We start from the raw sequence: 57,671 nt of genomic DNA on the forward strand, positions 1-57,671 counted from the left end.
GGGGCGGCGCCGCGGTGGCCCGGGGCGGGACCGTGTTCGTCTTCCCCGGGCAGGGCACCCAGTGGTCCGGGATGGCGCTGGAACTCCTTGACACCAGCGAGCCGTTCGCCGCCTCCATGCGGGCCTGCACCGACGCGCTCGACCCGTACGCCGTCGACTGGTCGCTGCTCGACGTGCTCCGCGAACCCGGGACGCCGGGGTTGACGCGCGTCGATGTCGTGCAGCCGGCGCTGTTCGCGGTGATGGTCTCGCTGGCCGCGCTGTGGCGCTCGATCGGGATCGAACCGCAGGCCGTGGTCGGCCACTCGCAGGGCGAGATCGCCGCCGCGTACGTCGCGGGCGCACTGTCCCTGGCCGACGCCGCCAAGGTGGTCGCCCTGCGCAGCCGGACACTGGTCGCGGCGGCGGGCAGCGGCGGGATGGCCTCCGTGTCGCTGCCCGCCGAACAGGTCGCCGCGCTGCTCGAACCCTGGGCCGGCCGACTCGGCGTGGCCGCCGTCAACGGGCCGAGCGCCACCGTGGTCAGCGGCGACACCGCGGCACTGGACACGTTCCTGGACCGATGCGCGGCGGACGACCTGCGGGCCCGGCGGATCCCCGTCGACTACGCGTCGCACTCCGCGCACATGGAGGAGATCCGCGATCGGCTCCTGACCGACCTGGCCGACGTGACCCCGCGAGCCGCGTCGACAGCCTTCTACTCCACCCTGACCGGCGGTCGCATGGCCGACACGAGCGGCCTCGACGCCGACTACTGGTACCGCAACCTGCGTCGAACGGTGCGATACGAGACGGCCGTTCGGGCATTGAGCGAGGACGGTCACCGGCTGTTCGTCGAGGTCGGCCCGCACCCCGTGCTCACGCTCGGTACCCAGGAAACGTTGGACGCGTGCGGCAGCGGCGGCACCACGATCGGCACGCTGAGCCGCGACGACGGCGGCCGGGCCCGCTTTCTGGTTGCGGTGGCGGAGGCCGTCGCGCACGGCGCCCGGCCCGACGCCGAAGCGCTGTTCGACCCGCCCGGAACCGGAGTGCGGGCGGTTGCCCTGCCCACCTACGCGTTCCAACACCGCCGCTACTGGCTGACCCCGCGTGAGGCGGCTCCCGAGGGTACGGCTGCCCTCGGTCTGACGCCGATCTCCCATCCGCTGCTCGGCGCGCTTGGCGCGCTCGGCGTCGAGCCGGATGGCACGGTGATCGCGACCGGTCGGATCTCGCTGCGGGAGTTGCCGTGGCTGGCGGACCACGCGGTCGCGGACACCGTGGTGTTGCCGGGGACCGCGTTTCTCGAACTGGCCCTGTGGGTCGGGGAGTCCGTGGGTGCTCCGCAGGTCGAGGAACTGACCCTGGAGAGCCCGCTGCTCTTGCCCGAGACCGGTGACGTGTACCTGCGGGTTGCCGTGGCCCCGGCGGACGAGGCGCGGCGACGGGCGGTCACCATCCACTCCCGGCGTGCGGGTGGGGGCGGTGCCGATGCGGAGCGGGAGTCGTGGGTTCGGCATGCGGGCGGGCTGCTCGTTGATTCGGTGCGGGAGGTGGACGACGGCGGCAGTGGTGGGCTCACCCAGTGGCCGCCGCCCGGTGCCGATGTGCTCGATCTCGCCGATGCCTACCCGGTGTTGGCGGGGTTCGGTTACGGCTACGGGCCGGCCTTTCGGGGACTGCGTGCGGCTTGGCGCGGGGCCGGCGGCGAACTGTTCGCCGAGGTGCGGCTGCCGGATGAACTGCGGGAATCGGAGTCGGGGGTGGTGGGGCCCGAGTTCGGGATTCACCCGGCGCTCTTGGACGCGGCACTGCATCCGTTGCTTTCGTCGCTTTCGTTGACTTCGTTGTCGTCGACGCGGGACGGACCGGCGGGTGCGCCGCCGCGTATTCCGTTCTCGCTGGCGGACGTGCGGCTGTACGCCACCGGAGCCGACATGTTGCGGGTACGGCTGCGCCGGGCGGATGGCGGGGCCACGGCGCTCACGGTTGCCGACGGCGTCGGTGCGCCGGTCCTGTCCATCGGTGCGCTCACCCTGCGCGAACTGCCTGCGGACGGGCTGATCGCGGCGGAACCCGGGCCGGGCGAGGCGATGTTCGACCTGCGCTGGATCGCCGGATCGATCCCGGCGGAGCCGGCGGGTCTCGGGTATGCGTTCATCGGGGACGACCTCGGCCTGGGCGACGGCGAGGTGTATCCGAGCCTCGCGGATCTCGATGCGCGACTGCTCGCGACGGGGGAACCCACGCCCGACGTGGTGTTCGCCGCCGCACCGGTGGGGGTGGACGACGACGTCCCGGGCGCCGCGCACGACAGCGCGCGCTGGGCGTTGGACCTGGTCGGGGGTTGGCTTGCCGGCGAGCGGTCGAGTGCGGCGCGGCTGGTCGTGGTCACCCGTGGTGCGGTTGCTGCTCGGACCGGTGACGCGCTGTCCGGGCTGCCCGCAGCCCCCGTATGGGGGCTGTTGCGGACCGCGCAGTCCGAACACCCCGATCGTTTCGTGCTGATCGACCTGGACGATGCGGTGCGATCCCCTTCCGCGCTGCTTGGCGCGGCCGTTGCGGGTGAACCTCAACTCGCCCTGCGTGACGGGGTGGTTCACCTACCCCGCATGGTGGCGGTGGATTCGGCGGACGCGCAGGTGGCTCGACGCCGACCCGATCCGAACGGGACCGCGCTGATCACCGGTGGCACCGGCACCCTGGGTGCGCTGATCGCCCGCCGACTGGTCGCCGAACACGGCATCCGGCACCTGCTCCTGCTCGGACGTGCGGGTCGGGAGGCCGCCGGCGCCGAGGAGTTGATCGCCGAACTCGGCGCGCTCGGCGCCCGGGTGACCGTGGCCGCGTGCGACGTCGCCGACCGGGCCGCGCTGCGCCGCGTGATCGAGGACATCCCCGCCGAGCACCCGCCCACGATCGTCGTACACGCCGCCGGTGTGCTCGACGACGCGACGCTGTTGTCGTTGACCCCGGATCGGCTCGACGCGGTGCTGCGCCCCAAGGTGGACGCGGCCTGGCATCTGCACGAGCTGACCCGAGCGGCGAACCCGGCGGCGTTCGTGCTGTTTTCGTCCATCACCGCGATCACGGGCAACGCCGGCCAGGGCGCGTACACGGCGGCCAACACCTTCCTGGACGCCCTCGCCGAACACCGCCGCGCAGCCGGGCTGCCCGCCAACGCCCTGGCCTGGGGACTGTGGGCCGAGGGCAGCGGGATGACCCGACACCTCGACCACACCGACCGGGCCCGGATGTCCCGGGGCGGGATCGCGGCGCTGCCCACCGAGACCGGACTCGCCCTGTTCGACGCCGCGTTGCACCGGGACCGCCCGTACACGATCCCCGCCCGCCTGGACCGCGGCGCGCTGCGGGCCCTGGCCGCGAGCGGTGTGCTGCCCGCCGTACTGCGCAGCCTCGTGCGTGTCCCGCCGCCGCGTGCCGCCGCCTCCGGCGACGGCACGGACGCGTCGTCGTGGCCCCGGCGGATCCGGGAACTCCCGGGCGAGCAGCGGGAACGGGCGATCACCGACCTGGTGCGCGGGCAACTCGCCGCCGTCCTCGGACACGACGCACCCGAACGACTCGACCTCGACCGCGCCTTCCGCGAACTGGGAGTCGACTCGCTGACCGCACTCGAACTGCGCAACCGGATCAATGCGTTCACCGGCCTGCGACTGCCCGCGACGGTGGTCTTCGACCACCCCAGCGGTACGGCCCTGGTCGCTCGGATGATGCGCGAGCTGGTCGGTGCGGTGCCGAGCGAGCCGACCACGCCCGCCGTCGCACCGACCGTGACGGTCGACGAGCCGATCGCCGTCGTCGGCATCGGCTGTCGCTATCCGGGCGGTGTGGCCGGTCCCGAGGACCTGTGGCGACTGGTCGCGGCCGGCACGGACGCGGTCGGCGACTTCCCCGAGGATCGTGGCTGGGACCTGGCGAAGCTGTACGACCCCGACCCGGACAAGGTCGGCAAGGTCTACACCCGTCGGGGCGGATTCCTCTACGAGTCGGGGGAGTTCGACGCCGAGTTCTTCGGCATCTCGCCGCGCGAGGCGGCGGCGATGGACCCGCAGCAGCGGCTGCTCCTGGAGACCGCGTGGGAGGCGTTCGAGCACGCGGGCCTGGACCCCAGGACGCTGCGCGGGAGCAACACGGGTGTGTTCGCCGGGGTGATGTACAACGACTACGTCTCGCGGCTGCACCGCGCCCCCGACGGGTTCGAGGGCATGCTGTTGGCCGGCAACGTGGGCAGCGTCGTGACCGGCAGAGTGTCCTACGCGCTGGGCCTGGAGGGGCCGGCGGTCAGCGTGGACACCGCCTGCTCGTCGTCGCTGGTGGCGCTGCACCTGGCGGCCAACGCGCTGCGGTCGGGGGAGTGCGATCTGGCGCTCGCCGGTGGGGTGACGGTGATGTCCACCCCGAACGTTTTCGTCGAGTTCTCCCGACAGCGCGGCCTGTCGGCGGACGGCCGGTGCCGGTCGTTCGCGGCGGGCGCGGACGGGACGGGTTGGGGCGAGGGTGTCGGGCTGCTGGTGGTGGAACGACTGTCCGACGCGCGGCGCAACGGGCATCCCGTGCTGGCGCTGCTGCGTGGCTCGGCGGTCAACCAGGACGGCGCCTCGAACGGGCTGACCGCGCCGAACGGACCGTCCCAGGAGCGGGTGATCCGGGCGGCGTTGGCCGGTGCGGGGTTGTCGGCGACGGACGTGGACGCGGTGGAGGCGCACGGCACCGGGACGACGCTGGGCGACCCGATCGAGGCGCAGGCGTTGTTGGCCACGTACGGGCAGGACCGGCCGGCGGATCGGCCGCTGTGGCTGGGCTCGATCAAATCGAACATCGGGCACACGCAGGCCGCGGCGGGGGCGGCCGGCCTGATCAAGATGATCATGGCGATGCGGCACGGCGTACTGCCCGAGACACTGCACGTCGACGCGCCGTCGCCGCACGTGGACTGGTCGACGGGACACGTCGAGCTGCTGGCCGAACGTCGACCGTGGCCCGAGGTCGACCGGGCGCGCCGGGCCGCCGTGTCGTCGTTCGGGATCAGCGGGACGAACGCGCACGTGATCGTCGAACAGGCGCCGGCGGCCGAGCCGGTGGTGTCCCGGGACGAGCCGGTGGGTGTGGCGGGCCTGGTGCCGTGGGTGTTGTCGGCCAGGACCGCCGACGGTCTGCGGGCGCAGGCGGCGCGGTTGCGGGAGTGGTCGGCGCGGCATCCGGAGGCGGATCCGGTCGACGTGGGGTGGTCGTTGGTTCGGGAGCGGTCGGTTTTCGATCGGCGGGCGGTGGTCGGTGGCCGCGATCCGGGTGAACTCGGGGCTGGGTTGGACAGGTTGGCCGCGGGCGGCGGTATTGCCGACGGTCGGCCGATGTTTTCGGGTCCCGGTCCGGTGTTCGTGTTTCCCGGGCAGGGGTCGCAGTGGGTGGGGATGGCGGCCGGGCTGTTGGAGTGCTCGCCGGTATTTGCGGAGGCGGTGACGGAGTGCGCCGCCGTGATGGATCCGTTGGTGGCGGATTGGTCGTTGTTGGATGTGTTGCGGGGTGGGTCTGCCGGTGAGTTGGAGCGGGTGGATGTTGTTCAGCCGGTGCTGTTTGCGGTGATGGTGGGGCTTGCGCGGTGGTGGGAGTCGTGTGGGGTCAAGCCGGGTGCGGTCATCGGGCACTCGCAGGGGGAGATCGCTGCCGCGCATGTGGCGGGTTATCTGTCGCTGGCGGATGCGGTACGGGTGGTCGTGTTGCGGAGTCGGGCCCTGCTGGGGGTCGCGTCCTCCGGGGGCGGGATGGTGTCCGTCGGGGTGTCGGCGGAGCGTGCTCGCGAGCTGGTCGCCGGGGATGACCGGCTGTCGTTGGCGGCGGTGAACGGGCCGACGAGTGTGGTGCTTTCGGGTGATATCGAAGCACTTGCGGTGGTTGTCGAGGCGTGCGAGCGGGACGGGGTCCGGGCTCGGTGGATTCCGGTGGATTACGCGTCGCATTCGGCGCGGATGGAGGCCGTGCGGGACGAGGTGGAGCGGCTGTTGGCGGATGTGACGCCGCAGGTGGGCCGCGTGCCGATGTACTCGACCGTGAGCGGGGAGGTGGTCGTCGATCCCGCCGAGTTGGGCGGGGCGTACTGGTTCGAGAATCTGCGGCGCACGGTCGAGCTTGAGCGGGCCGTGGGTGCGGCGGTCGCGGATGGGCATGGTGCGTTTGTGGAGTGCAGTCCGCATCCGGGGCTGGTGGTGCCGCTGGGGGACACCCTGGAGGCGGCCGGGGTGGACGGCGTCGTTCTGGAGACGTTGCGGCGGGGTGAGGGTGGGCCCGATCGGCTGGTCGCCGCGCTCTCGGCGGCGTTCGTGGCGGGTGTCGCGGTGGACTGGGCCGGGATGTTGCCGGGGCGCCATGTCGAGCTGCCGACGTATGCGTTCCAGCGGCGGCGCTACTGGTTGACGGGTGGGGAACGTGCGGGCGATCCGGCCGGGTTGGGGCTGGTCGCGGCCGATCATCCGCTGCTGGGGGCTGTGGTCGGTTCGGTGCGGGACGGGGAACTCCTCTACACCGGGCGGTTGTCCGCCGCGACGCACGGCTGGCTTGCGGACCACGCGGTGTTCGGCTCGGTGGTGGTACCGGGGACGGCCTTCGTCGAGCTGGCGTCGTGGGTCGGTGTCGAGGCCGGTTGCCCGGTCGTCGACGAACTCACGCTGCATGCGCCCCTGGTGCTACCGGACGGGGTCGGCATCCGGCTTCGGGTGGCGGTGGGTGCGGCGGATTCGGCGGGGCGTCGGGTGGTGGAGTTCCATTCGCGGCCCGAGGATGCCCCCGACGAGCAGTCGTGGACTCGGCATGCGACCGGCACGCTGGGTGCCGCGAGTGTGCCCGGATCCGCGTCGGCCGGGGCCGCGGCGTGGGCGGTCTGGCCGCCGGCGGACGCCGAGGTGGTCGACCCGGAGGCCGTTTACGAGCGACTTGCGGAGCACGGGTACGAATACGGGCCGATTTTCCGGGGGTTGCGGGCCGCATGGCGGCGGGGTGACAACTTCTTCGCCGAGGTCGCGCTGCCGGAGGCGGCCGGTCGGGACGCGCACGGCTACGACCTGCATCCGGCGGTGCTGGACGCCGCGCTGCATGTGGCCGCGGCCGAGGCGGTGGCGGAGTCGGGGGCGACGTTGTTGCCGTTCGCCTGGACCGGGGTCGCACTGCATGGGCCGGGGGCGTCGGTGCTTCGGGTGATGTTGCGGCGTACCGGGCGGGAGACGCTGGCGGTCGACGTGGCCGACGAGCGTGGTGTTCCGGTGGCGTCGGTCGCGTCGCTGACGCTGCGGCCGGTGGCTGCCGAGCAGTTGGTGGCGGCCGAGGAAGCGGGCCGCGAGTGGCTTTACCGGATGGTCTGGGAGATCGCGGACGCGCCGGTGGCGGAGCACGTCGAGGGTGAACTTCTTGGTTCGGATGAGGAGTCCGACGCGTCGGCGGAGTTTGTGGCGGGCGGGATTCGGGTGGTGACCCCTGCGGGCGCCGAACAGGTCTCCGAGGTGGGGCTGTTCGATTGCCCGCCCGTGGTCGGCGAAGCCCCCGAGGAGGTGGCCGGCGCCGTGCATGCGGTGCTGGCCGCGGTTCGGGCGTGGGTGGCGGACGAGCGGTTTGCCGGGGCGCGGCTGGTGGTTCGTACCCGTGGCGCGGTTGCCACGGATGCGCAGGACCGGGTCGGTTCTCCCGCGCATGCGGCGATCTGGGGTCTCGTGCGGGTCGCGCAGAGCGAGCATCCGGGGCGCTTCGTCCTGGTCGATGGCGACGACGTCGATTCGGGTGCGGCGCTGCGTGCGGCGGTGGCGTGCGGGCTGCCGCAGGTGGCGATTCGCGAAGGTGTGGTGCTGGCGCCGCGCCTGGTGCGGGCGGTGCACGACACTGCGCTGGTGCCGCCGGCGCCGGGTGCGGATCAGGCGTGGCGGATCGAGTCCGGGACGGCCGGGACGCCGGACGATCTGGTGGTGACGGCGCATCCGGCCGCCTCGGCGCCGTTGGCGGCCGGGCAGGTGCGGGTGGCGGTGCGGGCGGCCGGGGTGAACTTCCGCGATGTGCTGATCGCGCTCGGCATGTACCCGGGACGGGCGGTGGTCGGCGCCGAGGCGGCCGGGGTGGTCGTGGAGGTCGGCCCGGGCGTGTCGGAACCGGCCGTCGGCGACCGGGTGATGGGCTTGTTCGAGGGGGCGTTCGGGCCGCTTGCGGTGGCCGATCGGCGGTTGTTGGCCCGGGTGCCGGCGGGTTGGTCGTTTGCTCAGGCGGCGTCGGTGCCGGTGGTCTTCCTCACCGCGCTCTACGGGCTGCACGATCTGGCCGGGCTGCGGTCGGGTGAATCGGTGCTGGTGCATGCGGCCACGGGTGGGGTCGGCATGGCCGCCACCCAGCTGGCCCGGCATCGGGGCGCCGAGGTGTACGCGACCGCGAGTGCGACGAAGTGGGCCACCGTGCGCGGGCTGGGTGTTCCGGACGAACGGATCGCCTCGTCCCGGGACCTGTCCTTCGAACAGCGCTTCGCACGGGCCACGGACGGGCGCGGGATCGACGTGGTGTTGAACTCGCTGGCGGGCGAGTTCACCGACGCGTCGTTGCGACTCCTGGCCGAGGGTGGCCGGTTCGTGGAGATGGGCAAGACGGACGTCCGGACCGAGGGGCTGCCGGCCGGGGTGCGCTATCGGGCCTTCGACCTGATCGAGGCCGGTCCGGATCGGATCGCCGAGATGTTCGCCGAACTGGTCGACCTCTTCGAGCGCGGTGTGCTGCAACCCCTGCCGATTCGGACCTGGGACATCCGCCGGGCCCGCGAGGCGCTGCGTTTCCTGGGCCAGGCCCGGCATGTGGGCAAGGTGGTGCTGACCGTGCCGCAGCCGCTCGCGGCCGACGGCACGGTCCTGATCACCGGCGGCACGGGCACGCTGGGTCGCAGTCTGGCCCGACACCTGGTCGCGCGGTGGGGTGTGCGCCGGCTGGTGCTGACCGGCCGGGCCGGTCCCGCCGCTCCCGGCGCCGCCGAACTGGTCGCGGAATTGGCCGAGTCGGGTGCCGACACCACGATCGTGGCCTGCGATGCGGCGGACCGGGCGGCGATGGCCGAGGCGTTGGCCGCGATCCCGGCCGAACACCCGTTGACCGCCGTGGTGCATGCCGCCGGAACACTCGACGACGCGCCGATCGAGGCGCTGACCCCGGAGCGGGTCGACCACGTGTTGCGGCCCAAGGTGGACGCCGCCCTCGTACTGGACGAACTCACCCGGGACGCGGACCTGGCCGCGTTCGTGCTGTTCTCGTCGGTGGCCGGCGTACTCGGTGTGGCCGGCCAGGGCGGCTATGCGGCGGGGAACGCGTTCCTGGACGGTCTCGCCGGTCGGCGCCGCGAGCGGGGGCTGCCCGCGACCGCTCTGGCCTGGGGCCTGTGGGCGGAACGCAGCGCAATGACCGCGCAGTTGGGCGTCGGCGACCTGAAGCGCCTGGCGCGCGGCGGCTTGGTGCCGATCTCGACCGCCCAGGGGCTCGCCCTGTTCGACGCCGCCTGGCAGGCCGACGAGGCGGCGCTGATCCCGGCCCGCCTGGACCTTGCCGCACTGCGCGCACAGGCGGCGACCCAGCCGGTACATCCGCTGCTGCGCGGTCTGGTCGGTACCACCCCGACCCGCCGGAACGGCACACCTTCGGAGGCGCCGTGGGCCCGACGGCTCGCCTCGGCCGCGCCCGCCGAGCGGGTGGACGTGGCATTGCGGCTGGTCCGGGCCGAGGCGGCGGTGGTCCTGGGGCACGAGTCGATCGACGGGGTGCGGCCCGAAGTCACCTTCCGCGACCTCGGGTTCGACTCACTGACGGGTGTGGAACTGCGTAACCGGCTGAGCGGCGCCACCGGATTGCGGCTGCCGTCCACGCTGGTCTTCGACTTCCCGACCCCGCTCGGCCTGGCCGGTTTCCTGGTCGCCGAGTCGGTCGGCGAGATGGACACGGCGCCGACCGGGCCGGTTGCCGGGGGTGCGGTGGTCGCGGCCGATCCGGTGGTGATCGTCGGGATGGGCTGCCGATTCCCGGGCGGGGTGGACTCGGCGGCGGGTCTGTGGGACCTGGTGGCCGCGGGCGGCGATGCGATCGGGCCGTTCCCGACCGACCGTGGCTGGGACGTCGACGCGCTGTTCGATCCCGATCCGGAGCGGGTCGGCAAGAGCTACGTCCGTACCGGCGGATTCCTCTCCGGGGCGGCCGAGTTCGACGCCGAGTTCTTCGGTGTGTCGCCGCGCGAGGCGTTGGCGATGGACCCGCAGCAGCGGCTGCTGCTGGAAACCGCGTGGGAGACCTTCGAGCAGGCGGGCATCGATCCCACCTCGCTCCGGGGCAGCCGGACCGGCGTCTTCGCCGGGATGGCCGGCCACGACTACGCGACCGGGGGCGCCCGTTCGCAGGCCGGGCTGGAGGGCCACCTGCTGACCGGGAACGCGGCCAGCGTGGCCTCGGGCCGGGTGGCCTACACGTTCGGCCTGGAGGGGCCGGCGGTGACCGTGGACACGGCGTGCTCGTCGTCGCTGGTGGCGCTGCACCTGGCGGCCAACGCGCTGCGGGCGGGGGAATGCGACCTGGCGCTCGCCGGCGGGGTGACCGCGATGTCCACGCCGGACTTCTTCCTGGAGTTCTCCCGGCAGCGCGGACTGTCCGTGGACGGCCGTTGCAAGGCGTTCGCGGCCACGGCGGACGGGATGGGCGCGGCCGAGGGCGTGGGCCTGCTCCTGGTCGAGCGGCTGTCGGATGCGCGGCGCAACGGGCATCCGGTACTGGCGGTGGTGCGTGGGTCGGCGGTGAACCAGGACGGCGCGTCGAATGGGTTGACCGCGCCGAACGGGCCGTCGCAGCAGCGGGTGATCCGGGCGGCCCTGGCCGACGCCGGGCTGTCCGCGGCCGATGTGGATGCGGTGGAGGCGCACGGGACCGGCACGACGCTCGGCGATCCGATCGAGGCGCAGGCGTTGCTCGCGACCTACGGGCGGGATCGGGCGCCGGATCGGCCGCTGTGGTTGGGGTCGGTGAAGTCCAACATCGGGCACACCCAGGCGGCGGCGGGTGTGGCCGGGGTGATCAAGATGGTCTCGGCGCTGCGGCATGGGATGTTGCCGCGCACGCTGCACGTGGACGAGCCGACGCCGCATGTGGACTGGTCGGCGGGTGGGGTCGAACTGCTCACGAGCGCGCGGGCGTGGCCGGAGGCCGGGCGGGTGCGTCGGGCGGGGGTGTCGTCGTTCGGGATCAGCGGGACGAACGCGCATGTGATCCTGGAGCAGGCGGAGGAGAGCCCGGCGGGTTCGGTGCCTTCGGCGACTCCTCCGGTGGCCGGGACTCCGGTGTGGGGCGGTCGGGTGCCCTGGGTGTTGTCGGCCCGGTCCGAACCCGCTTTGCGGGCACAGGCCGCGCGGTTGCGGGACTGGCTGGCCGTACATCCCGACGCCGATCCGCTCGATGTGGGGCGGTCGTTGGCGACCGGGCGGGCGGCGCTCGATCACCGGGCGGTGGTGCATGGGCGGGACCTCGCGGAATTGCGCCTGGCGGTCGCGAAGTTGGCCGACAGCGGGCCGGGTGACGAGGCGTCGATCGTCGGCTCGGTCTCCGCCGCCGGTCCGGTGTTCGTGTTTCCGGGGCAGGGGTCGCAGTGGGTGGGGATGGCGGCCGGGTTGTTGGAGTGTTCGCCGGTGTTTGCGGGTGTGGTTGCCGAGTGTGCTGCGGTGATGGATCCGTTGGTGGCGGATTGGTCGTTGTTGGATGTGTTGCGGGGTGGGTCTGCCGGTGGTGAGGCGTTGGCGGAGCGGGTGGATGTGGTTCAGCCGGCGTTGTTTGCGGTGATGGTGGGGCTTGCGCGGTGGTGGGAGTCGTGTGGGGTCAAGCCGGGTGCGGTGATCGGACACTCACAGGGGGAGATCGCGGCTGCGCATGTGGCGGGATATTTGTCGCTGGCGGATGCGGTGCGGGTGGTTGTGCTGCGGAGTCGGGCGTTGCTCGGGGTTGCGTCTTCCGGTGGCGGGATGGTGTCGGTGGGTGTGTCCGCCGATCGGGCCCGGGAGCTGGTCGCCGAGGACGACCGGTTGTCGCTGGCGGCCGTGAACGGGCCGACGAGTGTGGTGCTTTCGGGTGATGTCGAAGCGCTGGCCGTGGTTGTCGACGGCTGTGAGCGGGACGGGGTCCGGGCTCGGTGGATTCCGGTGGATTACGCGTCGCATTCGGCGCGGATGGAGGCCGTGCGGGACGAGGTGGAGCGGCTGTTGGCGGATGTGACGCCGCAGGCGGGCCGCGTGCCGATGTACTCCACGGTGAGTGGGGGGCACGTTACCGACCCGAGTGTGCTCGGTGGTTCGTACTGGTTCGACAATCTGCGGCGTACGGTCGAGTTGGAGCGGGCCGTCGGAGCGGCGGTTGTCGACGGGCATTCGGTCTTCGTCGAGTGCAGTCCGCATCCGGGGCTGGTGGTGCCACTGGGGGACACCCTGGAGGCGGCCGGGGTGGATGGCGTCGTTCTGGAGACGCTGCGGCGGGGCGAGGGCGGTCCCGATCGGCTGGTCGGCGCGCTTTCGGCGGCGTTCCGGAGCGGTCTGGCCGTGGACTGGGCCGGGTCCGGGATGGTGCCGGGGCGGCGGGTCGAGCTGCCGACCTATGCCTTCCAGCGGCGGCGGTACTGGGTCGAGCCCGGCGAGCGGGCCGGCGGGGTCGGGTGGGGGCAGTTCACGGTCGAACATCCGGTGCTGGGCGCCGGGGTCGATCTGGCCGACGGAGCCGGGACGGTCTTCACCGGGCGGCTGTCCGCGGCCTCGCACGGGTGGCTCGCGGAGCATGTGGTGCTCGGCACGGTGATCGCGCCCGGCACGGCGTTCGTCGACCTGGCGCTGCGTGCGGGGGCGACGGTCGGCCGGGCGACGGTCGAGGAACTGACCCTGCACGCGCCGCTGATCCTGCCCGACGCGGGCGGTGTACGGATTCAGGTCCGGGTCGGCGCACCCGACGCCGCCGGGGTCGGATCGGTGGAGATCCATTCCCGACCGGAGGACGCGGCCGGCGACGAGCCATGGACCCGGCACGCCTCCGGGACCCTGACCGCGACCGACCTCGACCCGGCGGACGTGGCCACGGAGGCGGCGATCTGGCCGCCCGCGGGCAGTACGCCGGTCGATCTGGACGGAGCCTACGAGCGACTGGCCACGGCCGGATTCGAGTACGGTCCCGCCTTCCAGGGGCTGCGAGCCCTGTGGCGGCGCGGCGCCGAGTCGTTCGCCGAGATCGAACTCGCGGACGACGCACGGCAGGAGGCCGAACGCTACGAGGTGCATCCCGCGCTGTTGGATGCGGCCGTGCATGCGCTGGGGATGGAGCCGACGGCGGAGGTTGCGCCGGGTGAGGCGCGGATTGCCTTCTCCTGGCGAGGGGTTCGGCTGGTTGCCGCCGGAGCGGGGCGGTTGCGGGTGCGGCTGGCACCGGTGGGCTCGGACGCGGTGTCGTTGTGGCTGAGCGACATGGACGGTGAGCCGGTCGGGTCGGTCCGGGCCCTGACCGTGCGGCCGGTCGCGGCCGAGCGGCTGCGTCCGGCTGGGGCGCCGCCGCGCGACTCGATGTTCCGGGTGGAGTGGCGGCCGGTGTCGGGCGACGAGTCGGGCGTGGCGGTTCGCTGGGCGGTGGTGGGCGCGGCGGACTCCGGGCCGCTTGCCCGGCTGGTGGCGGCGTATCCGGATGTGCCGGTGTACCGCAGTGTGGTCGAGGCGGCCGGGGATGTGGCGGCGGGACCGCCCGATGTCGTGGTGGTGGGCGTGGGCGAGGCCGACTGTTCGGAGGGGTCGGTCGAGCGCACTCGGCGGGTGCTTGCGGACGTGCTGGCGTGGATGCAGGACTGGCTGGCCGACTCCCGCTTCGCGGCGACGCGCCTGGTCGTGGTGACCTCCGGGGCCGTCGCCGCCGACGTGGACGCCGACCCCGACGAGCGGGTGGCGGACCTGGCCGGCGCGGCGGTGTGGGGGTTGTTGCGCTCGGCCCAGTCCGAACACCCCGACCGATGCACGCTGGTCGACCTCGACGAGGACGCGGCGTCGATTGACGCCTGGCCGGCGATTCTTGCCTCCGCCGAGCCGCAACTCGCCGTCCGGATGGGCCGATTCCGGGTTCCTCGGCTGGCCAGGGTGACTGCCGGGGGCGGCGAGCCGGTCGCCTTCGCGCCCGACGGCACGGTGTTGGTCACCGGTGCCACCGGCGGCCTGGGCGCCCTGGTGGCCCGGCACCTGGTGACCGCGCACGGCGTGCGCCGACTTCTGCTGCTGTCCCGCCGGGGCGCGGCCGCACCCGGCGCGGCCGAACTGGTCGAGGACCTGACCGCGCAGGGGGCGGAGGTCACCCTCGCCGCCTGCGATCTGGCCGATCGTGCCGCGCTGGCCGCCGAGTTGGCGCGTATCCCGGCCGAGCACGCGCTGACCGGCGTGATCCACACCGCCGGAGTGGTGGACGACGCCACCATCGCGAACCTGACCGATGCGCACATGGAACACGCGCTGCGCCCCAAGGCGGACGCCGCGTTCCATCTGGACGAGTTGACCCGGGACGTGAACCCGGCCGCATTCGTCCTGTTCTCCTCCGGGGCCACCACCTTCGGTGGCCCGGGACAGGGCAACTACGCGGCGGCCAACGCCTTCCTGGACGGCCTGGCCCGGCAGCGCCGCGACCGCGGCCTGCCCGGGATCTCGCTGGCCTGGGGCCTGTGGGCGGGCGCGCAGGGGATGGGCGGGCGGCTGAGCGAGGCCGACCTGGCCCGCTGGGCCCGGACCGGCGCGGTGGCGATGCCGGCGGCCGAGGCACTGCGGTTGTTCGATATCGCGCTGGGCCGGCCCGAGGCGGCCCTGGTGCCGGCACACCTGGACCTCCCGGCGATGCGGGCGGATGCCGGTGCTCGACCCGCGCTGTTCCGCGAGTTGCTCGGGACCGGTACGCGACGGGCGGCAGTGGGCGCGGGCGGGTCGGCGCTGACCCGGCGGCTGGCGGAGATGTCTCCGGCCGAGCGGGAGCAGGCGGTCCTGGACGTGGTGCGGACCGAGGCCGCGAACACGCTGGGACACGAGTCGGCCGGGGCGGTGTCGGCCGGGCGAGCGTTCAAGGAGCTGGGGTTCGACTCGCTGACCGGGGTGGAACTGCGCAACCGGTTGAACACCGCGACCGGGCTGCGGTTGCCGTCCACGCTGGTCTTCGACTACCCGACGCCGGCGGGGCTGGCGGCGTTCCTGGTCGCCGAGTTGGTCGGTCGTTCGGTACAGGCGGTGCCGGTGCCGGTGCCGCCGGTCGGTGGGCGGCACGGGGACGCCGACGATGCGATCGTGATCGTCGGCATGGGCTGCCGGTTCCCGGGCGGGGTGGCCTCGCCGGAGGACCTGTGGAATCTGCTGGCCTCGGGTGGGGACGCGATCGGACCGTTCCCGACGGACCGGGGATGGGACCTGGCCGGGCTGTTCGACCCCGATCCCGAGCGGGCCGGGAAGAGCTACGTGGAATCGGGCGGATTCCTGTATGGGATCGGCGAGTTCGACGCGGAGTTCTTCGGGATCTCGCCGCGTGAGGCGTTGGCGATGGATCCGCAGCAGCGGTTGCTCCTGGAGACGGCGTGGGAGACGTTCGAGCGGGCGGGCATCGATCCGACCTCGCTGCGCGGCAGCCGGACCGGGGTTTTCGCCGGGGTGATCGACAACGACTACGGCGCCCGGGTGAACCAGGTGCCGGACGAGGTCGAGGGCTATCTGGGCTACGGCAGTTCGGCCAGCATCGCGTCCGGGCGGGTCTCGTACGTCCTGGGCCTGGAGGGCCCGGCGGTCAGTATCGACACCGCGTGCTCGTCGTCCCTGGTCGCGCTGCACCTGGCGGTGAACGCGGTGCGGTCGGGCGAATGCGAACTGGCCCTGGCCGGTGGTGTGACGGCGATGGCCACCACCGAGTTCTTCGTGGAGTTCTCCCGACAGCGGGGCCTGTCGCCGGACGGCCGCTGCAAGGCGTTCGCGGCGGCGGCGGACGGGATGGGCGCGGCCGAGGGCATCGGGCTGGTGCTGGTGGAGCGGTTGTCGGATGCCCGGCGCAATGGGCATTCGGTACTGGCGGTGGTGCGTGGGTCGGCGGTGAACCAGGACGGCGCGTCGAATGGGTTGACCGCGCCGAACGGGCCGTCGCAGCAGCGGGTGATCCGGCAGGCGTTGGGTGCTGCGGGCTTGTCTGCGGCGGATGTGGATGCGGTGGAGGCGCACGGGACCGGGACGACGTTGGGTGATCCGATCGAGGCGCAGGCGTTGTTGGCGACCTATGGGCAGGATCGGCCGGGGGATCGGCCGCTCTGGTTGGGGTCGGTGAAGTCGAATATCGGGCACACGCAGGCGGCTGCGGGTGTGGCCGGGGTGATCAAGATGGTGTTGGCGCTGCGGCATGGGGTGTTGCCGAGGACGTTGCATGTGGACGAGCCGACGCCGCATGTGGATTGGTCGGCCGGGCGGGTCGAGGTGTTGGCGGACGAGGTGGCGTGGCCGGCGGGGGAGCGGGTGCGCCGGGCCGGTGTGTCGTCCTTCGGAATCAGCGGGACGAACGTGCACGTGGTCCTGGAGGAGGCGCCGGCGGACGCCGCCGAGCCTGCGCCCGCCGCGCCGGAGGTCCCGGGCGTCGGCGGCGTGCTGCCCTGGGTGGTGTCGGCGCGCACCGAGGCCGGGCTGCGGGCGCAGGCGGCGCGGTTGCGGGATTGGGTGAGCGAACATCCGGACGCCGAACCGACGGATGTCGCACGGTCGTTGGTGGTCGGGCGAGCGGTGTTGGACGTGCGCGCGGTGGTGCGCGGGCGGGAATCCGGCGAACTTGTCGCCGGCCTGGACGAGTTGGCGCGGGTCGGGGTGGGAGACCCCGGCTCGCTGGTGAGCGGCTCGGATCCGGTGTTCGTGTTTCCGGGGCAGGGGTCGCAGTGGGTGGGGATGGCGGCCGGGTTGTTGGAGTGTTCGCCGGTGTTTGCGGGTGTGGTTGCCGAGTGTGCTGCGGTGATGGATCCGTTGGTGGCGGATTGGTCGTTGTTGGATGTGTTGCGGGGTGGGTCTGCCGGTGAGTTGGAGCGGGTGGATGTTGTTCAGCCGGTGCTGTTTGCGGTGATGGTGGGGCTTGCGCGGTGGTGGGAGTCGTGTGGGGTCAAGCCGGGTGCGGTGATCGGACACTCGCAGGGGGAGATTGCGGCTGCGCACATCGCGGGTTATCTGTCGCTGGCGGATGCGGTGCGGGTGGTTGTGCTGCGGAGTCGGGCTCTGCTGGGGGTTGCGTCTTCCGGTGGCGGGATGGTTTCGGTCGGGGTGTCTGCGGAGCGGGCGCGGGAGTTGGTTGCCGGAGCTGACGGGTTGTCGTTGGCGGCGGTGAACGGGCCGACGAGTGTGGTGCTTTCGGGTGATGTCGAAGCGCTGTCGGTGGTTGTCGAGGCGTGCGAGCGGGATGGTGTGCGGGCTCGGTGGATTCCGGTGGATTACGCGTCGCATTCGGCGCGGATGGAGGCCGTGCGGGACGAGGTGGAGCGGCTGTTGGCGGATGTGACGCCGCAGGTGGGCCGCGTGCCGATGTACTCGACCCTGACCGGTGCGCCGATCGCCGATCCCGCCGAGTTGGGCGGGGCGTACTGGTTCGAAAACCTGCGGCGCACGGTCGAGTTGGAGCGGGCGGTCGGTGCGGCAGTGGCGGATGGGCGCACCGTGTTCGTCGAGTGCAGTCCGCATCCGGGGCTGGTGGTGCCGCTGGGGGACACCCTGGAGGCGGCCGGGGTGGATGGCGCGGTTCTGGAGACGTTGCGGCGAGGTGAAGGTGGGCCCGATCGGCTGGTCGCCGCGCTCTCGGCGGCGTTCGTGCGTGGTCTGGCGGTGGATTGGGCCGGGTTGATCGTCGGTGCTCGGGTGGAGTTGCCGACCTACGCCTTCCAACGACGGCGCTATTGGTTGGACGACGGGGCGCGGTCGGGGGATCCGGGCGGGTTGGGACTGGCCGCGGTCGCACATCCCCTGCTGGGTGCGGCGGTACGGCCGGCGCAGGGCGCGGGGTTGTTGTTCACCGGACGGTTGTCGACGGCGACCCACCCGTGGCTCGCGGATCATGTGGTGCTCGGCTCGACGATCGTGCCCGGCACGGTGTTCGTGGACCTGGCGCTGTGGGCCGGGGCCGAGGCGGAGTGCCCGGTGGTGGACGAACTGACCCTGCACACCCCGCTGGTGCTGCCGGAACACGGCGGCGTGCATGTACAGGTGACCGTCGACGGGCCGGACGCCGCCGGGGCCCGGGCGGTCGCGGTGTACTCCCGGCCGGAGGACGCTCCCGGCGAGGAGCCGTGGACCCGGCACGCCGTCGGTGCCCTCGTTGCCGACGCCGATACGGGTGCCGCTCCCGACGCGGCTGCGGAGGCGTGGCCGCCGGTCGGCGCGAAGCCGATCGAGGTGGCGGACTTCTATGCGCGGCTGGTGGAGTCCGGGGTCGACTACGGGCCGGCGTTTCGCGGGATGCGGGCCGCCTGGCGGCGCGGGGACGAGCTGTTCGCCGATGTGGCGCTGCCGGCCGAGGAGGAGCGCGACGCGCACCGCTTCGGGGTACATCCGGCGCTGCTCGACGCGGGCGTGCAGACCCTGCGGGTGGATCCGGGGCAGGTCGACGAGGACGACATCCGGGTGGCCTTCTCCTGGCACGGGGTGCGGCTCTTCGCGGCCGGCGTGACCCGGCTGCGGGTGTACTGCGTGCCGTCGGGCGAGGGTGCGGTGTCGTTGCGGATCACGGACGAGACCGGACGGGCGGTCGCCGCGATCGAGGCGTTGACGGTGCGGGCGATCTCGGCCGACCAGCTACGGCGGGCCGGCGGCGGGCGGGACGTGCTGTACCGGCTCGCGTGGCGGGCATCGGCGGTTCCCGTACCGGTGGCGACGCCTCGTGTGGCGGTGGTCGGCGGGTGGGATCTGCCCGGTCTGGGCGGGTTGGTGGACCGGTATCCGGGCTTTGCCGAACTTGCTTCGTGTGACCCGCCGTTGCCCGATCTGGTACTGCTCCCGGTTGGTGATCCGGATGCGGATGTGCCGTTCTCCGAGCGGCGTATGCGGGAGGTGACGGCGGAACTGATCGGGCGGCTGGAGGCGTTTCTCGGCGACGAACGGTTCGCGGCGGCCCGGGTGGTCGTGGTGACTCGTTCGGCGGTGCTCGTGGACGGGGACGCGGGGCTCGGGGACCCGGCGTCGGCGTCGGTCTGGGGAGTGGTCCGGGCGGCGCAGGCCGGGCATCCGGGGCGGATCGTGCTGGTCGACCTGGACGACGAGCCGGCTTCGGCGGCGGCTTTGGCGGCGGTGGCCTCGGCCGGTGGTGAGCCGCAGTTCGCGGTGCGCGGTGGTCGGGTGTCGGTACCGAGACTGGAGCGGATTCCGGCCTCCGGCGGAGCACGGTCGGCGGTGGGGACCGGCACGGTGTTGATCGCCGGTGCGGACCGGGCGGTCGGCGCGGGGGTGGCCGAGCATCTGGCCGGGGCGTACGGGGTGGGTCGGTTCGTGTTGTTGTCCGTGGATCCTTCGGGTGCGGGGCCGACCGAACTGGCCGCCCGGCTGGGTGAGGCCGGTGCCGAGGTCGTCTCGGCGGCCTGGGACGGGCACGATCCGGGCGTGCTTGCCGCGCTTGTGACCGAACACCGGCCGGCGGGCGTGGTGGACGCGTCGGGCGAGTCGGATGCAGCCTGGGCCCTGCACGAGCTGACCGCCGACGTGGACCCGGCGTTCTTCGTGCTGTTCTCGTCGGCGGCGAGCCTGCTCGGTTCGTCGGCGCATGCGGCCACGGCCGGGGTGGATGCCTTCCACGATGCGCTGGCCGCACATCGGCGGGCGAGTGGGCTGCCCGGGGTGTCGCTTGCGTGCGGGACGGATCCGCTGCCGGGGCTGCCCGACCTGTTCGACGAGGCGATACGCCGGGAGGACGCCGTGTTGGTTTCGGCGTCGACGGATCTCACCGGGCCCGCGTCGACGTCACCACTGTTGCCCTCCCGGAACGGTCGTGGCGCGACCAACTCCGCCGAGACCTCGATCGAGGCGGACGGCGAGGCCCTGGCCCGGCGCCTGGCGGCGTTGTCCGAGGAGGAGCGCGAGCGCGAACTGGTCGGCCTGGTACGGGCCCAGGCCGCGGCGGTGCTCGGGCATGCCGGCATCGGCGAGATCGGACCCGAACGGGCGTTCAAGGAGGTCGGGTTCGACTCGCTCACCGCGGTGGAACTGCGCAACCGGCTGATCCGGGGCACCGGGGTCGGCCTGCGCTCCACCCTCGTCTTCGATTTCCCCACGCCGCGAATACTGGCCCGCCACCTGAGCGGCCGGCTGGTCGAGGCGGCATCCCCGATCGGTGCGCTGCTGGCCGATCTGGACCGATTCGAGGGCGAGTTGCACGCGGTGCTCGGCGAGGCGGAGGCCCGCGACCGGCTGGCCGAGCGGCTGCGTCGGCTGTTGGCCGACTGTACCGCGCCGGACGAGAGCGCCCCCGCCGCCGACGACGTCTCGGACGTGCAGTCGGCCACCGACGACGAGTTGTTCTCGCTCGTCGACCAGGGCTTCGAATGACCCGGCCCATCCACGCATACGACCGTGTCGGCAAGGAGTAGAGGCAACGTGGCTGAGTCGGAAGAGAAACTGCGCTCGTACCTGCGGAAGGCCATCACCGATGCGCGCGACGCGCATCGCCGGGTACGCGAGTTGGAGGACCGGCAGCGCGAGCCGATCGCGATCGTGGGCATGGCCTGCCGCTTCCCCGGCGGTTTGGGTACGCCGGAGGACCTGTGGCGGTTCGTCGTCGAAGGCGGCGATGCGATCGGCGAGTTCCCGACCGACCGGGGCTGGGACCTCGACGGCCTGTACGACCCGGATCCCGACCGGCCGGGCACGTCGTACGTCCGCGAGGGCGGATTCCTGTACGACGTCGCCGACTTCGACGCCGAGTTCTTCGGCATCTCGCCCCGCGAGGCGGCGGCGATGGACCCGCAGCAGCGACTGCTTCTGGAGACCTCTTGGGAGGCCGTGGAACGCGCGGGCATCGACCCGACGTCGCTGCGGCACAGCCGGACCGGGATCTACACCGGGATCAACGGTCTCGACTACACGACCGTGTTGGCCCGCACCGCCAAGGGCCGGGACGGCACGCTCGGCATGGCCAACGGGGCCAGCCTGCTGGCGGGTCGGGTGGCGTACATCCTCGGCCTGGAGGGGCCGGCGGTGACCGTGGACACGGCGTGTTCGTCGTCCCTGGTGGCACTGCACCTGGCGAGCAACGCACTGCGGTCGGGGGAATGCGACCTGGCCCTGGCCGGCGGTGCGACGGTGATGTGCACGCCGGAGATCTTCGTCAACTTCAGCCGGCAGCGCGGACTGGCCCGCGACGGCCGATGCAAGCCGTTCTCGGCGGCGGCCGACGGGTTCATCCTCTCCGACGGCGCGGGCCTGTTCCTGATCGAACGGCTCTCCGACGCGCGGCGCAACGGACATCCGGTACTGGCCGTGCTGCGCGGTTCGGCGATCAACCAGGACGGCGCGTCGAACGGGCTGACCGCGCCGAACGGCCCGGCCCAGGAGCGGGTGATCCGGCAGGCCCTGCAGAGCGCCGGGCTGGTGACCGGTGACGTGGACGCCGTGGAGGCACACGGCACCGGGACCACGCTCGGCGACCCCATCGAGGCGCACGCGCTGTTGGCGACCTACGGGCAGGATCGGCCCGCGGATCGGCCGCTGAGGCTCGGGTCGATCAAGTCCAACATCGGACACACCCAGGCCGCCGCGGGGGTGGCCGGGATGATCAAGATGGTGTTGGCCCTGCGGCACGGCGTGCTGCCCAGGACGCTGCACGTCGACGCGCCCTCGCCGCACATCGACTGGTCGGCCGGGCGGGTGGAACTGCTCACGGAGCCCGTGCCGTGGCCGAGGTCGGACCGGCCGCGCCGGGCCGGTGTCTCGTCGTTCGGGGCGAGCGGGACGAACGCGCACGTGGTGGTGGAGGAGGCGCCGTCGGACGGCGACGACGGTGTCGTGGAGGTGCCCGCGCCCACGGGCATCGGCAGTGTCCTGCCGTGGGTGTTGTCGGCCCGATCCGAGGCGGCGTTGCGCGCGCAGGCGGGGCGATTGCGGGACTGGCTGGCCGAGCACCCCGAGGCGGATCCGGTCGACGTGGGCCGGTCGTTGGCGGTGGGGCGTGCGGTGCTGGAACGTCGCGCCGTGGTGCGCGGGCGGGATGTCGCCGAACTCGCCGTCGGGATCGGCGAGGTGGCCGACCGCGGAGAACTCGCCGGTGGGCGGCCGATGTTCGCCGGACCCGGTCCGGTGTTCGTGTTTCCGGGGCAGGGGTCGCAGTGGGTGGGGATGGCGGCCGGGTTGTTGGAGTGTTCGCCGGTGTTTGCGGGTGTGGTTGCCGAGTGTGCTGCGGTGATGGATCCGTTGGTGGCGGATTGGTCGTTGTTGGATGTGTTGCGGGGTGGGTCTGCCGGTGGTGAGGCGTTGGCGGAGCGGGTGGATGTGGTTCAGCCGGCGTTGTTCGTGGTGATGGTGGGGCTTGCGCGGTGGTGGGAGTCGTGTGGGGTCAAGCCGGGTGCGGTGATCGGACACTCACAGGGGGAGATCGCGGCTGCGCATGTGGCGGGATATCTGTCGCTGGCGGATGCGGTACGGATCGTGGTGTTCCGCAGTCGGGCGCTGCGCGGGATCGCGGCGGCCGGTGGCGGCATGGTCTCCGTGGGCGTGTCCGTCGAGCGTGCCGAGGAACTGGTGGCCGGCTCCGCCGGGTTGTCGCTCGCGGCCGTCAACGGGCCGCAGAGCGTGGTGCTTTCCGGCGACCGTGAGGCACTGGCCGCCGTCGTCGACGCGTGCGAGCGCGAGGGTGCGCGAGCCCGGTGGATCCCCGTGGACTACGCGTCGCATTCCGCGCACATGGAGGTGGTCCGGGACGAGGTCGAGCGTTTGTCGGCCGAGGTGACGCCGCGGGCGGGTCGGGTGCCGATGTACTCGACGCTGACCGGGGAAGTCGTCACGGACCCGGCCGAGTTGGGCGCCGGCTACTGGTTCGAGAACCTGCGCGGGACGGTACGGCTGACCACCGCAGTGGGGGCAGCCGTTGCCGACGGACACGTCGCCTTCGTCGAGTGCAGCCCGCATCCGGGCCTGGTCGTGCCGCTCGCGGACACCCTCGATGAGCTGGGCGTCGACGACGGCACGGTCCTGGAGACGTTACGGCGGGACGACGGCGGCCCCGATCGGCTGGTCGCCGCGCTCTCGGCGGCGTTCGTGGCGGGTGTGCCGGTGGACTGGGCCGCACTGTTTCCGGGCGAGGGGCGGGCCGACCTGCCCACGTACGCCTTCCAACATCGGCGCTATTGGGCCGAGGCCGAATCGCCCGCAGGCGGCGGCGTGGCCTGGGGGCAGCGCGCGGTGACGCATCCGGTACTCGGCGCCGCCGTCGACCTGGCCGGCGACGCGGGCACCGTGTTCACCGGGCGGCTGTCGACGACCGCCCAACCGTGGCTGGCCGACCACGCCGTGCTCGGCACGGTGATCGTGCCCGGGACGGCGTTCCTGGACCTGGTCCTGCGGGCCGGAGCCGAGGTCGGCTACCCGGCGATCGAGGAACTGACCCTGCACACGCCGCTCGTGCTGCCGGACGCCTCGGGCGTCCTTGTACAGGTCGTGGTCGGTACCGCGGACGGCGACGGCGGCGACGGCGGCGACGGGGCCCGGACGGTCGATGTGCACTCGCGGGCCGAGGACGCGCCGCCGGACCACCCGTGGACCCGGCACGCCTCGGGGGTGCTGGTCGCGGCGGGCGAGGAGCGGGCCGAGGACGCGCCGGCCGGGCGGTGGCCGCCGACCGGTGCCGAGGTGGTGGGGGTCGACGACGCCTACGAGCGGCTGGCGGTGGCGGGCTTCGACTACGGCCCCGTGTTCCAGGGGCTGCGGTCGGTCCGGGCGCGAGGCGACGAGTTGTTCGCCGAGGTGGAGTTGCCGGAGGAGGGGCACGCGGACGCGGACCGGTTCGCGGTGCACCCGGCGCTGCTCGATGCCGCATTGCACCCGCTGGTGGTCGCGGCCGGTGCCGACGCGCCGATCGTGGCCGGGCTGCCGTTCGTGTGGCACGGCATTCGGGCGGGTGTTCCCGGGGCGCGACGGTTGCGGGTTCGGCTGGTGCGCTCGGCGTCGGGGTCGGAGTCGGGGTCGGCTGCGGGCTCGGACTCGGCTTCCGGCGAGGTGTCGGTCCGGGCGTGGGACGAGGGCGGCCGGGAGGTGGTGGCGATCGAGTCGCTGACCATTCGCCCGGTCTCGGCGGACGGGTTGCGGACGCCCGATGCTTTGGTCCGCGACTCCCTGTTCACGCTCGCGTGGACCGCGTTGGAGCTACCGGACGTCGATGACGACGTGCCGAACGCGACCCTGCTGGGCGGCGACGGTGCGGCCGATCTCGCCGCGCTGGTGGCTGCCATGGACACCGGAACGGACGTACCGGCTCTGGTGGCTCTGCCCGTATCGGTCGACGACGCGGACCCCGTGGCGGCGGCGCACACGGCCGGCCGGCAGGTGCTGGCGGTACTCCGGGACTGGCTGGCGGACGAGCGGTTCGCCGACTCTCGGCTGGTGTTCGTCACCTCCGGCGCGGTCGCGGTCGCCGACGAGCAGGTACGTCCGGCCTCGGCGGCTGTCTGGGGCCTGGTCCGCTCCGCCCAGTCCGAACACCCGGGGCGCTTCGTCCTGGTGGACGCGGACTCCGTCGCCGACCCCGGCCCGGAGTTCGACCGGTCCCTGCGGACCGGTGCGGACCAGCTGATCCTGCGAGATGGAACGGCCCTGATACCGAGGCTGGTTCGAGCCCCGGCGGACGGCGGATCGGGCGGATTCGTGCCCGCTGCCGACGGCACGGTCCTGATCACCGGCGGCACCGGCACCCTGGGCACGCTGCTTGCCCGGCACCTGGTCACCGAACACGGCGTGCGCCGGCTCCTGTTGCTCAGTCGGCGCGGCGGTACGGCCGCCGGCGCGACGGACCTGGTCGCGGAACTCGCCGCGTTCGGTGCCGAGGTGACCTGCGTGGCCGGGGACGCCGCAGACCGCGCCACGCTGGAGCGGGTGTTGGCGGACATCCCCGCCGAACACCCGCTGACGGCGGTGATCCACGCGGCGGGTGTGGTGGACGACGGCGTCGTACAGTCCCTCACCGCCGACCGGCTGGACGCGGTGTTGCGCCCTAAGGTGGACGCCGCGTGGAACCTGCACGAGGCGACCCGGCACCTGGACCTGACCGCGTTTGTGCTGTTCTCCTCTGCGGCGGGTGTGCTCGGAAACCCCGGCCAGGGCAACTACGCGGCGGCCAACGCCTTTCTCGACGCGCTCGCACGCCGCCGGCGCCGTGAGGGCCTGCCCGGCAGCTCGTTGGCGTGGGGCTGGTGGGCGCCGACCAGCGAGATGACCGCGGGGCTCGGCGACGCCGACCGGCAGCGGATGGCGCGTTTGGGTGTACTGCCCCTGGCGCCGGAACAGGGGTTGGCCCTGTTCGACGCGGCGACGAACCATGCCGAACCGACACCGACCGTGGTCCGGATGGACCTCGCGGTGCTACGCACCGCCGGATCGGTGGTGCCCACGCTGCTGCGCGGTCTGGCCCGGGTGCCCAACCGGCGGGCTGCGACGGCGGGTTCGGTGGCCGAACTGCGCCGTCGTCCGGCCGGCGTATCGGCCTTCGACTGGGAGCAGACGCTGATCCGGGCGGTGTGCGTGCATGCCGCCGCCGTCATCGGCCACGCCGACGCGACCGAGATCGATGAGACACGGGCGTTCCGCGACCTGGGCTTCGATTCGCTCACAGGTCTGGAGCTGCGCAATCGACTGAACACGGCAACCGGACTGCGGCTGCCCGCCACGCTGGTCTTCGACTACCCCAGCCCGGTGGTCCTGGGCCGGTGGCTGCGTGATCGGCTCGCCGAGGAGGACGCCGGGGGCCCGGTCGGCTCGACCCTCGGAGCGCAGGTGGTGTCGCCGGTCGGTTCCGACGCCGGCGAGGACTCGATCGTGATCGTCGGCATGGGCTGCCGGTTCCCCGGCGGGATCACCGCGCCCGAACACCTGTGGGACGTGGTGGCCGGTGGGGTGGACACCCTCACCGACTTCCCCACCGATCGTGGCTGGGATGTCGAGCGCATCTTCGACCCGGACCCGGACCGACCCGGCAGCACCTACGTGCGCACCGGCGGATTCGTGGACACGGCCGCCGACTTCGACCCGGACCTCTTCGGGATCTCGCCGCGTGAGGCGTTGGCGATGGATCCGCAGCAGCGGTTGCTCCTGGAGACGGCGTGGGAGACGTTCGAGCGGGCGGGCATCGATCCGACCTCGCTGCGCGGCAGCCGGACCGGGGTTTTCGCCGGCGCCATCTACTACGACTACGCGGGTGGCCGGCTGCGGAAGGTGCCGGACGAACTGGAAGGCTACATCGGCAACGGCAATGTGGGCAGCGTCGCCTCGGGCCGGGTGGCCTACACGTTCGGTCTGGAGGGGCCGGCGGTCACCGTGGACACGGCGTGCTCGTCGTCCCTGGTGGCGCTGCACCTGGCGGTGAACGCGGTGCGGTCGGGCGAGTGTGAACTGGCCCTGGCGGGTGGCGTCACCGTGATGTCGACGCCCAGCGTCTTCCTCGACTTCTCCCGGCAGCGCGGCCTGTCGTCCGACGGCCGGTGCCGGTCGTTCGCGGCGGCGGCGGACGGCACCGGGTGGGGTGAAGGTGTCGGGTTGGTGCTGGTGGAGCGGTTGTCGGATGCGCGGCGCAATGGGCATTCGGTACTGGCGGTGGTGCGTGGGTCGGCGGTGAACCAGGACGGCGCGTCGAATGGTTTGACCGCGCCGAACGGGCCGTCGCAGCAGCGGGTGATCCGGCAGGCGTTGGGCAGCGCCGGGTTGTCGCCCGCCGATGTGGACGCCGTGGAGGCGCACGGGACCGGGACGACGTTGGGTGATCCGATCGAGGCGCAGGCGTTGTTGGCGACCTATGGGCAGGATCGGCCGGGGGATCGGCCGCTGTGGCTCGGGTCGGTCAAGTCCAACCTCGGGCACACGCAGGCGGCTGCGGGTGTGGCCGGGGTGATCAAGATGGTGTTGGCGCTGCGGCATGGGGTGTTGCCTCGGACGTTGCATGTGGACGAGCCGACGCCGCATGTGGATTGGTCGGCCGGGCGGGTCGAGGTGTTGGCGGACGAGGTGGCGTGGCCGGCGGGGGAGCGGGTGCGCCGGGCCGGTGTGTCGTCCTTCGGAATCAGCGGGACGAATGCACACGTGGTGCTGGAAGAGCCGCCGCCGGTGACCGAAGTGCCGAATGTGGCCGTCGAGTCCGGGCTCGGCGGGCGGCACACCTGGGTGGTGTCGGCGCGGTCCGAGGCAGCGGTACGGGAACAGGCGGCCCGGCTGCGCGACTGGGTCACGGCCCGTCCGGATCTCGATCCGGCGCACGTGGCCCGGTCGTTGGTGTGCGAACGGGCGCTGTTCGGCCATCGGGCGGTGGTCTCCGGCGCCGATCTCGCCGAGCTGGCCGATGGGTTGTCCGCCGTGGCGGCGGGCGCCGAGGGCGCGGTGGTCGGTGCGGTGGGTCGCGGGCCGGGGAAGACGGCCGTGCTGTGCACGGGTCAGGGGGTGCGGGCGCTCGGTATAGGCCGCGAACTTCACGCGGCGTTCCCGGTGTTCGCCGGCGCCCTGGACGAGGTGTGTGCGGCCTTCGACGATGTGGTGCCGTTCTCGGTGCGGGACGTCGTGCTCGGTGCCGAAGGGGTGTCGGATGCCGACGCGCAGGACACCGGGGTGGCCCAGCCGGCGCTGTTCGCGTTCGAGGTGGCGCTGTACCGGCTGTGGGCCTCGTGGGGGCAGGCGCCCGACTTCGTGGTGGGGCATTCGCTCGGCGAGATCGTTGCGGCGCATGTGGCGGGAGTGTTCTCGCTCGCGGATGCGGTGGTCTTCGTCGCGGCGCGGGCTCGGTTGATGAGTGCGCTGCCGAGTGGAGGGGCGATGCTCGCCGTCGGTGCGAGCGAGGCCGAGGTGGCGGCGTCGTGCCCGGCCGAGGTGACGATCGCAGCGGTGAACGGCCCGGCGAGTGTGGTGGTTTCCGGACCCGCCGAGGCGGTGGCCGCGCTCGAACCGGACTGCGTGATGCGCGGGTGGCGGATCTCGCGCCTGTCGGTGTCGCACGCCTTCCACTCGGCGCTGATGCAACCGATGTTGGCCGAACTCCGCGAGGTGCTGACCGGGTTGACCTACGGCACGCCCGAGATCGCGGTGGTGTCGGACACCACCGGGCGGGTTGCGGGCGCCGAAGAGTTGGCTGATCCCGAGTACTGGGTGCGGCACGTACGCCGCGCGGTGCGCTTCGGGGATGCGATCGCCACGCTGCGCGCCGAAGGGGTACGGACCTTCGTGGAGATCGGGCCGGAGGCGGCGTTGACCGCGATGGTGGTCGAGGGCACGGCCGGCGCGGAGGACGTGGCCGCCGTAGCGACCCGGCGTCGGGGTCGAGCGGCCGTGTCGAGTGTGGTGGAGGCGCTCGCCCGGGTGTTCGTGCACGGCGCGACGGTGGATTGGGCCGCGTTGTCCACCGGTTCCGGGCCCGGGGGACGGGTGGACCTGCCGACCTACGCCTTCGAGCGGCGGCGCTTCTGGTTGCACGCCGGTGTGGACGCGGGCGACGCGGTCGGGCTGGGGCAGGGTGTGGTGGACCATCCGCTGCTCGGTGCGGTCGTGGGCCTGGCGGACGACCAGGGCGTCCTGTTCACCGGCCGGTTGGCCCTGGACACCCATCCGTGGTTGGCCGAACACACCGTCTTGGGCACGGTATTGCTGCCGGGCACGGCATTCCTGGAGCTGGCCCTGCACGTCGGCCGCCTCCTGGACTGCGCGCGGGTCGACGAGCTGACCCTGTCGGCCCCGCTGGCGCTGCCGTCGACGGGCGGTGTGCAGGTCCAGGTCCGAGTCGGTGTACCGGAGGAGAGCGGGACACGGACGATCACGGTGCATGCCCGCCCGGATTCGGCGGAGGAGGCGCCTTGGACGCTGCACGCCGCCGGGGCCCTGGGTCCATCAGCCGAGGTGGATGCACCCTCGGATGCCGCGAGTTGGCCGCCTGCCGATGCGACCGCGATGGACTCGGCGGGGCTGTATCCCTGGTTCGCCGAGACCGGCGTCGACTACGGACCCTCGTTCCGGGGCGTACAAGCGACCTGGCGCCGTGATGACGAGGTGTTCGCGGAGATCGTGCTCGCGGCCGACGACCCGGCCGCCGACGGCCGGTTCGAGCTGCACCCCGCGCTGTTCGACGCCGCGTTGCACCCGCTGGGCCTGACCCTGCTCGACGCGGCGGAGCCGCGCCTGCGGCTGCCGTTCTCCTGGCGCGGAGTGGCGCTGCACACGTCCGGGGCTCGCACGTTGCGGGTTCGGCTGCGTCCCACCGGGCCCGACACCATCGCGGTGACGGCCACCGACGAGACGGGTCGACCGGTGGTCGCGGTCGAGGCCCTGGCGGTGCGCGAACCCTCGCGGGACCGACTGCCACGACCCGACGCGAACGCGGGCGAGTTGTTCGAGCCGCAGTGGACGCCGCTGTCACCGGCGGACACGGCGGACATGGCGGACACGCTCGGGGCGGTGGTGGGCGGCCCCGAACTCGCCTCGACAGCCACCCGATTCGGTGCCACACATCACCCTGACCTGGCCGCCCTGGCCGAATCGGCAATCCCCGAGACGGTCCTGTACGACCTGGTCACCGCCGTTCCCGGCGTATCCGCCGAAGCCGTACACCAAGCCGCCGCCCAAGCGCTGGACCTGGCCCGATCCTGGCTCGCCGACGAGCGCTTCGAGTCGGCCCGCCTGATCGTGCGCACCCGACACGCGGTCGCCGCCGCCGAAGGCGACGCGCCGGACCCGGCCGCCGCCGCGACCCATGGCCTGCTTCGTACCGCCTGCTCCGAACACCCCGAGCGGTTCGCGCTCGTCGACGCCGACGACCTCGACGAGGTCTCGCCCGAGGCCATCGCCGCCGTCGTGGTCGAGCCCGAGGCGGCCGTGCGGGCCGGTCGCGTCCTGGTTCCGCGCCTGCGCCGAGCGGCCGTGGCGCCCAAGGCCGACTTCGGCTTCGCCGCCGAAGGCACCGTCCTGATCACCGGTGGCACCGGAGCACTGGGCCGGCAGGTCGCCCGGCACCTGGTGCGCGTACACGGGGTGCGCCGCCTCCTCCTGCTCTCCCGTCGCGGCGACGAAGCCCCCGAGGCCGCCGAGTTGCGGGCCGAACTGATCGAGGCCGGCGCGCACGTCACCTTCGCCGCCGGAGACGCTGCCGAACGTGGCGTGCTGGCCGACGTGTTGGCCGCGATCCCGGCCGCCCACCCGCTGACCGGCGTGGTGCACCTGGCCGGGGTGACCGACGACGGGCTGGTCGGGACGCTGACCCCCGAGCGGCTGGCGGCGGTGTTGCGCCCCAAGATCGACGCGGCGCTGCACCTGGACGAACTCACCGCCGACGCCGACCTGTCGGCGTTCGTCCTGTTCTCCTCGGCCGCCGGTCCGGTCGGCAACCCCGGCCAGGCCAACTACGCGGCGGCCAATGTCGCCCTCGACGCGCTGGCCCGCCGGCGCCGAGCGCGCGGCCGACCGGCCGTGTCGTTGCAGTGGGGGTTGTGGGCCGAACGCAGTGCGCTGACCGCGACGATGAGCGCGACCGATCGGCGCCGGGCGGCCGGCGCGGGTGTGCGGGCGTTGTCCGTGGAGCAGGGCCTCGCACTGCTGGACGCGGCGGCCGGGCGGCCCGAGGCGGTGCTGACGCCGCTGCGCCTCGATCCGGCGATCCTGCGCGGTCCGGAGGAGCGGGTGGCGCCCGTGTTGCGCGGGCTGGTGCCGACCCGGGCCCGGCGTGCGCCGGCCCGTACCTCGGACACCGCCCGCTCACTGGTGCGCCGATTGGCCGCGTTGCCCGAGGCCGAGCAGGACCGGCTGTTGGTCGACCTGGTCCGTACCCACGCGGCCGGTGTGCTCGGCCACGCCGACGCGCGCACGATCGACCCGGACCGCGCGTTCGGCGAACTGGGCCTGGACTCGCTGGCGGCGTTGGAACTGCGCACCCGGTTGAGCACGGCGGTCGGGCTGCGCCTGCCCGCCACGATGTTGTTCGACCATCCGTGCGCGCGTGCCGTGGGCGTACACCTGCGCGCGCAACTGCTCGACGCGCCGACACCCGGGCGGGCGGCGGGTGTCGCCCGCCCGGTGTCGGACGAGCCGGTCGCGGTGGTGGCGATCAGCTGCCGCTTCCCCGGCGGCGTCGCGAGCCCCGAGGACCTGTGGCGGCTGGTGTCGGAACACACCGACGCCATCTCGGAGTTCCCGCAGGATCGGGGCTGGGACCTGGCCGAGCTGTTCCACCCGGACCCCGAACATGCCGGTACCTCGTATGTACGCGAGGGCGGATTCCTTTACGAGGCAACCGAGTTCGACCCGGAGTTCTTCGGCATCTCGCCGCGCGAGGCGCTGGCCATGGACCCGCAGCAGCGGTTGCTCCTGGAGGCGTCCTGGGAGGCGATCGAGCGCGCCGGCGTGGATCCCAGGTCGCTGCGCGGCAGTCGTACCGGGGTGTACGCGGGCCTGATGTACGCCGACTACGCGTCGCGGCTGGGCAGCGCGCCGGAGGGCGTGGACGGCTATCTCGGCAACGGCAGCGCGGGCAGTATCGCGTCCGGGCGGGTGGCCTACACGCTGGGTCTGGAGGGGCCCGCGGTGACCGTGGACACCGCCTGCTCGTCGTCCTTGGTCGCACTGCACCTGGCGGCCAACGCACTGCGCCAGGGTGAGTGTGATCTGGCGCTGGCGGGCGGGGTGACGGTGATGTCCAGCCCGGCCACGTTCGTCGAGTTCTCCCGGCAGCGCGGCCTGGCCCCGGATGCGCGGTGCAAGTCGTTCGCGGCCGGCGCCGACGGTACCTCGTGGTCCGAGGGCATCGGTCTGCTCCTGGTGGAACGCCTGTCGGACGCGCGCCGGTTGGGCCATCCGGTGCTGGCCGTGGTGCGCGGCAGTGCGATCAACCAGGACGGCGCCAGCAACGGCCTGGCCGCGCCCAACGGGCTCGCCCAGGAGCGGGTGATCCGGGATGCGCTCGCGCACGCCGAGTTGCGTCCGTCCGACGTGGACGCGGTGGAGGCGCACGGCACCGGCACGCCGCTGGGCGACCCGATCGAGGCGCGCGCCCTGCTCGCCACCTACGGGCAGGACCGGCCGGCGGATCGGCCGTTGTGGCTGGGGTCGGTCAAGTCCAACCTCGGGCACACCCAGGCGGCGGCGGGCGTGGCCGGCGTGATCAAGATGATCATGGCGATGCGGCATGCCGAACTGCCCGGGACGCTGCACGTGGACGCCCCCTCACCGCACGTGGACTGGTCGGCGGGGGCGGTGTCGCTGCTCACCGCCGCGACCCCGTGGCCGCAGACCGGGCGTCCGCGCCGTGCGGGGGTGTCGTCGTTCGGGATCAGCGGGACCAACGCGCACGTGATCCTGGAACAGGGCGACCCCGCCCCGACCGCGCCCGCCGAACCGGCACCGGCGTCGGCGCCTTTGGCCGCGCTGGCGTGGCCACTGTCCGGGGCGAGCGCGGTGGCACTGCGCGGGCAGGCCGAGCGGCTGCGCGCACACCTGGACGCGCACCCCGAGTACGGGCCGGTCGACATCGCGCACGCGCTCGTCGGCGGCCGATCCCGGTTCGAACACCGCGCCGTGGTGGTCGCCGAGGACGCGGCGGGCCTGCGGGCCGGGCTGGACGCGCTGAGCGCCGACCGGCCCGACGCGGCGGTGCCGGTGGGCGTGGCCGGCGAACCCGGCCGGATCGCCTTCGTGTTCGGCGGACAGGGTTCGCAGTGGCCCGGCATGGGCGCCCGACTGCTCACCGAGTCGCCGGTCTTCGCCGCCCGGATCCGCGACTGCGACGCGGCACTCGCGCCGCACACCGACTGGTCGCTGCTCGCCGTGCTGCGCGGCGAGCCCGACGCGCCGCCGCTCGACCGGGTCGACGTGGTGCAACCGGTGTTGTTCGCGGTGATGGTCGCGCTCGCCGAACTGTGGCGCTCGCTGGGCGTACGGCCGGCTTCGGTGGTCGGCCACTCGCAGGGCGAGATCGCCGCCGCCCACATCGCGGGCGCGCTCACCCTCGACGACGCGGCCCGGATCGTCGCACTGCGCAGCCGCGCCCTGCGCGGGTTGTCCGGCGACGGCGGGATGATGTCCGTCGCGGCCGGCCCGGAGCAGATCGCCCGATTGCTCGACGGATTCGCGGACCGGCTCGGCATCGCCGCCGTCAACGGCCCCGCCGCCGTGGTGATTTCCGGCGCGGCCGACGCGCTCGCCGAACTGCACGCCCACTGCGAGGCGGACGGGATCCGCGCCCGGGTGCTCCCGGTCGACTACGCCTCGCACTCCGCCCAGGTCGAGCAGGTCTGCGAGGAACTGCTCGCCGCCCTGGGCGAGATCGTGCCCACGCCGACCACCGACGCGGTCTTCTACTCCTCGGTCACCGGCGAACCCGTCGAGGGCACCGCGCTCGACGCCGAGTACTGGTACCGCAACCTGCGCGCCACCGTCGCCTTCGACCGGGCCACCGATGCCCTGCTGCGGGACGGCCACACGGTGTTCGTCGAGACCAGCCCGCATCCGGTCCTTGCGCCCGCCGTCGAGGACAGTGCCCAGCGCGCCGGTACGGACGTGACGGTCGTGGGCAGCCTCCAGCGCGACACCGACACCCTCGCCCGTTTCCTCACCGCCGCGGCCGGCCTGCACGTGCACGGCGTCCCGGTGGACTGGTCCGCGACCCACGCCGGACACCGGCCCCGGCCGGTCGACCTGCCCACCTACGCATTCCAACGCGAGCGCTACTGGCTGGAGGCGGGCAAGACGCCCACCGACGCGGCCGGCCTCGGCCTGCACCCGGCGGCACACCCCCTGTTGGGCGCGGCCGTGGTACCCGCCGAGGGCGACCGGCACATCCTCACCGGCCGCATCTCGCTGCGCACCCACCCCTGGCTCGCCGACCACACGATCCTGGACACGGTGCTGCTCCCGGGCACCGCGTTCGTCGAACTCGCCCTCCAAGCGGGCGATCGGGCCGACTGTGACCTGATCGAGGAGCTGACCGTCGAGGCCCCGCTGCGGCTCACCGACACCGGCGCCGTACACCTGCAGGTGTTGCTGGACGAGCCGGACGAGCAGGGCCGCCGAGCGCTGACCATCCACTCCCGAGCCGACGACGCGCCCGCGGAGCAGACGTGGACGCGGCACGCGAGCGGGGTAGTGGCGCCGGTCGCGGACGGCCTCGACGCCGTGCCGGCGACCGACGCCGCGTGGCCGCCCGCCGGGGCCGTCGCGCTGGACGTGGACGGGCTGTACGAGCGGTTGGCCGGGCAGGGCTACCGGTACGGACCGGCCTTCCGGGCGGTGCGGGCCGCGTGGCGCCTGGGCGATACGGTCCTGGCCGAGGTCGCGCCGGGCGACGAGGCGCACGGCGCACGGGACTTCGCGCTGCACCCGGCCCTGCTGGACGCCGCGCTGCACGCCGCCGGCGCCGCCGACAGCGGAACATCCGGCGGGGACGGTGCCATCGGCCTACCCTTCGCCTGGACCGACGTACGCCTGCACGCCGTCGGCGCCGCCGCGCTCCGGGTCCGCCTGGAACGCCGCGGCCCGGACACCGTCGGCCTCGAACTCACCGATCACACCGGCGCCTTGGTCGCCACCGTCGGTGCCCTGGTCGGCCGCCCCGCGACCGCCGACCGGCTCGCGCCCGCCGCCGACCCGGCCCACCGCGACCTCCACCACGTCGACTGGTCCCCGCTGCCCACTCCCACCGAACCCAGCACCGCCCGCTGGTCGTTGCTCGGCCCGGACGAACTGGAGGCGGTGGCCGGGCTGCGCGCCGCCGGCGCCGAGGTGCACGCGGACGGCGACCCCGACCCCGCCGACGTACTGCTGATCACCTGCGCCGGCCGGACCGGGGACGACGTCCCCGAAGCCGCCCGGGCCGCCACACACCGCGTACTCGACCTGCTCCAGCGCGCACTGACCGACCCACGCCTCACCGCATGCACCCTGGTCGTGCTGACCCGGGGCGCAGTACCCGGGCACCACGGCGAGGACGTGTGCGACCTGGTCGCCGCGCCGATCGTGGGCCTGGTCCGCTCCGCGCAGACCGAACACCCGGGCCGGATCGTGCTGGTCGACCTGGACGACCACGCCGACTCCTTCGCCGCGCTGCGCGCCGCCGTCGTCACCGACGTCGGCGAACCGCAACTGGCCATCCGCACGGGCACCGTGTCCGCACCCCGACTGATCCGCACCGGCACCGAACCGCGCCTGAGCCCGCCCGCCGGCGCCCCGGCCTGGCGGCTCGACCTGCTCGGCGGTGGCACCCTGGACCGGCTCGCGCTGCTCCCGAACGCCGACGCGGCGGTCCCGCTCGCGCCCGGACAGGTCCGGATCGCCGTCCGCGCCGCCGGGCTGAACTTCCGCGACGTCGTGGTCGCCCTCGGCATGGTCACCGACACCCGCCCGCCCGGCGGCGAGGGGGCCGGAATCGTCGTGGAGGTCGGCCCCGATGTGCCCGAACTCGTCCCGGGCGACCGGGTGATGGGCCTGTTCGGCGGCGGCACCGGACCGATTACCGTGGCCGACCACCGGCTGCTCGCGCCGATCCCCACCGGCTGGACCTACGCCCAGGCCGCGGCCGTCCCGGTGGTGTTCCTGACCGCCTACTACGGCCTGGCCGACCTCGGCGGGCTGCGCGCCGGCGAATCGCTGCTCGTCCACGCCGCCACCGGCGGAGTGGGCATGGCGGCCGTGCAACTGGCCCGGCACTGGAACGTGGAGGTGTTCGGCACCGCCTCGCCCGGCAAATGGGCCACCCTGCGCGGCCAGGGCGTGGACGACGCGCATCTGGCGTCCTCGCGCGATCTCGACTTCGCGCACCGGTTCGGCGAGGTCGACGTGGTGCTCAACTCGCTCGCGCACGAATTCGTCGACGCCTCACTGCGGTTGCTCGCGCCCGGCGGCCGATTCCTGGAGATGGGCAAGACCGACATCCGCGACCGGGACGAGGTGCTTGCCGCCCATCCGGGCCGCGACTACCGGGCGTTCGACCTGATGGACGCGGGGCCGGAGCGGATCCGGGAGATGCTGGCCGACCTGTACCGGCTCTTCGAGACCGGCGTGTTGCACCCGCTGCCCGTGACCCCGTGGGATGTGCGCGGTGCGGTCGGCGCGTTCCGGCACCTGAGCCAGGCCCGGCACACCGGCAAGATCGTGCTGACCCTGCCGCCCACCCTCGGCGCCGCTCCCGACCCGGAGGGCACGGTCCTGATCACCGGCGGCACCGGCACCCTCGGCGGCCTGCTCGCCCGCCACCTCGTACGCACCGCCGGGGTACGACACCTGCTCCTGATCGGCCGGCGCGGCCCGGCCGCCGACGGCGCGGCCGAGTTGTCCGCCGAACTGACCGCGCTCGGCGCCCGGGTGACCATCGCGGCCTGCGACGCCGCCGACCGTGCGGCGCTGGCCGCGCTGCTCGCCGACATCCCGGCCGAACACCCGCTCACCTCGGTGATCCACGCCGCCGGCGTGATCGACGACGCGGCGCTGACCGCGCTCACCCCCGAGCGGCTGGACCGGGTGCTGCGCCCGAAACTGCACGCCGCCTGGAACCTGCACGAGCTGACCCGCGACCTCGACCTGGCCGAGTTCGTGCTGTTCTCCTCGATGGCCGGCACCTTCGGCGGCGCCGGACAGGCCAACTACGCCGCCGCGAACGCCTTCCTGGACGCGCTCGCCCAGCACCGCCGAGCCCGCGGCCTGGCCGCGACCGCGGCCGCCTGGGGTCTGTGGGCGCAGGCCAGCGGGATGACCGGACACCTGGGCGCCGAGGACCTGAACCGCATTGCCCGCACCGGCGTCGCCGCGCTGGAGACCGCCCACGCACTCACCCTGTACGACGCGCTCCGCGCGGCCGACCGCCCCACGATCGTGCCCGCCCGCCTGGACCCGGACGCGCTGCGCGCCGCCGCCCCGACCGTACCCGCACTGCTGCGCGACCTGGTGCGCCCGCGCGGACGCCGCGCCGCCGCCGACACCGCGCCGGACGCCGCGTCCCTGGCCGAGCGGCTGGCCCGACTGCCCGAGGAGCGGCGCCGGCAGACGCTGCTGACCCTGGTTCGCACCGAGACCGCCGCCGTCCTGGGCCACGCCACCCCGGACGCGGTCGCCCCGCTGCGCCCGTTCAAGGCCCTCGGCTTCGACTCGCTCACGTCGGTCGAACTGCGCAACCGCATCGGTGCGGCGACCGGCCTGCGCCTGCCCGTCACCCTGGTCTTCGACCACCCGACCCCGCAGGCCCTCGCCGACCACGTCGGCGACGAACTCCTGGGCGTAGCGCCCGTGGTCGTCGAACCCGAGCGACCCGCCGCACACACCGACGACGACCCGATCGTGATCGTGGGCGTCGGCTGCCGCTACCCGGGCGGGGTGGCCGGACAGGACGAGATGTGGCGGATGCTCGCCGAGGGCACCGACACCATCGGGCCCTTCCCCCAAGACCGGGGTTGGGAGTTGGACACACTCTTCGACCCGGACCCCGACCGGGTGGGCAAGTCGTACGTCCGTGAAGGCGGATTCGTCGCCGACGCGGTGCACTTCGACGCCGAGTTCTTCGGGATCTCGCCCCGCGAGGCGACCTCGATGGACCCGCAGCAGCGGCTCCTGTTGGAGACCGCGTGGGAAACGTTCGAGCAGGCCGGCATCGACCCCACCACGCTGCGCGGCAGCGGCACGGGCGTGTTCGTCGGGGCCATGGCGCAGGACTACCACGGCACTTCGCAGGCGATGGCCGAGGGCCAGGAGGGCTACCTGCTGACCGGGACCGCGACCAGCGTGATCTCCGGCCGGGTCTCCTACGTCCTGGGCCTGGAGGGGCCGGCGGTGACCGTGGACACCGCGTGCTCGTCATCCCTGGTCGCCCTGCACCTGGCGGCGAACGCACTGCGTGCGGGTGAGTGCGATCTCGCGCTTGCGGGCGGGGTGGCGGTGTTGACGTCGCCGCAGGCGTTCATCGAGTTCAGCCGGCAGCGCGGACTGGCCGCGGACGGGCGCTGCAAGCCCTTCGCGGCGGCGGCCAACGGCACCGGCTGGGGCGAGGGTGTCGGCCTGGTACTCGTCGAGCGGCTGTCCGACGCGCGCCGGCGCGGGCATCCGGTACTGGCCGTGGTGCGCGGCTCGGCGGTCAACCAGGACGGCGCCTCGAACGGGCTGACCGCACCCAACGGCCCCTCGCAACAGCGGGTGATCCGACAGGCGTTGCACAACGCGGGCCTGGTCGCGACGGACGTCGACGCGGTCGAGGCGCACGGCACCGGGACCACGCTCGGCGACCCGATCGAGGCGCAGGCGCTGCTGGCGACCTACGGGCAGGACCGGCCGGCGCAACGGCCGCTGTGGCTGGGGTCGGTCAAGTCCAACATCGGGCACACTCAGGCCGCGGCGGGGGTCGCCGGGGTGATCAAGATGGTGCTCGCGCTGCGGCACGGGACGTTGCCGCCGACGTTGCACGTGGACGCGCCCACGCCGCATGTGGACTGGGCGTCGGGACAGGTGCGGCTGCTCACCGAGCCGGTGGCGTGGCCGGCGGGGGAACGGGTGCGTCGGGCCGGGATCTCCTCGTTCGGGGTGAGCGGGACCAACGCGCACGTGATCATCGAGCAGGCGCCGGCGGAGGGCGCGGTCGATGCCGCGCCGGTCGATGCCGCGCCGGCCGCCGCGCTCGGGGGGATCGTGCCGTGGGTGGTGTCCGCGCGATCCCAGGCCGGGTTGCGGGCGCAGGCGGCGCGGCTGCGGGACTGGGCCGCCGCGCATCCGGAGTTTGCCCCGGCCGACGTGGCCGCCTCGCTGGTGCGCGGGCGGGCGGTGTTCGAGCGGCGCGCGGTGGTCCGGGGTCGGGATACCGACGAACTGGTCGCCGCACTCGCTGAGTTGGTCGACTCGCCGGCAACGGGCGAGGCGCCGACGGCGATCGGGCCCGGGCCGGTGTTCGTCTTCCCCGGCCAGGGATCGCAATGGGTGGGCATGGCGGCGGAGTTGCTGACGTGCTGCCCGGTCTTCGCGGAGACCGTCACGCAGTGCGCCGAGGTGATGGACCCGCTGCTGCCGGGCTGGGCGCTGCTCGACGTGCTGCGCGGCACCGACGACGAGACGGCCGAACTGCTGCGCCGGGTCGAGGTGGTGCAACCCGTGCTGTTCGCGGTGATGGTGGGTCTGGCCCGCTGGTGGGAGTCGTGCGGGGTGCGACCGGCCGCGGTGATCGGGCACTCCCAGGGCGAGATCGCCGCCGCGTACATAGCCGGCCACCTGACCCTGCCGGACGCCGCCCGGATCGCCGCGCTGCGGATCCGCGCGGTGCAGGCCGCCGACATGATCCGCGGCGCGATGGTGGCTGTCGCGGTATCCGCCCTGCGGGCCGAGGAGTTGATCACCCGCACCGGCACCGGGGACCTGGTCAACGTGGGCGGGATCAACAGCCCGACCAACACCGTGTTGTCCGGCGACACCGACGCCTTGGCCCTGATCGTGGCCGACTGCGAGCGCGAGGGTGTACGGGCGCGCTGGATCCCGGCCGCGTACTCCTCGCACTCGCCGCAGATGGACGCTGTACGCGGCGACCTGGAACGCCTGCTCGCGGGCATCCAACCCACCCCCGGGCGGGTGCCGATGTACTCCACGGTCACCGGCGGCCGACTCGCCGACGACGCGCTGCTCGACATCGACTACTGGTTCGAGAACATGCGGCGCACCGTGCGGTTCGAGGAGGCGATCGGCGCGGCGGCGGCCGACGGACACACCGTGTTCCTCGAATGCAGCTCGCACCCCGGCCTGGTGGTGCCGCTCGGCGACACCCTGGACTCGCTCGGCGTGCACGGTGCCACCCTGGAGACGCTGCGCCGCGCGGACGGCGGCGCCGATCGGCTGCTCGCCGCGCTCTCCGCGATGTTCGTGCACGGCGGCGCGGTGGACTGGGCCGGGCTGCTACCGGGTCGCCGGGTCGCGCTGCCCACGTACGCCTTCCAGCGTCGGCGGCACTGGGTGGAGCCCGTCGGACCGGCCCGAGGGGGCGTCGGCTGGGGGCAGTTCGCGGTGGAGCACCCGATCCTGGGCGCCGGGGTCGACCTGGCCGACGGCTCGGCGACCGTGTTCACCGGGCGCCTGGACACCACCACACACGGTTGGCTCGCCGACCACCTCGTGCTCGGCGAAGTCCTGGTCCCGGGCACGGTGTTCGTGGACCTGGCGCTGCGCGCGGGCGGCGCCCTCGGCTGCGCGGTGGTCGAGGAGTTGGCCCTGCAGGAGCCGCTGGTGTTGCCGGACGCGGACGGGGTGCGGATCCAGGTCACCGTCGAGGCACCGGACGACGCGGGTACGCGGGCGCTGACCATACACTCCCGGCCCGAGGACGCGCCCGCCGCCGAGCCGTGGACCCGACACGCCTCGGGCACGGTGGCCCCCGGCGCGCACCGGCCGCAGCAGGAGTCCGGGCCATGGCCGCCGATCGGGGCGACGCCGCTGGACGTGGCGGACGTATATCGGCGGTTGACCGAACTGGGCCTGGGCTACGGCCCGACGCTCGCCGGACTGCGGGCCGCGTGGCGGCGCGGCGACGACCTGTTCGCCGAGGTCGCGCGCACCGCCGACGGCGAACGTGGCACCGCCCGCTTCGGCCTGCACCCGGCCCTGCTCGATGCGGCCCTGCACGGGCTTGCCCCCGGCTCGGCACCCGGCGGCGCACCGACCGAGGTGCGGCTGGCCGGCGCCTGGCGCGGGGTGACGCTGGGCGGCGATGCCGGTACCGCCGGCCGGATTCGGCTGCGGGGCGTCGACGGGGACGGCGTCGAGGTCGAACTGGCCGACGAGGCAGGCCGATCCATGGCCCGGATCGAGTCGGTGGCGCTGCGGCCATGGACCGCGGGGCAGGTGCGGGCGGCCGGGCGGGCCCGACCGTGGTTGACCCGCTGGGAGTGGGCCCGGGTCGAGCCGACCGACCCGGCGGCGGCAGGAGGTCGCTGGGCCGTGCTCGGTGCGCGGGCTTGGGACGGGGTGCCGGCCTATGGGACCGCCGCCGATTTGATCGCGGCCGTCGAGGTCGGCGTCCCGGTTCCGGATCTGGTCGCGCTGCCCGTGCGGATCGACCCGGCCGGCGGGCTCGATCCGGAGGCGATCCGGGCCACGATCCGGGCGGTGCGCGAGACCCTGCGGCAGTGGCGGGCCGAGCCGCGGCTGGCGGCCTCCCGCCTGGTCGTGGTGACCCACGACGCGGTCTCGGCGCGGCCCGAGGACCGGGTCACCGATCCGGGCGCGGCGGCGGTGTGGGGCGTGGTGCGGGCGGCCCGGGCGGCGGACCCCGAGCGGTTCGTGCTCGCCGACGTGGACGGGGAGGACGGGTCCTGGCCGGTGCTGCTGGCCGAAGCGTCCGCCGGTCGCGCCGAGTTCGCGATCCGCGCGGGCACGGTACTGCTGCCGGGCCTGGCCCGGGTACCGGCGGGCGAGACCGGCACGGCGGGCTTCCCGACCGACGGCACGGTATTGGTCACTGTCGCGACCGACCCGACCGACCCGACCGACGGCACCGACCCGGTCGGCACACTGCTGGCTCGGCACCTGGTGACCGCCCACGGAGTGCGCCGGCTGATCCTGGCCGGCGGGCCCGCCGCCGGGATGCCGCTTGCCCGGGAACTGGCCGCGCAGGGCGCGGAGATCCACGTGGTCGTCTGCGACGTGACCGACCGCACCGAACTGGCGAAGCTGCTGGCCACGATCCCCGAGCACAGCCCGCTGACCGCCGTGGTGCACACCGCCGGGCTCGGCCGGTCGCACACCGAGGCCATGCTGCGGGCCCGGGTGGACGCGGCCGTACACCTGCACGAACTCACCCGCGACGCCGACCTGTCCGCCTTCGTGCTCTGCACCGCCCTGGACGGCGTACTCGCCGACCCCGGGCGCGGCGAACACGCGGCCGGCGACGCCTTCCTGGACGCCCTGGCCCGGCACCGGCACGCCGCCGGGCTGCCCGCGCTCGCGCTGGCCTGGGCACCGGGGGCCGAACCGGTCGCCGGGCTGCTGCCGTTGCCCGGCGAGCAGGCCACGGTCCTGTTCGACCGGGCCCTCGGGCTGCCCGAACCGGCCCTGATCCCGCTCGCGCCGGACACCTCGGCGCTGCGCCGGGCCGAACCGGGCGCACTGCCGGCGCTGTTGACCACGCTGGTGGCCGACCCGAACCACCGCGTCGGCGCCGCCGCCGAGGCGGCGCCCGCACTGATCGGCCGACTGCTCGACCTGCCGGACGACGAGCGGGAAAGCGTCCTGGTCGACCTGGTTCGCGGCTGCGCCGCCGCGATCCTCGGTCATGCCGATCCGACCGCGATCGAGACGGGAGCGGCGTTCAAGGATCTCGGCTTCGACTCGCTGACCGCCCTGGAGATGCGCAACCGACTGCGCGCCGCGCTGGGCCTGACCCTGCCGGCCACGCTGATCTTCAGCCACCCCAACGCGGCGGCCCTGGGCCGGCACCTGCACGGCCTGCTGCGCCGCGAGCACGGGGTCTCGTGGGACTCGGTGCTCGGCGAGATCGACCGGGTCGAGGCGATGCTCGCACAACTCGACGATGCGGACCGCGCCAGGGCGACGGAGCGGCTGCGGGACCTGATCGGCGGCCCGGAAGCCCCGCTCGCCGGCCGCGAGTCGGGCGCGAACGGCGACGCGGCCGGCGGCCGAGGGTTCGACGCGGCCACGGACGAGGAGCTGTTCGACTTCATCGACGGCGGGATCGAGCACTGATTCGACAACGGCGGGATCGAGGACCGACGACAGATCGCGGGGCTGGGACTCTCCCGTCCTCCTGAACAGGCAAGGAGAAGCACCGATGGCGAACGAAGACAAGCTCCGCGACTATCTGCGCCGGGCCACCACCGAACTGCAGGAGACCCGACTGCGGTTGCGCGAGACAGAGGACAAGTGGCACGAACCGCTCGCCATCGTCGGCATGCACTGCCGCTACCCGGGCGGGGTGGCCTCGCCGGACGACCTGTGGGACCTGGTCGACGCGGGCACCGACGCGATCACCGGACTGCCCCCGGGCCGGGGCTGGGAGGTGGACGAGGCCGCGAACGGGACGTCGTACCGGGGCGGTTTCCTGACCGACGCGGCCGACTTCGACGCCGACTTCTTCGGCATCTCGCCGCGCGAGGCGCTGGCCATGGATCCGCAGCAGCGGGTGCTCCTGGAGGCGTCCTGGACGGTCTTCGAGCACGCCGGGATCGATCCGACCACGCTGCGCGGCAGCCGTACCGGGGTGTTCGTCGGGGTGATCGCCAGTGACTACCTGTCGCGCCTGGCCCGGGTGCCCAAGGAGGTCGAGGGCCATCTGCTGACCGGCAGCCTGGTCAGCGTGGCGTCCGGTCGTCTCGCCTACCACTTCGGGCTGGAGGGCGCGGCGGTCACCGTGGACACCGCCTGCTCGTCCTCGCTGGTGGCGGTACACCTGGCCGGCCAGGCGCTGCGCGCGGGCGAGTGCGACCTGGCCCTGGTCGGCGGGGCCACCGTCCTGGCCACCCCAGGCGCGTTCGACGAGTTCTCCCGGCAGCAGGGCCTGGCCGGCGACGGTCGTTGCAAGTCCTTCGCGGCCGGTGCAGACGGCACCGGCTGGAGCGAGGGTGTGGGCCTGCTGTTGATGGAGCGGTTGTCCGACGCGCGCCGCAACGGACACCGGGTGCTCGCGGTGGTGCGCGGCTCGGCGGTCAACCAGGACGGCGCCTCGAACGGACTGACCGCGCCGAACGACCTGGCCCAGGAGCGGGTGATCCGGCAGGCGCTGGCCAATGCCCGACTGGCCGCGAGCGACGTGGACGCGGTGGAGGCACACGGCACCGGCACCCGACTCGGCGACCCGATCGAGGCCCAGGCGCTGCTGGCGACCTACGGGCAGAACCGGCCGGCCGCACGGCCGTTGCGGCTGGGCTCGATCAAGTCGAACATCGGCCACGCCCAGGCGGCGGCCGGGGTGGCGGGCGTGATCAAGATGGTGCAGGCGCTGCGGCACGGTGTGCTGCCGCGCACGTTGCACGTGGACGAGCCGACGCCGCACGTGGACTGGTCCGCCGGGCGGGTGGCGCTGCTCACCGAGCCGATGGCGTGGCCGGCGGGTGAACGGGTGCGCCGCGCGGGGGTGTCCTCGTTCGGGGTGAGCGGGACCAACGCGCACGTGATCGTGGAGGAGGCGCCGCCGGTCGAGGAACCGGTCGGGGCGGCCGATCCGGTGCGGCCCCTCGGCGTAGTGACGCCGTGGGTGGTGTCGGCGCGCACCGAGGACGGCCTGCGGGCCCAGGTGGAGCGGTTGCGGGAGTGGGCGATCGAGCATCCGGAGGCCGATCCGGCCGACGTGGGCCGGTCGTTGGCCTCGGGGCGGGCACTGTCCGGCCACCGGGCCGTGGTACTCGGCCGGGACGCGGCGGAGTTGGTCGAGGGGTTGTCCGTCGTGGTGGACGGCGAGCCCGAGGCGATCGTGGGCGAGGCCCGGCGCGGATCGGGCCGTACCGCCGTGTTGTTCACCGGGCAGGGGGTGCGCTCGCGCGGGATGGCGCGCGAACTGCACGCGGCGTTCCCGGTGTTCGCGGCGGCGCTGGACGAGGTGTGTGCCGCGTTCGACGCGGTGTTGCCGTTCTCGGTACGGGACGTGCTGCTGGCAGAGGGCGAGGGCGGCGGCGCGGACGGTGACGGCGGCGAGGACACCGGTGTGGCGCAACCGGCGTTGTTCGCCTACGAGGTGGCGCTGTACCGGTTGTGGACCTCGTGGGCGGCGGCGCCCGACGCGGTGGCCGGGCACTCGCTCGGCGAGGTGGTCGCGGCCTATGTGGCAGGGGTGTTCTCGCTCGCCGACGCAACCACGTTCGTCGCGGCCCGCGCCACGCTGATGAGCGCGCTGCCGCCCGGTGGCGCGATGGTCGCGGTGGGCACGTCGGAGAGCGCGGCGGCCCGGTTGCTCGCCGACCATCCGGGGGTGGGCATCGCGGCGGTGAACGGGCCGACCGGCGTGGTGCTTTCCGGCGAGGCGCCGGCCGTGGCGGAGGTTGCCCGGGTGTGTGCCGAGCGCGGGCTGCGCATCTCCCGGCTGCGGGTGTCGCATGCGTTCCACTCGGCGCTGATGGAACCGATGCTGGACGAACTGGCCGAGGTCGTCTCGGGATTGACGCTGCGTCCGGCGCGCATGGCGATCGGGTCGAACGTGACCGGCCGGATCGGGTCGGCGGAGCAGCTGTGCGATCCGCGCTATTGGGTGGACCACGTGCGGCGCGCGGTGCGCTTCGGCGATGTGCTGGACGCGCTGCGCGCCGACGGGGTGCGTACGTTCGTCGAGATCGGGCCGGACGCCGCGTTGACCCCGATGGTTGCCGATGTCACGGCCGACGCCGACGATGTGGTGGCGGTCGCCACCCGGCGGCGTGACCGCGACCCGGTGACGGGTGTGGTCGAGGCGCTGGCCCGGGTGTTCGTGCGCGGCGCGGTGGTGGACTGGGCGGCGTTGGTGCCCGGACGGTGGGTCGAGCTGCCCACGTACGCCTTCACCCGGCGGCGCTTTTGGCTGGACGCCGGTACCGGCGCGGGCGACCCGACCGGCCTGGGGCAGGGGACGGTGGATCACCCGCTGCTCGGTGCGGTGGTCGGCCTGGCCGATGGACACGGTTCGTTGTTCACCGGGCGGTTGTCCCTGGACACCCATCCGTGGCTGGCCGATCACGTCGTCCTGGACACCGTCCTGCTGCCCGGGACCGCGTTCCTGGAACTGGCCCTGCACACCGGGCGCCGGGTGGGCTGCGATCGGGTCGAGGAACTGTCCCTGGAGACCCCGTTGGCGTTCGGCGAGCGCGGTGGTTGCCAGGTGCAGGTATGGATCGAGGCGGCCGGCCCCGACGAGCGGCGGCGGGCGATCACCATCCACTCCCGGCCGGACGACGGAGACGGCGACGAGGGGTGGATCCGCAACGCGGTGGGCACGGTCGCGCCGGTCGAGGACGAGGCGCCCGCCGACGCCGTGGCCGACCCGACCCCCTGGCCGCCGACGGGCGCGACACCCGTGCCGATCGACGACTTCTACCCCTGGCTGGCCGACAACGGCGTGGCCTACGGACCGTGCTTCCGGGCGGTGCGCGCGGTCTGGCGTCGCGGGGAGGAGATCTTCGGCGAGATTGCGCTACCCGAGCAGGTCGGGTATGAGGCCGACCGGTTCGGCGTGCACCCCGCGCTGATGGACGCCACCCAACACCTTCTCGGGGTGGCCGCGTTCGCGGACCCGGCGGAGAGCGAGGGCGGCGGTTTGGCGCTGCCGTTCTCGTGGCGTGAGGTACGGCTGCACACTCCCGGCGCGGCCTCGGTACGGGCGCGGGTGGTGCGGACCGGGCCGGAGTCGGTGACGCTGAGCCTGGCCGACGAGGACGGCCGACCCGTCGCCGAGGTCGAGTCGTTGGCCGTGCGGCCGATCTCGGCCGAACAACTGCGCACCTCCACGGCGGGTCGCCGCGACCCGCTGTACACGCTGCGCTGGACGCCACTGCCCCGGCCGTCGGCCGCGCCGGGCATCGGATCCCCGGCGATCATCGCCGATTCGGGCTCGGGGGACCCGTTCGCGGGCCGGCTCGGCGGCACCGTACATCCCGATCTGACCGCGCTCGCCGACGCGGTGGACGCCGGGCTGCCGACGCCCGAGGTCGTCGTCCTCGCGTGGCCCACGATCCCGGCCGGACCGCTCGGCGACGTGCCGGACCCGGACGACGTACACGCCGCCGTACACCGGGCGTTGGCCACCGTGCAGACCTGGCTCGGGGACGAACGCTTCACCGGCGCCCGCCTCGTCGTGGTCACCCGGGGCGCGGTCGCCGTCGCGGACGAGGAGGTGCGGGATCCGGCCGCCGCCGCCGTCGGCGGCCTGGTGCGGTCGGCCCAGTCCGAGCACCCGGACCGGCTCGTCCTCGTCGACCTGGACGAGGACGCGGCCTCGCCCGGGGCGCTGCCGGCCGCGATCGGCGCGGGCGAGCCGCAACTCGCGGTACGGGCCGGGGTGGCGTACCTGCCCAGGCTCACCCGGACACCCGCGATCGAGCCGAGCACGCCACTGTTCGCGCCCGACGGTACGACCCTGGTCACCGGCGGCACCGGTGCGCTCGGCGCCCTGGTCGCCCGGCACCTGGTGGTCGCGCACGGGGTGCGCCGGCTGCTCCTGGTCAGCCGGCGCGGGATCGCCGCACCGGGCGCCGGGTCGCTCGCCGCCGAACTCACCGGCCTGGGCGCGACGGTCGACGTGGTGGCCTGCGACGTGTCGGACCGGGCCGACCTGGCCAAGAAGCTGGCCGCGATCCCGTCCGCACACCCACTGTCCGCCGTGGTGCACGTCGCGGGAGTGGTCGACGACGGGGTGATCGGCGCACTGACGCCCGAGCGGGTCGACCGGGTGTTGCGGCCCAAGGTCGACGCGGCGCTGCACCTGCACGAGTTGACCCGGGACGCGGACCTGACCGCGTTCGTGCTGTTCTCCTCGGTGGCCGGGGTGATCGGCAGCCTCGGACAGGGGAACTACGCGGCCGGCAACGCCTTCCTGGACGCCTTCGCACAGCGGCGACGTGCCCTCGGGCTGCCCGCGGTGTCCATGGCCTGGGGATTGTGGGCCGAGGAAAGCGGGCTGATGCGTGAGGAGTTCGCCGAGACCGACCGGCAACGCATCAACCGCAGCGGTGTATTGCCGCTGTCCGACGAACAGGGCCTGGCACTGTTCGACGCGGCGCTCGCGCACGGCGAGCCGATCCTGGCCCCGGTCCGCCTGGACCTGAGCGCGCTGCGCCGCCTGCAGGACGAACTTCCCGCCATCCTGGGCGGATTGGTGCCCACCTCGCGCCGCGACGGCGCCCGCCCCGGCGCGGCGGACACCCGCCGACTGGCCCAGCGGCTCGCCGGCCGCTCCGAGCCGGAGCAGCTGCGCCTGCTCACCGAACTGACCCGCGCCCAGGCCGCCGTGGTGCTCGGGCACGCGGGCGCCGACGCGGTCGCCGCCGACCGCGCGTTCACCGAACTGGGCTTCGACTCGCTCACCGCGCTGGAGATGCGCAACCGGCTCAACACGGTCACCGGCCTGCGGCTGCCCGCCACGGTGCTGTTCGACTATCCCAACGCCGCCGCGCTGGCCCGCTTCCTGCGCGCCGAGACGCTGCGCGTACCGCAGTACACCCAGGCGGCGGCGAACACTGCCGCCAAGGCACGGACTTCGGACGAACCGATCGCGATCGTGGCGATGAGCTGTCGCTACCCGGGCGGCATCGACACCCCCGAGGAGTTGTGGCGCTGCGTCGCCGGCGGAGTGGACCTGACCTCGCCGTTCCCGACCGACCGCGGCTGGGACCTGGGCGCGCTGTACGACCCGGACCCGGACCGCTCCGGGCGCTGCTACACCCGCGAGGGCTCCTTCATGCGCGACATCGACCGCTTCGACGCCGAACTGTTCGGGATCTCCCCGCGCGAGGCGCTGGCCATGGACCCGCAACAGCGGCTGCTCCTGGAGACCTCCTGGGAGGCGTTCGAACGCGCGGGCATCGACCCGTCCTCGCTGCGCGGGAGCAATACGGCGGTCTTCGCGGGCCTGATGTACGCGGACTACGCCGCGGGTCGAGTGGGTGACGTCGGCGACGAGTTGGAGGCGTACATCGGCAACGGCAACTCGTTCGGCGTCGCCTCCGGTCGGGTCGCCTACACGCTGGGACTGGAGGGCCCGGCGGTGACCGTGGACTCGGCCTGCTCGTCCTCGCTGGTCGCGCTGCACTGGGCGGCGCACGCGCTGCGCAGCGGGGAATGTGATCTCGCGCTGGCGGGCGGGGCGACGGTGATGTCCACGCCCAGTGTCTTCGTGGAGTTCGCCCGGCAGCGCGGCCTGGCACCCGACGGCCGGTGCAAGTCGTTCGCCGCGGCGGCCGACGGCACGGCGTGGGGCGAGGGCATCGGCATGTTGCTGGTGGAGCGGCTGGCCGATGCGCGCCGCAACGGGCATCCGGTCCTCGCGGTGCTGCGGGGTTCGGCGATCAACCAGGACGGCGCCTCCAACGGCCTCACCGCGCCCAACGGCCCGTCGCAACAGCGGGTGATCCGGCAGGCGCTGGCGAACGCCGGGCTGGCCACGGCCGATGTGGACGCGGTCGAGGCGCACGGCACCGGGACGGTACTCGGCGACCCGATCGAGGCCCAGGCGCTGCTGGCCACCTACGGTCGGGACCGGCCGGCGGAACGGCCGCTGTGGTTGGGATCGATCAAGTCGAACTTCGGCCACACCCAGGCGGCGGCCGGGGTGGCCGGGGTGATCAAGATGGTGATGGCGATGCGGCACGGGATGTTGCCGCCGACGCTGCACGTGGACGAACCCTCGCCGCATGTGGACTGGTCGACCGGGCGGGTCGAACTGCTCGCCGAGGGGCGGCCGTGGCCCGAGGTGGGGCGGGCCCGTCGGGTGGCGGTGTCCTCGTTCGGGATCAGCGGGACCAACGCGCACGTCATCCTCGAACAGGCCGACGAGGAGCCGGAACCCGCCGCCCGAACCACGTCCGGCACCGGCATCGGCGGGGTGCTGCCGTGGGTGCTCTCGGCCCGGACCGAGGCGGGCGTGCGGGCCCAGGCGGCCCGGCTGAGGTACTGGGCCGGGGCCCGGCCCGAGGTCGATCCGGCCGACGTGGGCTGGTCGTTGGCGTCGGGACGGTCCGTATTCGAGCGGCGCGCGGTGGTGTGGGGCCGGGACGGCGCGGAGTTGACGGCGGGCCTGGACGCGCTGGCGGCCGGGCGGGATGCGGGAGCACGTGCCGTGCTTGCCGGCGGCACCGGCGTGTCGGGCGAGGCGGCCGTCGGGCCGGTGTTCGTGTTTCCCGGTCAGGGCTCGCAGTGGGTCGGGATGGCGGCGGAACTGCTGACCTGCTGCCCGGTGTTCGCCGAGTCGGTGGCGGAGTGCGCGGCGGCGATGGATCCGCTGCTGGCCGACTGGGCACTGCTCGACGTGCTCCGGGACGCGTCCGCCGCGCTGTTGGAGCGGGTGGATGTGATCCAGCCCGTGCTGTTCGCCGTGATGGTCGGCCTGGCCCGGTGGTGGGAGTCGTGCGGGGTGCGACCGAGCGCGGTGATCGGGCACTCCCAGGGGGAGATCGCCGCCGCGCATGTGGCGGGCTTCCTGTCCCTGGAGGACGCGGTCCGGATCGTGGTGCTGCGCAGCCGGGCACTGCGGGGGCTCGCGGCCGACGGTGACGGGATGTTGTCGGTGGGCGTGTCCGCCGAGCGTGGCCGCGAACTCGTGGCACGCGTGCAGGGATTGTCCCTGGCGGCGGTCAACGGGCCCGACAGCGTGGTGCTTTCCGGGCCGGTCGAGGGCCTGACGCCGATCGCCGCCGCGTGCGAGCGCGACGGGGTTCGGGCGCGATGGATCCCGGTGGACTACGCCTCGCACTCGGCGCGGATGGACGACGTACGCGAGGTGCTGGCCGAGTCGCTGGCCGGGGTCGAGCCGGGGATCGGGCGGGTGCCGATGTACTCGACCGTGAGCGGGCTGAAGGTCACCGATGCGGCGGATCTGGGCGGGGAGTACTGGTTCGAGAACTTGCGTCGCACCGTGCAGTTGGCCACGGCGGTCGGGGCGGCGGCGGCCGACGGGCACAGCGTGTTCGTCGAATGCAGCCCGCACCCCGGTCTGGTGGTGCCGCTCGGCGACACCCTCGACGCCCTCGGGAGCACGTCCGGCACGGTCCTGGAGACGCTGCGCCGGGGCGAGGGCGGCCCCGAACGCCTGGTCGCGGCACTGGCAGCGGCCTTCGTGAGCGGCCTGCCGGTCGACTGGGCCGGGCTGCTGCACCACGACGGGGTCCGGCGAGTACAGCTGCCGACATACGCCTTCCAGGGCCGCCGCTTCTGGCTCGAACCGGACATGGGCACGGCGCTGCCCGGCCGGACGACACCGACGCCGGTGGTGGGCGACACCGAGGACAGCAGGTTGTGGGAGGCGCTGGAGGCGGCGGGCGCCGAGGACTTGGCCGCCGAACTGGAGGTGGCGGCGGACGCGCCGCTGAGCGACGTGTTGCCGGCGCTGACGTCCTGGCGGGCGCGGCGGCGGGCGGACGCGACGGTGCGGTCCTGGCGGTACGGAGTGCGGTGGGAGCCGTGGGCGGCGCCGGCCGCCTCCGCCGACAGGATGGGGCGTCTGCTGCTCGTCGCTCCGGACGGGGAGATCGGGGACGTGCTCGCGGGCGCGCTGGCCGAGTGTGGCGCCGAGGTGGTGGTGCTGTCCGCGGAGGGGGAACGGACCGCGTTGGCGCGGCGGCTCGCGGCAATCGGCGAGGAGGGTGTGCCGGCCGGGGTGGTGTCGTTGTCGGCGGTGGGTTGCGCCGCCGACGCGGATCCCGTGCCCGCGCTCGCGCCGGTGCTCACGCTGGTGCAGGCGCTGGGCGACGCCGGGATGGAGGCACCGTTGTGGGTGCTGACGCGCGGCGCGGTGTCGGTGCTGGGCGAGGAGCCGACCGGCCCGGCGGGTGCGGCCGTGCAGGGGCTCGGGCGGGTGGTCGGGCTGGAACATCCCGGGCGGTGGGGTGGGCTGATCGATCTGCCGCAGGTGGTGGACGGCCGGGTGGCGGAGACGCTGGCGGGGATCCTGGCGGCCGGCGCGGGCGGCACCGGCTCGGGTGAGGACGAGATCGCGATCCGGCCGCTGGGAGTGTTCGTCCGGCGGTTGGCGCGGATGGCCGGGCCGGAGGGCAGCGGGACGAGCCGGTGGCGCCCCGGTGGTACGGCGTTGGTCACCGGCGGTACCGGTGCGCTGGGCGGGCGGGTCGCGCGGTGGCTGGTCCGGGAGGGCGTCGAGCGGGTGGTGTTGGCCGGGCGGCGTGGGCCCGACGCGCCGGGCGCGGACCGACTGCGCGAGGAACTGGCGGCGGCCGGGGCCGAGGTGGCGGTGCTCGCCTGTGACCTGGGCGATCGCGACGCGGTGGCCGCGCTGTTGGCGGAGGTACGGGCCGGCGGCCGGCGGATCGACACCGTCGTACACGCGGCCGGCGCGGTGGTGGTCGGCCCGCTGGCGGACAGCACCGTCGCGGATCTCGCCGACGCCTCGGCGGCCAAGGTCGGCGGCGCGCTGCTCCTGGACGAGTTGTTGCGGGCCGACGAGCCCGACACCGTGGTGCTGTTCTCCTCCGCCGCCGGGGTGTGGGGCGGCGCGGGGCAGGGGGCGTACGCGGCGGCCAATGCCTGCCTCGACACGATCGCCGAGCGGCGCCGGGCGCGCGGGCTGCGTACCGTCTCGATCGCTTGGGGGCAGTGGGCCGGTGGCGGGATGGCCGACGGCGCGGCCGGCGCGCACCTCGACCGGATCGGGGTCCCGGCGATGGACCCGGATCGGGCCCTGGAGGCACTGCGGCAGGCCCTGGACGAGGACCTGACCTGCGTCACCGTGGCCGACGTGGACTGGCCGAGGTTCGCCGCCGGGTACACGGCGGCCCGGCCGCGACCGCTGATCGCGGACCTGGTGGCGGCGGAGGTCGCGGCGGCGCCGGTCACCGAAGCGCGCGGGGCGGGCGAGCCGGACGGTCCGAGTGTGTGGCGGGCCCGACTGGCCGAACTGGGCGCGGCGGATCGGGAGGCGGAACTGCTCGCGCTGGTCCGCACCGAGGTCGCCGCGCAGTTGGGCCACGCCGACCCGGCCGCGATCGAACCCGAACGGCCGTTCCGCGATCTCGGGTTCGACTCGCTCGCGGCGGTGGGCCTGCGCAACCGACTGACCGAGACCATCGGTCTGCGGCTGCCCAGCACGCTGGTCTTCGACCACCCGACGGCCGTCGCACTGGCCGCGCACATCGACGGCGAACTCTTCGCCGAGACCGTCGGGACGGTCTCCGTCTTCGCCGAACTGGACCGCCTGGAAGCGGCGCTCGGCGAACTGGGCGGCGACTTCGCCGAACGGGGCAGGGTCGGTGCCCGGTTGGCCGAACTCGCCGGGAAATGGCGGGAGATCGAGGCCGCGAGCCAAAAGGCCGAGCCCGAGGGAGCCGACTTCGCGGCAGCGGAGGACGAGGAGATGTTCGACATGCTCGGAAAGGAGTTCGGCATCTCCTGAGCGGGGCCGGCGACGACCGCCGGTCACGGGTCCCGACGGCACACGGCTCGATCAGGTTCGACCAGGCAGAGGACGGACGTACGGACATGTCGAACGAAGAACGGCTGCGGCACTTCCTCCGGGAGACCGCCACGGATCTGCGCCGCACCAAGCAGCGGCTGCACGAGGTGGAGTCGGCCGCCCGCGAGCCGGTGGCGATCGTGGCGATCGGGTGCCGACTGCCGGGCGGCGTGCGCTCCGCCGAGGACCTGTGGGAGCTGGTGCGGACCGGGACGGACGCGATCGCCGGCTTCCCGTCCGACCGGGGTTGGGATCCGGCGAACGTCTACGCGGACCTGCCGGGCGGCGAGGGCGTCTCGGGCGGTTCGGCCGGATCCGGCGGGTCGACCACCCGGCAGGGCGGATTCGTCTACGACGCGGCTGCGTTCGACGCCGAGTTCTTCGGCGTCTCGCCGCACGAGGCGTTGGCGATGGACCCGCAACAGCGGCTGCTCCTGGAGACCGCGTGGGAGACCTTCGAGCGGGCCGGCATCGATCCGCTGTCGATGCGGCGCAGCCGGACCGGCGTGTTCGTCGGCGCCGGTGCGCTCGGCTACGGCGGCGGGATGCGGGCGGACAACGCCGAGATCCAGGCCCATCGGGTCACCGGCGGCTCGATGTCCGTGGTGTCGGGGCGGATCGCCTACACGCTCGGTCTGGAGGGCCCGGCGGTCACCCTCGACACGGCGTGTTCGTCGTCGCTGGTGGCGCTGCACCTGGCGGCCAACGCGCTGCGCTCGGGGGAGTGCGACCTGGCCCTGGCCGGGGGCGTCACGGTGATGGCCCGGCCGACCGCCTTCGTGGAGTTCTCCCGGCAGGGCGGATTGGCCTCGGACGGCCGCTGCCGGTCGTTCGCGGCGGCGGCGGACGGCACCGGGTGGGGTGAGGGTGTCGGGCTGCTGCTGGTGGAGCGGTTGTCGGATGCGCGGCGCAACGGCCATCCCGTACTGGCGGTGCTGCGCGGCTCGGCGGTGAACCAGGACGGCGCGTCGAACGGGTTGACCGCGCCGAACGGGCCGTCGCAACAGCGGGTGATTCGACAGGCGTTGGCGGCGGCGGGCTTGTCGGCCGCCGATGTGGACGCGGTGGAGGCGCATGGGACCGGGACGGTGCTCGGCGACCCGATCGAGGCGCACGCGCTGTTGGCCACCTACGGGCGGGATCGGCCCGCGGATCGGCCGTTGTGGCTGGGGTCGGTCAAGTCCAACATCGGGCACACCCAGTCCGCGGCCGGGGTCGCCGGGGTGATCAAGATGGTGATGGCCCTGCGGCACGGGTTGCTGCCGCGCACCCTGCATGTGGACCGGCCGTCGCCGCACGTGGACTGGGCCTCGGGACGGGTCGAGCTGCTGACCGACGAGGTGCCGTGGCCCGCGGGCGGTCGGGTGCGTCGGGCGGGTGTGTCGTCGTTCGGGATCAGCGGGACGAACGCGCATGTGGTCCTGGAGGAGGCGCCGGCCGTCGAGGGGGCCTCGGGGGAGGGGGCCGAACCCGCGCCGGGTGTCGGTGGGTTGATTCCGTGGGTGGTATCGGCGCGCTCCCCGGAGGCGTTGCGCGCGCAGGCGGCGCGGTTGCGGGAGCCGGCGGTCGCGGATCCGGCGGATGTGGGTCGGTCCTTGGTGACGGGACGGGCGTTGCTCGACCATCGGGCGGTGGTGCTGGGTCGGGACGCCGCCGAGTTGGGCCGTGGACTGGCCGCGTTGGCGGCCGGGTCTCCGGATGCGGTCGAGCCGTCGGAGGGGGGAACTCCGGTCGTGGTGACCGGGAATGTGCCCCGAGCGGGTGGTGCGGGTGGTCGGGTCGCCGGGCGGGGCGCGGTGGTGTTCACCGGGCAGGGGGGTCGGTTGCCCGGGATCGGGCGGGAACTGTACGCGGGTTTCCCGGTGTTCGCTCGCGCGCTGGACGAGGTGGGTGCGGCGTTCGACGCGGTGGTGCCGTTCTCGGTCCGGGACGTGTTGCTCGGCGTGGAGGGCACGGTCGGCGTCGATGCCGAGGACACCGGCCTGGCTCAGCCGGTGTTGTTCGCGTTCGAGGTGGCGCTGTACCGGCTGTGGAGTTCGCTGGGGTCGGTCCCGGATTTCGTGGTCGGACACTCGTTGGGTGGGATCGTCGCGGCGCATGTGGCGGGGGTGTTCTCGCTCGCGGACGCGGTGGCGTTCGTCGCGGCGCGCGCCCGGTTGATGAGCGCGTTGCCGGGCGGGGGCGCGATGCTCGCGGTGGGGGCGAGCGAGGCGCAGGTCACCGCGCTGTCGGATGGGCTGCCGGTGTCGATCGCGGCGGTCAACGGACCGGCGAGTGTGGTGGTTTCGGGCGCGGTGGCGGCGGTGGACGAGGTGGCGGCGCGGTGTGCGGCGCGCAGTTGGCGCAGTTCGCGGTTGCGGGTCTCGCACGCCTTCCATTCGGTGCTGATGGAGCCGATGTTGGCCGAACTACGGGACGTGCTGCGCCGGTTGTCGTTCGGGGTGCCGGAGATCGGGTTGGTGTCGGATACCACCGGGCGGGTCGTTACGGCCGAGGAGGTGGGTGATCCCGAGTACTGGGTGCGGCATGTGCGCGACGCGGTGCGGTTCGCGGATGCGGTCGGCACGTTGCGTGAGCGGGGTGTGGCCACCTTCGTGGAACTGGGTCCGGACGCGGCGTTGACCGCGATGGTGGCCGAGTGCACGGCGGGTGTGGGCGAGGTGCTGGGGGTGCCGGCCCAGCGGCGTGGCCGACCGGCCGTGGCGACGCTGGCCGGCGCGCTGGCCACGGCGTTCGTGCGGGGGCTGCCGGTGGACTGGGTCGGGGCTCTCGGCGGCCCGGGCGGGCGGCGGGTGGAGCTGCCGACCTACGCGTTCCAGGGGCGGCGCTATTGGCTGGAGCCGGGGAAGGCTTCGGTGACGCCGGCCGGGCCGGATTCGGTGGACGGTCCGCTGTGGGACGCGGTCGAGCGGGCCGGGGCGGGCGAACTGGCGGCGATCCTGGCGGTGTCCGAGGACGCGACGCTGCGCGAGGTGGTGCCGGCGCTGTCGTCCTGGCGAGCCCGACGACGGGTGGACGCGACGGCCGCGTCGTGGCGCTACGCGGTGCGGTGGGAGCCGTGGGCGGGTGGATCGTCCGACGCGGCCGTGTTGTCCGGGCGTTGGCTGCTCGTGCACCCGGCGGCGAGCGAGCTGGCGGATGCGGTGGCCCGGGAGCTGACCGAGCGTGGCGCGGAGGTGGTGCGGGTCGGGGGCGAGGGCATCGGGTCGCACGTCGGTGCCGAACCCGTCGCCGGGGTGGTGTCGTTGATCGGCTCCGGTTCGGGCTCCGGCTCCACTTCGGGCTCGGGCTCCGGGTCCGGTTCGGGCTCCGGCTCCGGCTCTGGTTCGAGTTGCGGCTCCGGTTCGGTGCCGGGCTTGGGTTCGTGCGCGGGCGACGACTGCGCCGACCTCGTGGCCGCCGTGGTGGCGATGGGCGAACTGCTCGCGGAGCTGCGCCGGTTCGAGGTCGCCGCCCCGCTCTGGTGTGTGACCCGGGCGGCGGTGTCGGTTCTGGGCGAGGACCTGGCCAATCCCGTGGGCGCCGGCCTGTGGGGCAGGGGCCTGGTGGCGAGCCTGGAGCAACCCGGGTGCTGGGGCGGCCTGGTCGACCTGCCGGCCGTCGCGGATACCCGCGCGCTGGGGGTGCTGGCCACGATCCTGGCCGGGACTTCGGACGAGGACCAGTTCGCCATCCGCCCGCTGGGCGTGTTCACCCGGCGGCTGACCCCGCTGCCGGCCGAGGGATCGGGCCGGGTGGTGCGTACCCGCGAAGCGGCGCTGATCACCGGCGGCACCGGCGTGTTGGGCGCGCACGCCGCCCGCTGGCTGGTCGCGCACGGCACCGAGCGGGTGATCCTGCTGGGCCGACGCGGCGCTCGGGCGCCCGGATTCGATGCGCTGCGGGCCGACCTCGAGGCGGCCGGCGCCGAGGTGGTGGCGATCGCCTGCGACCTGACCGCGCCCGACGCGGCGGAGCGGCTGCGGGCCGCGTTGCCCGCGACGGGTGCGCCGATCCGTACCGTCGTGCACGCGGCGGGCGTGCCCGGATCGCCCACCGCGACCGGCGCCGACGCCGTCGCGGACACCGTCACCGCCAAGGTCGCCGGCGCGCTGGCCCTGGACACGCTTCTTGGGGCGGACCGGGCCCTGGACGCGTTCGTGCTCTACTCCTCCGGCGCGGGGGTGTGGGGCGGCGCCGGACAGGGCGCCTACGCGGCGGCCAACGCCTTCCTGGACGCGCTCGCCGTACGCCGTCGGCAACGCGGCCTGCCCGCCACGGCGATCGCGTGGGGGCCGTGGGCGGCCGGCGGGATGGCTGACGGCGAGGGGGAACGGCTGCTGGCCCGGGTCGGTGTACGGGCGATGGACCCGGCCGCGGCGCTGGCCGCACTGGGC

Annotated in this window: 3 protein-coding genes and 1 pseudogene (2 of these 4 cut by a window edge); all 4 read left to right on the forward strand. The window is 73.8% G+C overall.

The window, feature by feature from the left end; genetic code table 11:
* Positions 1–20,576 carry the 3' portion of an SDR family NAD(P)-dependent oxidoreductase gene (locus ACWGR4_RS07870; protein ID WP_452128486.1) on the forward strand. It extends 4,726 nt beyond the left edge of the window, so the window shows 20,576 of its 25,302 coding nt (coding positions 4,727–25,302); its start codon lies beyond the left edge, outside the window; the stop codon is at positions 20,574–20,576.
* Between the two features lie 48 nt (positions 20,577–20,624).
* Entirely contained in the window at positions 20,625–42,902 is a 22,278-nt protein-coding gene (locus ACWGR4_RS07875) for an SDR family NAD(P)-dependent oxidoreductase (protein ID WP_452128485.1), read from the forward strand.
* A gap of 85 nt (positions 42,903–42,987) precedes the next feature.
* A complete protein-coding gene (locus ACWGR4_RS07880) occupies positions 42,988–53,235 on the forward strand; it encodes a type I polyketide synthase (protein WP_452128484.1) in 10,248 nt (3,415 codons plus the stop codon).
* 116 nt (positions 53,236–53,351) lie between these two features.
* Positions 53,352–57,671: pseudogene (locus ACWGR4_RS07885) on the forward strand (type I polyketide synthase) (its annotated part continues 1,350 nt past the right edge of the window); the annotation flags it as partial.

The organism is Embleya sp. NPDC055664 (genome assembly GCF_053618075.1).

What these genes read in the sequence shown, in the direction of transcription:
- ACWGR4_RS07880 (WP_452128484.1), top strand. Translation starts at nt 42,988, where the DNA reads ATGGCGAACGAAGACAAGCTCCGCGACTATCTGCGCCGGGCCACCACC.